Origin of the sequence: Clostridium sp. AF27-2AA (genome assembly GCF_003478505.1) — a bacterium.
In the GTDB taxonomy this organism is placed as follows: Bacteria; Bacillota; Clostridia; order Lachnospirales; family Lachnospiraceae; genus Brotaphodocola.
Genome location: NZ_QUFI01000010.1, coordinates 61,255 through 115,688 on the forward strand (window position 1 = coordinate 61,255; position 54,434 = coordinate 115,688).

43 protein-coding genes, 1 tRNA gene, 2 pseudogenes and 1 riboswitch (1 of these 47 running past the window's edge) are annotated in these 54,434 nt (G+C 48.2%); of the genes and pseudogenes, 11 read left to right on the plus strand and 35 right to left on the minus strand.

The features are described 5' to 3' along the window. The 27 genes from gdhA to DWY84_RS07720 all read right to left on the minus strand — a co-directional run. A protein-coding gene (gdhA, locus tag DWY84_RS07585; protein ID WP_118532017.1) for an NADP-specific glutamate dehydrogenase crosses the window boundary here: on the minus strand, positions 1-1,158 show its 5' portion. 177 nt of this gene lie to the left of the window's left edge; the window shows 1,158 of its 1,335 coding nt (coding positions 1-1,158); the start codon lies at positions 1,156-1,158; its stop codon lies off the left edge, out of view. A 211-nt stretch (positions 1,159-1,369) separates the two neighbouring features. Beyond that, on the minus strand, positions 1,370-3,292 hold the full coding sequence (locus DWY84_RS07590) for an ABC-F family ATP-binding cassette domain-containing protein (RefSeq protein ID WP_118532018.1): 1,923 nt from the start codon (positions 3,290-3,292) through the stop codon (positions 1,370-1,372). A gap of 153 nt (positions 3,293-3,445) precedes the next feature. Then, positions 3,446-5,077 (minus strand): ATP-binding cassette domain-containing protein, encoded by a 1,632-nt coding sequence (locus DWY84_RS07595; RefSeq protein WP_118532020.1) that lies wholly within the window; start codon positions 5,075-5,077, stop codon positions 3,446-3,448. Positions 5,078-5,198: 121 nt separating this feature from the next. Next, on the minus strand, positions 5,199-6,500 hold the full coding sequence (fliB, locus tag DWY84_RS07600; protein WP_118532021.1) for a flagellin lysine-N-methylase: 1,302 nt from the start codon (positions 6,498-6,500) through the stop codon (positions 5,199-5,201). Between the two features lie 128 nt (positions 6,501-6,628). Then, entirely contained in the window at positions 6,629-7,396 is a 768-nt protein-coding gene (locus tag DWY84_RS07605) for an amino acid ABC transporter ATP-binding protein (protein WP_118532023.1), read from the minus strand. A gap of 15 nt (positions 7,397-7,411) precedes the next feature. Next, on the minus strand, positions 7,412-8,065 hold the full coding sequence (locus DWY84_RS07610; RefSeq protein WP_118532025.1) for an amino acid ABC transporter permease: 654 nt from the start codon (positions 8,063-8,065) through the stop codon (positions 7,412-7,414). A 36-nt stretch (positions 8,066-8,101) separates the two neighbouring features. Then, positions 8,102-8,980 (minus strand): amino acid ABC transporter substrate-binding protein, encoded by an 879-nt coding sequence (locus tag DWY84_RS07615; RefSeq protein WP_118532027.1) that lies wholly within the window; start codon positions 8,978-8,980, stop codon positions 8,102-8,104. Positions 8,981-9,155: 175 nt separating this feature from the next. Continuing rightward, a complete protein-coding gene (locus DWY84_RS07620) occupies positions 9,156-10,277 on the minus strand; it encodes an ABC transporter ATP-binding protein (protein ID WP_118532029.1) in 1,122 nt (373 codons plus the stop codon). Beyond that, the gene (locus DWY84_RS07625; protein ID WP_118532031.1) at positions 10,274-11,290 is read right to left on the minus strand and encodes an iron ABC transporter permease; all 1,017 of its coding nucleotides are present in this window, start codon (positions 11,288-11,290) and stop codon (positions 10,274-10,276) included. Before DWY84_RS07625 ends, DWY84_RS07620 begins: the two co-directional genes overlap by 4 nt. A 16-nt stretch (positions 11,291-11,306) precedes the next feature. Then, positions 11,307-12,599 (minus strand): ABC transporter substrate-binding protein, encoded by a 1,293-nt coding sequence (locus tag DWY84_RS07630; protein ID WP_118532033.1) that lies wholly within the window; start codon positions 12,597-12,599, stop codon positions 11,307-11,309. A gap of 8 nt (positions 12,600-12,607) precedes the next feature. Then, the gene (locus DWY84_RS07635; RefSeq protein WP_243024789.1) at positions 12,608-13,582 is read right to left on the minus strand and encodes a hypothetical protein; all 975 of its coding nucleotides are present in this window, start codon (positions 13,580-13,582) and stop codon (positions 12,608-12,610) included. Positions 13,583-13,655: 73 nt separating this feature from the next. Beyond that, the gene (locus DWY84_RS07640; protein ID WP_118532037.1) at positions 13,656-14,684 is read right to left on the minus strand and encodes a sirohydrochlorin cobaltochelatase; all 1,029 of its coding nucleotides are present in this window, start codon (positions 14,682-14,684) and stop codon (positions 13,656-13,658) included. 157 nt (positions 14,685-14,841) lie between these two features. Next, positions 14,842-15,062: riboswitch (cobalamin riboswitch) on the minus strand. Positions 15,063-15,109: 47 nt separating this feature from the next. Then, complete coding sequence (locus DWY84_RS07645) at positions 15,110-16,735, minus strand: sigma 54-interacting transcriptional regulator (protein WP_178716410.1); 1,626 nt, start codon at positions 16,733-16,735, stop codon at positions 15,110-15,112. Between the two features lie 80 nt (positions 16,736-16,815). Then, entirely contained in the window at positions 16,816-18,834 is a 2,019-nt protein-coding gene (locus DWY84_RS17755) for a uroporphyrinogen decarboxylase family protein (RefSeq protein WP_243024790.1), read from the minus strand. Positions 18,835-18,858: 24 nt separating this feature from the next. Then, positions 18,859-19,509 carry a dihydroxyacetone kinase subunit DhaL gene (gene dhaL, locus DWY84_RS07660; RefSeq protein WP_118532039.1) on the minus strand — a complete coding sequence of 217 codons (651 nt, stop codon included), beginning with the start codon at positions 19,507-19,509 and terminating at the stop codon, positions 18,859-18,861. A 15-nt stretch (positions 19,510-19,524) separates the two neighbouring features. Further along, positions 19,525-20,514: a dihydroxyacetone kinase subunit DhaK gene (gene dhaK / locus DWY84_RS07665; RefSeq protein ID WP_118532041.1), complete on the minus strand. Its 990-nt coding sequence runs from the start codon at positions 20,512-20,514 to the stop codon at positions 19,525-19,527. 21 nt (positions 20,515-20,535) lie between these two features. Further along, a complete protein-coding gene (locus DWY84_RS07670) occupies positions 20,536-21,243 on the minus strand; it encodes an ABC transporter ATP-binding protein (protein WP_178716411.1) in 708 nt (235 codons plus the stop codon). Continuing rightward, the gene (locus DWY84_RS07675) at positions 21,230-22,018 is read right to left on the minus strand and encodes an ABC transporter ATP-binding protein (RefSeq protein WP_118532045.1); all 789 of its coding nucleotides are present in this window, start codon (positions 22,016-22,018) and stop codon (positions 21,230-21,232) included. The genes DWY84_RS07670 and DWY84_RS07675 overlap by 14 nt, the downstream gene beginning before the upstream one ends. Positions 22,019-22,048: 30 nt before the next feature. Beyond that, positions 22,049-23,074, minus strand: coding sequence for a branched-chain amino acid ABC transporter permease (locus tag DWY84_RS07680; protein WP_118532047.1), 1,026 nt, complete (start codon positions 23,072-23,074; stop codon positions 22,049-22,051). A gap of 29 nt (positions 23,075-23,103) precedes the next feature. Continuing rightward, complete coding sequence (locus tag DWY84_RS07685) at positions 23,104-23,982, minus strand: branched-chain amino acid ABC transporter permease (protein ID WP_118532049.1); 879 nt, start codon at positions 23,980-23,982, stop codon at positions 23,104-23,106. A gap of 84 nt (positions 23,983-24,066) precedes the next feature. Further along, positions 24,067-25,293, minus strand: coding sequence for an ABC transporter substrate-binding protein (locus tag DWY84_RS07690; RefSeq protein WP_243024791.1), 1,227 nt, complete (start codon positions 25,291-25,293; stop codon positions 24,067-24,069). Positions 25,294-25,732: 439 nt separating this feature from the next. Further along, positions 25,733-27,142, minus strand: coding sequence for an MATE family efflux transporter (locus DWY84_RS07695; protein ID WP_118532050.1), 1,410 nt, complete (start codon positions 27,140-27,142; stop codon positions 25,733-25,735). A gap of 1 nt (position 27,143) precedes the next feature. Continuing rightward, on the minus strand, positions 27,144-27,722 hold the full coding sequence (locus tag DWY84_RS07700; protein ID WP_178716409.1) for a TetR/AcrR family transcriptional regulator: 579 nt from the start codon (positions 27,720-27,722) through the stop codon (positions 27,144-27,146). Between the two features lie 195 nt (positions 27,723-27,917). After that, positions 27,918-30,530 (minus strand): bifunctional acetaldehyde-CoA/alcohol dehydrogenase, encoded by a 2,613-nt coding sequence (gene adhE / locus DWY84_RS07705; RefSeq protein WP_118532052.1) that lies wholly within the window; start codon positions 30,528-30,530, stop codon positions 27,918-27,920. A gap of 373 nt (positions 30,531-30,903) precedes the next feature. Continuing rightward, positions 30,904-31,425, minus strand: coding sequence for a DUF4446 family protein (locus DWY84_RS07710; RefSeq protein WP_118532054.1), 522 nt, complete (start codon positions 31,423-31,425; stop codon positions 30,904-30,906). Between the two features lie 31 nt (positions 31,426-31,456). Beyond that, on the minus strand, positions 31,457-32,536 hold the full coding sequence (locus DWY84_RS07715; protein ID WP_118532055.1) for a ParB/RepB/Spo0J family partition protein: 1,080 nt from the start codon (positions 32,534-32,536) through the stop codon (positions 31,457-31,459). Positions 32,537-32,538: 2 nt separating this feature from the next. Continuing rightward, complete coding sequence (locus DWY84_RS07720; RefSeq protein WP_118532056.1) at positions 32,539-33,306, minus strand: AAA family ATPase; 768 nt, start codon at positions 33,304-33,306, stop codon at positions 32,539-32,541. Between the two features lie 386 nt (positions 33,307-33,692). On the opposite strand from DWY84_RS07720, the gene DWY84_RS07725 reads away from it, so the two are divergent. Further along, a complete protein-coding gene (locus DWY84_RS07725) occupies positions 33,693-34,643 on the plus strand; it encodes an alpha/beta fold hydrolase (RefSeq protein ID WP_118532058.1) in 951 nt (316 codons plus the stop codon). Between the two features lie 137 nt (positions 34,644-34,780). Then, positions 34,781-35,146, plus strand: a complete 366-nt coding sequence (locus tag DWY84_RS07730) for a VOC family protein (RefSeq protein ID WP_118532059.1) — start codon at positions 34,781-34,783, stop codon at positions 35,144-35,146. 551 nt (positions 35,147-35,697) lie between these two features. Here DWY84_RS07730 and rsmG read toward each other — a convergent pair. From rsmG to rpmH, 8 genes are all read right to left on the minus strand, one after another. Continuing rightward, positions 35,698-36,432 (minus strand): 16S rRNA (guanine(527)-N(7))-methyltransferase RsmG, encoded by a 735-nt coding sequence (rsmG, locus tag DWY84_RS07735; RefSeq protein ID WP_118532061.1) that lies wholly within the window; start codon positions 36,430-36,432, stop codon positions 35,698-35,700. A 241-nt stretch (positions 36,433-36,673) separates the two neighbouring features. Continuing rightward, positions 36,674-38,557, minus strand: a complete 1,884-nt coding sequence (gene mnmG / locus DWY84_RS07740) for a tRNA uridine-5-carboxymethylaminomethyl(34) synthesis enzyme MnmG (RefSeq protein ID WP_118532063.1) — start codon at positions 38,555-38,557, stop codon at positions 36,674-36,676. A 25-nt stretch (positions 38,558-38,582) separates the two neighbouring features. Further along, a complete protein-coding gene (mnmE, locus tag DWY84_RS07745) occupies positions 38,583-39,971 on the minus strand; it encodes a tRNA uridine-5-carboxymethylaminomethyl(34) synthesis GTPase MnmE (protein WP_118532065.1) in 1,389 nt (462 codons plus the stop codon). Between the two features lie 216 nt (positions 39,972-40,187). Continuing rightward, on the minus strand, positions 40,188-41,279 hold the full coding sequence (gene jag / locus DWY84_RS07750) for an RNA-binding cell elongation regulator Jag/EloR (RefSeq protein WP_118532067.1): 1,092 nt from the start codon (positions 41,277-41,279) through the stop codon (positions 40,188-40,190). Between the two features lie 12 nt (positions 41,280-41,291). Further along, positions 41,292-42,599 carry a YidC/Oxa1 family membrane protein insertase gene (locus tag DWY84_RS07755; protein WP_118532069.1) on the minus strand — a complete coding sequence of 436 codons (1,308 nt, stop codon included), beginning with the start codon at positions 42,597-42,599 and terminating at the stop codon, positions 41,292-41,294. 19 nt (positions 42,600-42,618) lie between these two features. Next, positions 42,619-42,855 (minus strand): membrane protein insertion efficiency factor YidD, encoded by a 237-nt coding sequence (gene yidD / locus DWY84_RS07760; protein WP_118532071.1) that lies wholly within the window; start codon positions 42,853-42,855, stop codon positions 42,619-42,621. A 4-nt stretch (positions 42,856-42,859) separates the two neighbouring features. Continuing rightward, on the minus strand, positions 42,860-43,204 hold the full coding sequence (rnpA, locus tag DWY84_RS07765) for a ribonuclease P protein component (RefSeq protein WP_118532073.1): 345 nt from the start codon (positions 43,202-43,204) through the stop codon (positions 42,860-42,862). A gap of 56 nt (positions 43,205-43,260) precedes the next feature. Beyond that, complete coding sequence (gene rpmH / locus DWY84_RS07770) at positions 43,261-43,395, minus strand: 50S ribosomal protein L34 (RefSeq protein WP_118532075.1); 135 nt, start codon at positions 43,393-43,395, stop codon at positions 43,261-43,263. A gap of 422 nt (positions 43,396-43,817) precedes the next feature. Between rpmH and dnaA the strand changes: the two genes are divergently transcribed. The 9 genes and pseudogenes from dnaA to DWY84_RS07815 all read left to right on the plus strand — a co-directional run bounded on the left by dnaA (position 43,818) and on the right by DWY84_RS07815 (position 54,206). Continuing rightward, positions 43,818-45,197 (plus strand): chromosomal replication initiator protein DnaA, encoded by a 1,380-nt coding sequence (gene dnaA / locus DWY84_RS07775; RefSeq protein WP_118532077.1) that lies wholly within the window; start codon positions 43,818-43,820, stop codon positions 45,195-45,197. Positions 45,198-45,518: 321 nt separating this feature from the next. Beyond that, positions 45,519-46,634, plus strand: coding sequence for a DNA polymerase III subunit beta (gene dnaN, locus DWY84_RS07780; protein WP_118532079.1), 1,116 nt, complete (start codon positions 45,519-45,521; stop codon positions 46,632-46,634). A 23-nt stretch (positions 46,635-46,657) separates the two neighbouring features. After that, positions 46,658-46,867 carry an RNA-binding S4 domain-containing protein gene (locus tag DWY84_RS07785; RefSeq protein ID WP_118532081.1) on the plus strand — a complete coding sequence of 70 codons (210 nt, stop codon included), beginning with the start codon at positions 46,658-46,660 and terminating at the stop codon, positions 46,865-46,867. After that, positions 46,864-47,949, plus strand: a complete 1,086-nt coding sequence (gene recF, locus DWY84_RS07790; protein WP_118532083.1) for a DNA replication/repair protein RecF — start codon at positions 46,864-46,866, stop codon at positions 47,947-47,949. The genes DWY84_RS07785 and recF overlap by 4 nt, the downstream gene beginning before the upstream one ends. Positions 47,950-47,985: 36 nt before the next feature. Next, the gene (gene gyrB, locus DWY84_RS07795) at positions 47,986-49,899 is read left to right on the plus strand and encodes a DNA topoisomerase (ATP-hydrolyzing) subunit B (RefSeq protein ID WP_118532085.1); all 1,914 of its coding nucleotides are present in this window, start codon (positions 47,986-47,988) and stop codon (positions 49,897-49,899) included. A 76-nt stretch (positions 49,900-49,975) separates the two neighbouring features. Next, a complete protein-coding gene (gene gyrA, locus DWY84_RS07800) occupies positions 49,976-52,492 on the plus strand; it encodes a DNA gyrase subunit A (protein ID WP_118532087.1) in 2,517 nt (838 codons plus the stop codon). A gap of 136 nt (positions 52,493-52,628) precedes the next feature. Continuing rightward, positions 52,629-53,471 (plus strand): annotated as a pseudogene (locus tag DWY84_RS07805) (fumarate hydratase). A gap of 12 nt (positions 53,472-53,483) precedes the next feature. After that, a pseudogene (locus DWY84_RS07810) lies at positions 53,484-54,022 on the plus strand (Fe-S-containing hydro-lyase). A 96-nt stretch (positions 54,023-54,118) separates the two neighbouring features. Continuing rightward, a tRNA-Ser gene (locus DWY84_RS07815) sits at positions 54,119-54,206 on the plus strand. Positions 54,207-54,434: the final 228 nt, after the last annotated feature.

Below are 54,434 nucleotides of genomic sequence, written 5' to 3' on the forward strand. Positions count from 1 at the left end.
TCTTAAGCTATTCTGGCTCTGCTCCAGACCAGAAGTTGCAACGCCGCCTGCGTTTGCAGCCTTACCAGGCATGAAGAGAATCTTCTTCTCTACGAACAGGTCGGTAGCTTCTCTGGTGGACGGCATGTTAGCGCCCTCAGCTACTGCGAAGCAGCCGTTTGCGATCAGTGCCTTAGCGTCATCTAAGTTCAGCTCGTTCTGGGTTGCGCACGGAAGCGCGATGTCACACGGAATGGTCCAGATACCCTTGCCCTCGGTGTATTTTGCAGTCGGAACAGCGTCAACGTACTCTTTGATTCTGCCGCGGCGGCCTTCCTTGATCTCTTTTACAACATCCAGCTTGATGCCATCCGGATCGTATACATAACCGTTAGAGTCGCTCATTGCAACAACCTTTGCGCCGTACTGCTGAACTTTCTCTACTGCGTAGATAGCTACGTTACCGGAACCAGATACCAGAACGGTCTTGCCAGCCAGCTCTTTGCCATTGTGGCTTAACATCTCGTTTAAGATGTAGATCAGGCCATAGCCGGTTGCCTGGGTTCTTGCCAGGGAACCGCCGAAGGTCAGGCCTTTACCGGTCAGAACGCCCTCGTACAGACCAGTCAGTCTCTTGTACTGTCCAAACAGATAGCCGACCTCTCTTGCGCCTACGCCGATATCACCAGCCGGAACATCGGTATCTTTGCCGATATGGCGGTAGAGCTCGGTCATAAAGCTCTGGCAGAATGCCATAACCTCACGGTCAGATTTGCCCTTCGGATCGAAGTTGGAACCACCTTTACCGCCGCCCATAGGAAGACCGGTTAAGGAGTTTTTCAGGGTCTGCTCAAAGCCCAGGAACTTTAAGATACTCTGGTTTACGGACGGATGAAGACGAAGTCCTCCTTTGTACGGTCCGATTGCACTGTTGAACTGTACACGATAACCTTTGTTTACCTGTACGTTACCCTTATCATCTACCCACGGAACCTTGAAGGAGATAATTCTCTCCGGCTCTACAAAACGCTCCAGGATACCAGCTTTGCGGTATTTCTCCTCGTTTGCGTCAATAACCAGTTTTAAGGAATCCAGAACCTCTTTTACTGCCTGATGGAACTCCGGCTCGCCCGGGTTCTGTGCTACTACTCTCTCATAGACTTCATCTACATAAGACATAACTTTTCTCCTCCTTGAGTTATCATCTTTTTCTGAAAAATGACAATAGGGCACCGCCAATATCGGCGGAGCCCCATTGCTCTTTACGTATCGTAGAGATTATAACAATTTAAATTACTAAAGTCAATCCCTTCATTTTGAAACTTTCATTGTAAAAAATCATGGCAGATATACCCTGGATTTATATTTTCATTAAGCGGTCATAACAAAATTAAGACTGTGCGGCGATTTTTTCGGCTAATTCCTGTAAGTACATCCACCGGTCCATTTTCTCTTCCAGAAGTGCTTCCTTCTCCGCCTTCTCAGTCATGAGCTGATTTAACCTGCCGTAATTGGTAGCGGACTCCGCGATCTGGCCATCCAGTGCTTCCAGATCCGCTTCCAGTCCGGCGATTTCATCCTCAATAGTGTCCCACTCCCGCTGCTCCTTGAAGGAGAATTTCAGCTTCTTCTGGTGGGCTCTGCCGTCCTGGGAGGATTTCTTTGCAGCGGTTCCGGATGCTTCATCGACTCCGGTCTCACCTGCCGCTCCCTGCGCACTTCCGCCTGCATTTCCAGCACTGCTGTTTCCGGCTCCGCTCCGATTTCCGCCAGCGCTGCCCCGGCCTGCACCATTTCCGCCTGACAGTTCCGGATGCTTCATCAGATAAGCTGCCTGGTAATCCGTAAAGCCTCCCTCATACTGCACCACATTTCCATCGCCCTCAAAAGCAAAGATCCGGCGCACCATACGGTCCAGGAAATACCGGTCATGGGATACAGTAATGACAATACCCTGGAAGTTGTCCAGATAATCCTCCAGAATGGTCAGAGTGCGAATATCCAGATCATTGGTCGGCTCATCCAAAAGCAGTACATTCGGAGCATCCATCAGAATGCGCAGCAGATACAGACGCCGCTTCTCACCTCCGGAAAGACGGCTGATGGTGGTGTACTGCACACTGCCCGGGAACAGAAAACGCTCCAGCATCTGGGACGCGCTGATGCTTCCATCCTTCGTCTGCACATACTCTGCCACGTTGCGGATGTAGTCGATGACCTTCAGATTCTCATCCATGGCCTCATTCTCCTGGGAGAAATAGCCGATCTTGACCGTCTGTCCGATCTCGATGGTTCCGGAATCCGGCTGAACCCATCCGGCGATCATCTTCATGAGGGTGGACTTTCCGCTTCCGTTCGGCCCGATGATGCCGACCCGGTCATTCTTTAAAAAGATATAGGTGAAATCCTTTAACAGTACCTTATTGCCATAGGCCTTGCAGAGATCCTTTACCTCCACGGTAGTCCGGCCCAGACGGCTGGAGATGGACTCCATCTCCACTTCCTTGTCAAACTCCGGCGCATCCATATCCCGCAGTGCCTCATAGCGCTGGATATGGGCCTTCTGCTTGGTGGAACGGGCCCTGGCACCGCGCTGCATCCAGGCAAGCTCAGTCCGCAGAATCGTCTGGCGCTTGCGCTCGGAAGCCACCGCCATGTCGATACGCTCTGCCTTTAACTTGACAAAGCCTTCATAGTTGGTCTGATAGCTGTAGAGCTTTCCCTTGTCTAGCTCCACAATGCGGTTGGTCACGCTGTCCAGAAAATACCGGTCATGGGTGATCATCAGCAGGGCGCCCCGGAATTTCTTTAAATACTCCTCTAGCCAGTCTGCCATTTCACTGTCTAAGTGGTTGGTCGGCTCGTCCAGGATCAGAAGGTCGGCCGTGGAGAGCAGCACACTGGTCAGCGCCACACGTTTTCTCTGGCCGCCGGACAGATGCTCCACCTTCTCATCAAAGTCATAAATGCCAAGTCTTGTCAGAATATTCTTGGCACTGGCCTCAATTTCTTCCCGGGAAGAAAAATGCGGCTCGTCCTGATTGTCCCGCACAATAGCATCCAGAACTGTATCACCGGCAGTAAATACCGGAATCTGGGGCAGATAGCGGACGTAAAGATTTCTGCGGCGCACTACAGAGCCATCGTCTGGCTCCTCCAGTCCGGCCACAATTTTCAGAAGGGTAGACTTTCCGGTACCGTTGATGCCGATGAGGCCCACCTTCTCGCCCTCATTGATGCTGAACGCTGTATCATCAAACAGCAGGCGCTCAGTATAAGATTTTGTCAGATGTTCGATTGTAATTAAACTCATAAGTCCTCCATGACATGTCAGTCAGAATGTGTCCGGGGATGCCGCCTTTGCCCACAAGGCAAACCGCGCAGCTTCCACCAGACGCACCATGGAAAAAGGGCAGTCCCCTTCGATCCCCTCCGGGTCTCTTTCAGGACTGCCCTATAACTATTTTTAGTCTTCGTCTTTCTCCTCAACAGAGAATACAAAACGTTTTCTTGCCATCTCATCGCTCTCAAGGTACTCGTCGTAGGTAGTGATCTTATCGATCAGCTTACCATTTACGATCTCCATGATGCGGTTTGCGGTGGTCTGTACGATCTGATGGTCACGGGAAGAGAAGATCAGAACACCCGGGAATTTGATCAGACCGTTGTTCAGCGCAGTAATGGACTCCATATCCAGATGGTCAGTCGGCTCATCTAACATCAGCACATTGGCGCCGGAGATCATCAGCTTGGAAAGCATGCAGCGAACCTTCTCACCACCGGAAAGAACGCGGACCTTCTTCACGCCATCCTCACCTGCAAACAGCATACGGCCAAGGAAACCACGTACATAAGTTACATCCTTTTCCGGAGAATACTGGGTCAGCCAGTCTACGATGGTATCATCGCTGTCAAACTCAGCGGTGTTGTCCTTCGGGAAGTAGGACTGGGTAGTAGTCAGGCCCCACTTGTAGGAACCCTCATCCGGCTCCATCTGACCAGACAGGATCTGGAACAGAACGGTCTTCGCGCGCTCGTTCGGTCCTACCAGGGCAACCTTGTTGTCACGGGTCAGGGTAAAGCTGATGCCATCTAAGATCTTCTCGCCGTCGATAGTCTTGGATAAATTCTCAACGGTAAGAACCTCGTTTCCGATCTCGCGGAACGGGCGGAAGTCGATGTACGGATACTTACGGCTGGACGGACGGATGTCATCTAACTCGATCTTCTCCAGGGCACGCTTTCTGGAAGTAGCCTGCTTGGACTTGGAAGCGTTTGCGGAGAATCGCTGAATGAACTCCTGCAGCTCTTTGATCTTCTCCTCTTTCTTGCGGTTTGCTTCCTTCATCTGTTTTACCATTAACTGGCTGGACTCATACCAGAAGTCGTAGTTACCAGCGTACAGCTGAATCTTGCCGTAGTCGATATCCGCGATGTTGGTGCAGACCTTGTTCAGGAAGTAACGGTCATGGGATACCACGATAACGGTATTCTCAAAGTTAATTAAGAACTCCTCCAGCCATGCGATCGCGTCCAGATCCAGATGGTTGGTCGGCTCGTCGAGGAGCAGGATGTCCGGGTTTCCGAACAGTGCCTGTGCCAGCAGGACTTTGACCTTTAACGCACCGGTTAAATCCTTCATGAGGCTGTAGTGATACTCGGTATCAACTCCCAGGCCGTTTAACAGGTTAGCTGCGTCAGATTCAGCCTCCCAGCCATTCATCTCTGCAAACTCTCCCTCTAACTCTGCTGCCTTGATTCCGTCCTCATCAGAGAAATCCGGCTTCATATAGATAGCATCCTTCTCTTTCATCACATCGTACAGGCGCTTGTTGCCCATGATCACGGTATCCAGTACGGTGTACTCGTCGTATTTAAAGTGGTCCTGCTGCAGGAAAGACAGACGCTGACCCTGGGTGATCACAACATCACCGTTGGTCGGTTCTAACTGTCCGGATAAGATTTTTAAGAAGGTAGACTTTCCGGCACCATTCGCGCCGATGAGTCCGTAACAGTTTCCCTCGGTAAATTTGATATTTACATCTTCAAATAATGCTTTTTTCCCCACACGCAGGGTAACACCATTTGCACTAATCATTCTTTCTAACACCTTTCATAAAAAAGAGGGGCATTGTCATGTCCCTCGTCTTTTGCATCATTTATATTTTACAGGAATTTCCGTATTTTGCAAGCGCTATTTCTACGGTTTTTGCAGGAATTTAGCGGTTTTTCCACTCAACAGCAGCCGCAAGCAGTGCTTTCAGGCAAAACTCCTCCCTTTTCACCAGTTCATCCTCTAAAAGGCCCCGGTTTTCATCCGAGTGTTCCACCTCTCTGGAGAAGCAGTGCACCAGATCCACAATCTGCGTTTCCGGCAATGCCGCTGCTGCCACTTTGCCTCTGATTCCGGTCGGAGCTGCTGTCGCAGGCCCTCCATGCGTTTTCTCCTGCAGCCACTCCGCCATCAGCATCTCCTCCACCAGAATCGTGGCTGCCACAGCCAGCTTCATCTTGCCATATGGGTTATCATTATAAACAGCCCCGCAGAAGTAGCCGAACACAAAGTATACCATGATCTGTTCCCGGAGAAGCTCCAGGCGTGTGCCGTTTGCCGTAAGAAAAGCCCGGCGGTTCGCCTCATATGCCTCTTTCCCGGCTCCGTAAAGGATTTCGTCCATACCATCCCGGCGATCAGGCCATGCAGGATCCAGGGGCTCCATCTTCTCAAACACCGTGTAGAGTTCACTGGCCGTCTCAAAGCGGCTGTACTGCTCCAGACTAGCAGATGCCAGACGGCGGCAGAACCGCGTCACAGTCGCTCCAGCTCCGGCATGTCCAGCCTGACCGGCATCTTTCACAGACATACCATCCGCGCCCTGTGCCGCCTTGCACATATTTCCTACCCGATACCGCTCCAGCAGCTCATCCACCTCATACAGCTTCTCGTTCCACACCCTGCGCTGCAGATCATGTGCCAGAGCCAGGCACAGTGCCATGCGAAGTTCACTGGACAATTCCCGGTTTTCCAGAATCTCAAAGATCACATCCCGCGCTTCCCCAAGCTTGGTATACAGGAAGAAATCAAAATCCTCGTCCTCGCAGCTCTCTTCTTTGTCGTTCTCACTGGAAAGGAACCGCACCGGCTCCTTTGTCCCCAGAATGATCCGTGCCGCCTCAATACAGGACAGACACAGTGACACTTCCCGCACACCATCAAACACCTCGATATGGCGCGGATACGTCTTACAGGTCCAGCACAGACTGTCCGGTCCCATACCCGTATAAAGGTCGCAAAGGTTTTCCTCATTCAGAAAAGCGCAGCGGTGCTCCTTCTGCTTGAAACACTTCTGTTTCCAGTCCACCGACTTCTTTAAACGCGCTTTCATCCCGCCTTTCGCATGACGGTACTTTTCCAAAGACTTCGGATCGATCGTGATCGCCCACCCCGCGCAGCAGGTATCCTCACACTCCGAAGCAATACACCGGAATTTTTTATAATAATGCGGATATGTATACAGCATAGCCGTCCCCTCTTTCTAGCAGACAATTTTTCTCACTTCTGCCCCATTATATCAAGTTCCCACAGTAAATACAACAGGCCCGGAAAGCTGTCAAAATGGCTTTCCGGGCCCTACTCTTACAATAACAATTATTTTAACATATCTCCGTAGCGTCCCAGGAAATTCTTCGTCCGCTCATTCTCGGACGCGAATACCTGTGCCGGGGTTCCTTCCTCAACAATGACTCCATCCGCCACAAAGATCACGCGGTCGGAGATATCTCTCGCGAAGGCCATCTCATGGGTTACGATCACCATGGCGATATGCAGGTCCGCCAGAGATTTGATGACCTTAAGTACCTCACCGGTCAGCTCTGGATCCAGTGCGGAGGTCGGTTCATCGAAGAACAGGATCTTCGGATTTAATGCCAGGGCGCGGGCAATGGCAACACGCTGGCACTGTCCGCCGGACAGCTGGCACGGATAAGCATCTGCCTTGTCGGCCAGGCCCATCTTCTCCAGAAGCTCCATCGCCACCTTGCGTACCTCTTCCTTATCCCGCTTCTGCACAGCCACCGGCGCGTCCATCACATTGCGGAGCACCGAGTAGTGCGGAAACAGGTTAAAGTTCTGAAACACCAGGCCATAATTCTGCTGGATCTTCTTTAACTCTGCCTTCGATGCGTAAACTGCATTGCCCTTTTCATCGTTCCATGCGGCCTTCTCTCCCAGGTAAATGAGCTCGCCGCTGTCCATGGTTTCCAGCATGGTAGCACAGCGCAGCAGCGTAGATTTACCGGAGCCGGACGGTCCGATGATGGAGACGATCTCGCCCTCTCCTACATGCAGAGAAATATCCTGAATGACCTTAAGGTCTCCAAATGATTTTTTCACATGATTCATTTCCAGTAAGTTCATGATATTCCTCCGGTTTTATTCATAATAGGACAGTTTCTTCTCAATCCACTCCATGACAACCGCCACCACAAGGTTAAAGATGTAGTAGAATAATCCGGCTGCCACAAACGGGATCATGCTAGTCTGGGAAGATGCCAGCGCTTTCGCGATGGAGAACATCTCCAGAACGCTGATGGTAAATGCCAGGGATGTATCCTTGACCAGGGTAATGACCTCGTTGGTCACAGACGGCAGGATCCGCTTGATTACCTGGGGCAGGATGATACGGAAAAATGTCTGGCTGCGGCTGTAGCCCAGAAGCTTTGCTGCCTCATACTGACCGGCCGGCATGGACTGGATGCCGCTGCGGTAAATCTCCGCGAAGTACGCCGCGTAGTTGATGACAAAGCCGATCATCGCCGCGATCAGTCGGTAATTATTGCTCTTAATCTTAATGCCAAACAGATAATACGGTCCAAAATAAACGACCATCAGCTGCAGCATCAGTGGAGTGCCGCGCATGATGGAAATGTAAGTTTTCACAATTGCCTGCAAAACCTTATTCTTCGACATTCTGCCGAAGGCGATCAGAAGACCAAGGGGCAGGGAAAAGGCCAGTGTCACCACAAAAATCTCTGTGCTGACCAGCATTCCTCCCGCTAATTGTGATATCATGGTATTAATCTGCATAACTTCTGCTCCTTCGTCTTCTGATTCATGTAAACTTTATTTTCCGATGGTAGTTACATCACGGCCAAACCATTTCTCAGAAATCTCTGCCATGGTGCCGTCTGCTGCCATCTCGTCCAGTGCGCCCTGAACTTTATCTCTTAACTCTTCGTTGCCCTTCTTAAAGCCAATGCCGTACTCCTCGGAAGAAAGGGTCTCATCCAGGATCACGTACTTGTCAGACTCGCCTCTCTGCTCGATCTGATAACCGGCTACGATGACATCCATTGCGATGGCATCTACACTGCCCATCTCCAGATCCATGAATGCGGTGTTGTAATCTGGGGTAGTCTGCAGGGTTCCGAAGGTTGCGCTTAACTCTGCGTTGTCCTTTAACGCTGCCTCTGCGGAAGAATCGGTCTGAACCTCAACAACCTTGCCAGCCAGATCAGCCAGAGAGCTGATGCCGGAGTCTGCTGCTACAACGAATACCTGGCTGTTGTCCATATATGGCTCACTCCAGGTGTACGCATCTTCACGTCCGTTCATGGTGAAACCATTCCAGATGCAGTCGATGGTGCCGGAGCTTAATTCCATATCCTTTGCGTCCCATGCGATCGGCTGCGGAACAAACTCAAGGCCCAGTCTGTCAGCAACTTCCTTTGCCAGCTCCAGGTCGAAGCCGGTGTACTCACCATCATCGCCAACAAAACCCATCGGCGGAAAATCCTGGTCAAAACCTACGGTAAAGGTACCGCCCAGCTCGCCAGCCTCATCTGCTGCCTCTGCGGTGGTTTCCTCTGCAGTGCTCTCTTCAGCGGAAGTCTCTGCCTCAGTTGCTGCTGCGGTGGTCTCTGCCGGTTTGCTGCCTCCGCATGCGGTCATGGATACGACCATCATACCTGCCATTGCTGCGCTTAACATTCTCTTTCTCATAATATTCCTCCTCACGAACAATACTCATTTCGCCATGACGCTTTCCTTGTACACGTTCCGCGAACACGTTACCATGGTAGCATACTAAAGTGTTTCTGTCTACCCTTTTTTCGCAAACTTAGCGCAAAACTGGAATTCTTATTACAAAAGAGCGGCTATGGCACACATTTTCTCATCATTCCCAGCCATTTACCGCCGGACTCACCAACATTCTATTTTGCTCTGCCCACTGCGCCAATTCCTTGTTTTTCCTGTTCCCGCTTCCAAACTCCTGCACGCATAAGATCACCTTTCCACACACCTTCATCACCCGAAGTGCCTCCTCATACGTTTCCTCCCGTATCACTTCATACGGCTGTTCTGAAACAACCTGCACCGCCAGTGCCTTCGCCACCGGATAGTCCAGATCATTCTCATGGAGTACTCCTGCTGCGAAAGGAATGCCCTGGCGCTGCAGCTGCCGGTAAACCGGGATTCCACTTCCGTTTCCGCCAATCACAAAGACCTCCGGCGTCCCGGCAGCTGCCGGAAGTTCCACTGATCCGTACTCCGCACAGTAGCTTCCGCCCGGAATTCCAAACAGCTCCTCCATGCACGTTTCCGTAAAAATTTCCTCCGGCGTCCCGCACTTCCAGATTTTATTTTCCCCCACGCATACAATGTAATCCGACACCTTCTGGGCCAGATCCAGTTCATGCATAGACATCAGCACCGCCACCTGCTTTTCACGCACCAGCGTCTTTAAAATAGTCAGTAGCTCCATCTTATGGCGGATGTCCAGAAATGAGGTCGGCTCATCCAGAAGAATGATCTGCGGCTGCTGGCAGATGGCCCGTGCCAGTAAAATCCGCTGTCTTTGTCCATCGCTGATCCGGGAAAAATCCCGGTCCGCCAGTTCTTTTGCGTGTACCATGTCCAGGGCATGCCACACCACCTTCCGGTCTGCTTCCGACAAGGTTCCGAAACGCCCCGTGTGGGGATAACGGCCCATGGCTGCCACATCGAAGCAGGTCATAAGCTCCGGCTGTGTCCGCTCTGTCATCATCACCGCCATCCGGCGGGCAATCTCCGTTTCCGGCCACTGCTCCCTTGGCCGTCCATCCAGGCTGACCACGCCGCCCACCGGCTTTAACTGTCCGGCAATGCTTTTTAAAATTGTGGATTTTCCCGCTCCATTGGGACCGATCAGGGTCACGATTTCTCCGCGAGAAGCATGAATGCTGATTTCCCGGATCCAGGCTTTCCCATCGTAGCCCGCCGCAAGATTTTCTGTACTTAGATAACTTTGTTTTTTCACCTCTGCGCTCCCTTCCTGCGTATCATCATCCAGATCACCACCGGCGCTCCAAATACCGCTGTCACCGAGCTGATGGAAAGCTCCGTGGGCGCGAACATCGTACGGGCAATCAGGTCACTGAACAGACAGAAGACAGCACCTCCTAAAAAGCATCCTGGAATCACAACGATTGGCTTTGCCGTACCAAAGAGCCGCTTTACGAGCTGCGGCACTGCAATCCCAACAAAGGATACCGGCCCGGCAAAGGCCGTCACACAGGCTGACAGAATGCTGGAAAGCAGGATCAGCTCTGCCCGGAACCGTTTCACATTCACGCCGAGGCTTCTGGCATATTCCTCACCGAGCTGGTATGCGCTGATGGGCTTTGCCATACAGAATGACAGCACAAACACAGGAATCACCACCGCCGTCATCACCCGCACCTGGTCCCAGGTCGTGCCGGAAAAGCTTCCCATGGACCAGTTGTGCAGATTTACAATGTTGGAATCATCCGCAAAGGTCACCACAAAATCCGTAATCGCGGAACAGATATAGCTGATCATGACACCGCATACCACCAGCACGGACATCTGCCGCACCCGCCTTGCGATCACCAGCACAAAGCCCATGGAAATCATAGATCCGGCAAAGGCCGCCAGAATCATGGCCGCGGAGCCCATAAAGAGACCTTTCCCCAGAAACAGGATCATGACCAGAGCCACCACCAGCTTGGCCCCGGAAGAAATGCCCAGCACAAACGGTCCCGCAATGGGATTTGCAAAAAAGGTCTGAAGCAGAAAACCAGATGCGGAAAGAGCTCCGCCAAGCAGTGCCGCCGCAAGAAGGCGCGGAAGTCGGATATCCCACAGAATATGAAAGGCAGTGCTCTCCCGGTCCGCCCCGGACAGAATTGCCTGTATGTCCTGAAAGGAAAGAGAAACACTCCCCACGCTGACGCTGAGTGCTGCCAGAATGACCAGCAAAAACAGTAGCAGCAAAAACGCCAGCTGGCAGCGCGCCCTTCGATTTTTCATGGTTTATCTCCTTCCCTTACCGCAGCCGGTGCAGATAATGAAGTCCTGCTTCATCCAGCATATCTTCTGAAAGCACCGCATGCATATCCAGAATCATATTTCCAAGTCCCATGGTTTCCTGGAACATATTTTTTCCGGTACACCAGACATTGCCATTCTTCACTGCCTTAAAATCAGCCAGAAGCGGATTTTTCTGTAATAGCTCATCCAGCGTCTGTAGTTCCCCGTCTATGGTGCTGTTGTAGATCAGGCAGTCTGCGTCTTTTGTCTCCGCGTAAAAAGCTTCCATCTGCATATTCATAGTAGAAAGGGCGTTCTCGTCTGCGTCCGCTGTCTGCGGCACATAGCTTCCGCCCGCCAGTTCAATCATCTTCGCCACATAGTCACCCGGCTTCCGCACATTGACTGCGCCATTGGTCGTGATATAGAAAAATGCTACTGTCTTCCCGGTGGACTTTTCTATCAGAACCGTATCCAGCTGTTCTGCCTGCTCTTTCAAAAGCTGTTCTGCCTTTTCTTCCTCATCAAACAGCACACCGTAAAGGCGGATCCACTCCATTCTTCCAAGCGGATGCGTCTCATAACTGGAGCGCTCCACAAACACCGGGATTTTTAACTGTTCTAACTGTGCTTTTACATCCGGCACATGATAGATCATGGTGGATTCCAGCGCCAGGTCACAGCCCGAAGAAAGAATCTGCTCATAATCCGGCGCGCTGTATTTGCCCGCATAGGCGAGGGTTCCTTCTTCCATGGCCTCCTTTGCGGCTTCCACATACCAGCCGGATTCCTTCGTGCCCGACAGCGTAATGCGGTCCGTCCGGTCCAGTGCCGCAATCAGATCCATAGCCGATGTCGCCGCCAGGTACACATGGTCCAGCGGCTTCTGCAAAACGGTAATAGATGCCGGAAGTCCTTCCGGCACGGCAGCTCCCTCCGGCACTACAAGATATGTGCTGTCATCCTGCACCTGGATCAGGTCATAGCCGCCAGCATAATAATCTACGGAAAACTGCTTCGCATAGGAAAGCTCCATGCTGCGCTCCGGCTGCATATCGTTCCAGACTGGCGCAGCAGACACTGCACTGCCGGACTGTCCGGAACCTGCCTGCTGCAATTCAATGTCAGAACCATTCGCACTCTGGGCTGCTGACCCAGTACCTGCTTCCGCACCCTGCGTCAGCACTTCCGCCTGGCCGGTGCCAGTCTCCGCCTTCCCGCCGCAGGCTCCAGTCCCCACCGCAAGAAGCACTGACAACGCGCCAGCCAATACCCTGCGGTACAGACACTTATTTCCACACTTTCTCATATCTGTCCTCATTCTGCCTTGATGCTTGCGGAATCAAACTGCAGAGTATATTCAATCTCATGAGGCGTACTCATGGCTGTAGTATCAGCCGATACTGCCATCTTCCGGTCAAATACCGTCACCGGAATCTCAAACATAGAAGTCTCGCCGCCCTGGTTAACCGGGAGAAATTTCTCCTCTCCCACCTTCATATAATCATAGTTCGGGCTGCTCCACACAACCGTAGCCACAGCCTTCTGATCCTTTACGGTCAGCGTTGCCGGAGATTCCACGGTCACTCGGCCGGAACCGCCCTCCATGGACACCTCTACGGTGTAAGTACCGTCGGCCAGTCCCAGACTCGCTGCGGTCACCTGGGCCGCAGCGGTCAGCGCGTCTGCCGGAAGGGAATCGGCACGGAACACCAGAACCCGGTCATACCATTTTTCCTTCTTTTTGCTGAAAGCAGCGCAGTCCAGTTCTTTGTCCAGCGCCTCCACCGGAACCATAAAATGATGGCTTCCCTCTGCATCTTCCTCGAACGGGATCATTTCATCTTCCGAAGCCTTTGCGGCCGCTTCCCCGCTTCCCATGAAAAGCTTTAAGTAACCGGTGCCGCCCATCTTCATATCGGCGGTCATCTCACCGTCCTTTACGGTCAGTTCACATTTCTCGATTTTAAACATGCTGGAGCTGGAGTCCACCTGAATCTCGTACACGCCATCCTTTAGCTCAGATCCATCCATCGGTGTCATGCCTTCTGTCCCAACGCTCTGATGCTCTGCAGTCTCGTCCTCCGCAGCTACTTCGCTGTTCTCCGCACCGTTGTCCGCATCTGTATTTGAATCGTTCTTCGTCTCTGAATCCGATGACTCCTCCGATACTGCCACCGGCTCGCCGCCCTGTGCAGGCAGTGTCTCTGCCTGATTCTTTCCACCGCAGCCTGCTGCCAGCACACTGCTCAAACATACTGCTGCCGCAATTCCATATATTTTCCTTCTCATATTTTCATCCTTATCAAAACAGGCGGCAGAATCCATCCGCCGCCCATTCTTTCTATCCTTTTTATAAATCTGATTACTTCAGGCTGTCGATTGCTGCCTGTGCATGCTCTACAAAGAGCTGCTGGATCGGCTCTAACTCGCCCAGACCGCGAACCAGACAGGTTACATCGTAACCGGCTTTTTCGAACTCGGTCTTCCAGGAACCATCCTCATCGCCTGCCATATCGTTGTTTGCATGGTCGCCTGCAACGATCATAAGCGGCTCAAGAACAACCTTCTTGTACTCGCCCTCGCCAACCTTCGCAATGACATCTTCCAGGCTCGGTGTAGCCTCTACAGTACCTACATAGTAATTCTTGTAACCCTCGGAAGCCAGCATATCCTGCATCTTTGCGTAAACTTCGTTGGAGTCAGCCTCGGTACCGTGGCCCATAAAGCAGATTGCGGTCTCGCCGTCATCATACTCTGCAGTTGCCTCGGTAATTGCCTTAATGACTGCCTTAAAATCGTCATCACTGGTTAACAGCGGCTCACCGATGGCCACTTTATCAAATGCGTCGGAATACTGCGCTATCTCATCTACCAGATCCGTGTACTCCAGACCATTCATCAGGTGAGTCGGCTGGATTACCAGGGTCTTTACCTCGTTATCAACGGCGCGCTTTAATGCCTCGCCTACGTTATCAATCTTCACATTATCTCTGGATTTTACATGATCAATGATGATCTGGCTGGTAAAGCCTCGTCTTACGGAGTAATCCGGGAATGCCTTTTCCATTGCGTTCTCGATAGCGCCAATGGTAAGACGGCGGTTATCGTTGTAGCTGGTTCCGAAGCTTACTACCATAAGCTCCTGATCTCCAATCTCATCCTGATTTCTTGCGTTGTCCATAGATGCGTCTCCAGTGTCGTAATTCTCTTCGTCTTCTTCCTCCACCTCGGTCTCTTCGGTCTCGGCTTCGGTGGTTTCCTCTGCAGCCTCAGTGGTTGTCTCCTCTGCTGTGGCTGCCTCGGTCTTCTCTGCTTTTCCCGCACAGCCTGCCATCATCGCAGCAGAAAGCGCGGTCACTGCAAATAATGCTGTCAGTGTTCTCTTTTTCATGATACATCCTCCTCTAAAATGGTATGGTACAAAGCCACCCTTACTGACACAATCGATTTTGGAATACCGGGACATACCACGAATAATGGACATGAAAAAGCCTGAGAAAATCTTTATAAAGATCATACGGCACGACCAAGTCCTCGTGGTCTGGAATGCTCCTGTACCAACAACCGGCAGGTTTCCTGGCTCGCAGCTCCCCACACATAAGATTGCCTTCCCGGTCTCCAAAAACCAGTGGCTGCCATGCCCCTCAGGCATGCGCATAATCCAGTGCTCCCTGCTTACAGTGACGAGATCGCGCAGGTCTTCCACCTGCTTCCCTTTTACCCTGAGTCTGCATCCACAAACCCCGGCACCGATTGCCCTATTTTCGATATGCATCCATCATACCATTCACCCACAGAAAAGGCAACGGAAAACCATTATTTTCTCAATTCCGCAATCCGGCGGTTTAAGGTACTTCGGGAAATAGAAAGCCTGCTGCAGATCTCCTTCTGGGTCCTTCCCGCATCCAGAAGCTCCCGGATTTTTTTCAGCTCATATTCTTTTGAGGAAATGTTTGGAAGCTCTGACGCAGAGCGCACATATCCGTCATGCAGCACAGCCATTTCCAGCTGGATATTCAGCTCATTGATCTCCATAGCCATCAGCCTCTCATAATCTGAGGGCGGTATCTCCACCGCAAGTCTGATTTTTTTGTAAATGCGGCAGTAATAATCCAGCATGTTTTCCGCGTAGCGCAGAAACAGTTCCCGGTCGGTATGGACCGTGTGGACCGGTTTCAGGCTCTGATCCTTCATGATCTCATACAGTCTCTGGCTGAACACTCCCGCCTGACAGCGCTCCTCCAGATTCTGATCCGTACAGAAAATGATCCGCACCGGCTCCAGATCCCTCTGCTTTTTCCGGTTCTCAATCACTTCTGCCAGCCGTTTCTGATAGTAAATCTGCATCCGCTCCGGATAATTGATGATGATGGTTCCGTCATGGATGTTTTGCAGCAAACCATCTGCCCCAAACAGATACTCACACAGATAGTCCTGGTAAATGCTGGAGCTGTGCATGATCAGAATATCCTTCAGCTTCCGGCTGGATTCGTTGTGAATCGCCTTTGCCACCAGCTCATTGATCTCCGCATCATCGGTATTCACCAGAATGATGTTGCGGTTCTCTCTGGCATAGGTTCTGGCCCTTTTTAGCAGCTCCATATCGCAGATATCCTCCAGGAAATCGAAGGTAATATAGCTTCCGTTCGTAAACTGCACGGATTCCTTCTGGATCTCGCTGTATTTGCGGAAGGTAAACAGCATGGAGACGCCATGTTCCTGCTCATAGATTGGCTTGATGTTGATGATGCCGTAAAAATGATTCCACTCAATGGCGGCTTTCATCATCCTGCTCTTCCGCTCCTGTGCGCGAAACGTCTCCTGGACCGACTCATATGGAAACAGTTCCTGGATCCGTTTTCCCAGAAGCGGCTCTGTGATCCAGAACAGCTTCCGGAAGGACTCATTGGCAAACAGAATATTTCCATAAAAATCAGTGTAAATCAGCGCCGTGTCATTGGCATCCAGGATTCCCTTTAATTCATCATTCTTCTCTTCTATAATCCTGGAATACTGACTGTCCGTAATCTTAGAGGCAATCAGATCGGCCATGCTGTGCATGAAGGTAACCGTGGACGAAATCTTTTTAAACAGGGCTTTGCCCCGGTCCTTCGGCAGAATCAGGGCAATCACGCCTATGGTCCGGTGATCCAGTCGGATCGGCACACCCACAAAGGACTCCATCTTGCAGTTATGATACTCCGGGCACTGCCTACAGCTTTCCTTATCCCGCTTATGCTCCAGTAGCACATCCTTATTGGCGTAAAATACCTCCGCAATCAGCGAACCGATCTTAATATCCTGATACAGAGAGAAATACTGGAACGCGCTTCCGACCACGTTCATATCCGCATCCGTGATGATGACATCGGTTTCCAGGACATCCGAGATGGCTCGCGCGAAATCATCGAATTCTGTTTTTAACTCACCCTTAAACTTCATAAAAACGCACCCCATTATGCAGAAAGGTCCGGGAAACCACCTGCGCGGCTTTCCCGGACCTTTCCATGGATCTCATCCTGTTATTTTGTATACTCAGCCGCGATCTTGCGGATCAGCTCTAATCTCTCCGGAGCAATGTCAGAAGAAATGGTACAGTCAGCGCCGATTGCAACGCCCTTTGTGCCTGCCTCGTCGAGGATCTTCTTAATCTCAGCTCTTAACTCTTCCTCGGTTCCGGTGTAGAGAATGCTTCCCGCTGCGTTGTCGAAGCCACCGATTACCGGCTTATCGCCAAGAATCTTTTTGCCTTCGCCAAGGGTAATGTTCTCAGAATATACAGCCCAGTTGTAAGCTGCTACCGGGTAATCCTTATACCAGCTTAAGTTGTTGGTATATTTTCCATATCCGCAGATATGAAGGATGGTCTTATTAGAAAACTCATTGATGTAATTTAATACATCCAGATCCAGCGGCTCTACCAGCTTCTTGTGGCCTGCGTGGGTCAGCATCTTATCCTGTACGCACTGTACGCTGTAGTAAATGCCGTCGATGGAAGTCTCCTCAAACAGCTTCTTAACCAGAATCTTGGTATCCTCAGCGATGCATCTTGCAGCCTTCTCCATAACCTCCGGGCTCTCATGGAACAGTCTTACGAATTTCTTGAAATCCTCATCGTACTCCTCGAAACGAAGTCTGATATACTGAAGCGGGGAGAAGATGTTGTAGTATTTGTATACATCATCACCGGCATGCTCGCAGATCTCTTTTACATACTCAACCTGCTTGGTGATCCACGGATGATCCGGTCCAACGGACTCTACCTTATCCAGATCCTCAACAGAAGTGATGGTCTTGCGGCATACAGACGGATGACCGAAGAAACCATCGGACATGATCTTTAAAAAATCCGGTTTTACTTCGTCGATATACTTTTTCTGCTCAGCAACTACGGTGTTGTAGATTTCCGGATCTGCTCCGCTGTAGTGGTTATGGAAAGATACGAAATGATGCCAGAAGGCAGCCGGTACTCTCTCCTCGGTCTCGTTATTTAAAAATGCGTCAATTACCGCTTTTCTATCGTCTTTCATACAATTCTCCTTCTCTTTCACCTGTCTGGAAATCCAGTGGATTCTTCCGTCATTGATGTTATTCGGAATGGAACAGTCAGCGCCCATGATGTAACCGCGGTGTCCGTTTTCCTTAATAAGCTGGTCTACAAACTTGCAGACTTCCTCTTCGCTTCCGCTGTCGATCAGGGTCTGTGGGTTATTATCAAAGCCGCCCAGAACGCACTTGCCCGGGAACAGCCTGCGGCCTTCCTCAATGGTAACGCCCTCTGTAAAGGTTGCCCAGTTGTAAGCCTTAGCCTCGTAATCCTGATACCAGCTTAAGTTGTTTTTGTGATGCGCGTATCCGCAGATATGAAGAATATTGTAATCACTCAGCTTATTTGCGGTCTCCAGCACGCCAATTTCCGTCGGGCGGATCAGGCGGTCATAGGTCTCCCGGTCATACATCTTGCTCTGAATATTCTGGACACAGTAGTAAATACCATCCAGCTTTGTTTCTGTCAGAAGCTTAGATACCAGGGTCGTGATATCTTTCTGGATCTCCATGCCGGCCTTGTGAAGCTCCTCCGGGAAATGCTCTGCAAGATATACAAAGCGGTCATATTTCAGGTCATAAAAGTCCAGACGGATACGGATGACCTGCAGCGGCGCAAACACATTGTAGAATGTCATGACCTTATCACCAAACAGGTCTACCAGGCGGCGCACATGCTTTACCTGCTCCGTGATCCACGGATGATCCGGGCCGATGCTCTTGATGGCAAGAAGATCCTCCGCGGTCTCCAGGTTGTTGTTCATAACCGGCGGATATCCCATAAAGCCCTCATTCATAAGCTTCATCATATCCGGCTCAATGGTCTCAAAATAGCGTTTGTGGCCTTCTACGATCTTGTCCAGAAGCTCCGGACGCTCCAGTCCCTGGAACTGATCCTTTCCAAGTACAAAGTGATGCCAGAATCCCATCGGGATCCGGTATGTCTCTTTATTGTCCATGGCATCTTTCAGAAGCTGCCTTCTATTCTCGCTCATATATACTGCGACTCCTTACTTTTATTATTCGGTAATTTTTCCTGCTGCGTAATCCATCAGGGTAGCGATCTGGTAAGACATGGTAACAGCACCCGGATCCAGATGTCCAAGGCCACGGTTTGCCTGATAGCTTGCACGTCCTCTGATTGCTTCCATGTTCTTGGTATTCTCTGCGCCGTCCTCTGCAGCCTTCTTAACCAGATCACATAACTCTGCAGACGGGGTTCCGTTTGCCAGGCACTCTTCATACTTCTTAACTGCAGGTGCCAGGGAATCGATCATGGTCTTGTAGCCTTCCTTTGCCTGACCTCTCGCTACGATGGCATCCAGCATTGCCTTCAATACAGTGCACAGCTCTGCATCATGAAGAACCTCAATTCCCTTTAACGCCTTTGCTGCAGCAATGTAAGCACTTCCGTATAATACGCCTGAAGATCCGCCGATTACAGACATCATAATCTTACCGATCTCTTTGAACTCATCAGAAAGCTCCATGGTTTCCAGACGATCAACATTTTTTACAAGATTCTCAAAGCCCATATTGATGTTGGTCCAGTGATCACCATCACCGGTCACACTGTCCAGCTCTGTGATATAGTCACCTTTGGAATGGATCAGCTCATAGGCCAGCTTGATATATTCTGCGTAATCCTTTGCGGTTAAAGTAAAGCTCATCGTTTATTCCCTCCTTCAGATTTTCAGTGCCGGGGTGTCACACGGAGCATCCAGCAGTTCTTTTAATTCATCATCCAGCTTCATCAGGGTAACAGAAGCACCGGTCATGTCGATCGAAGTGCAGTAGTTTCCTACAAAAGTGCGGTATGCCTTAATGCCCTTTTCCTCCAGGATCTTCTGTACCTCCAGATTCAGGATGTAAAGCTCCATTAACGGGGTACCGCCAAGGCCATTTACCAGAACTGCAACTTCGCTGCCGGAATAATCATAATCATCCAGAATGCGTCCTACCAGAATCTCTGCGATTTCCTTTGCGCTCTTGATCTTGGTAGTCTCAACGCCCTGCTCACCATGGATTCCCATGCCGATCTCGATCTCGTCGTCTGCGATCTGAAAACCAGGCTTTCCAACTGCCGGAAGAATGCACGGTGTCATGGCAACACCCATGGTACGGATATTGCGGACTGCCTTTTCTGCTGCTGCCTTTACCTCTGCGAGGCTTGCCCCCTGCTCTGCCTTTGCACCTGCGATCTTATGTACAAAGACGGTTCCTGCGATACCTCTTCTGCCTGTTCCCTCTTCTCTGTCCGGAACTGCAACGTCATCCTTTACGATAACCTGGGCAACCTCAATATCGTCCATCTCTGCAAGATCTGCAGAAAGGCCAAAGTTCATAATATCACCGGAGTAGTTTTTGATTACCATCAGTACGCCTTTTCCGCAGGAAACCTGCTCAATGGCACTGCCGATACGGTCCGGGCTCGGAGAAGAGAATACATTTCCGGAAATTGCTGCATCCAGCATACCTTTTCCTACAAAGCCTGCGTGCAGCGGCTCATGGCCTGCTCCGCCTCCGGAGATCACTGCCACCTTATCCGTCTTTTTCTCTTTTCTGCTGATGACCTCCATCTTCGGAGTGTAAACCAGCTTATCCGGATAAGCTGCCTGCATTCCCATCAGTGCCTCACTTACTACATCAGTCGGATTGTTGATAATCTTTTTCATAACATACATCCTTTCATAGTTTTATGCCATACCGAGATAAGCTTTCTTTACCATCGGATTGTTTGCAATGTCACTGGCTTTGCCAGACATACTTACGAGACCATTCTCCAATACATAGGCTCTCTGCGAAACCTGAAGCGCCATATTTGCGTTCTGTTCGATCAGAAGAACCGTAACCCCCTGTTTGTTGATCTTTTCGATCATGCCGAAGATCATCTCTACAAAGTTCGGAGCAAGTCCAAGGGACGGCTCGTCTAACAGGATCATCTTCGGGTTTGACATCAGCGCCCGTCCTACAGCCAGCATCTGCTGCTCACCACCAGATAAGGTACCGGCCTGCTGCGTGATACGTTCTTTCAGACGCGGGAATAATTCATAAACCCTTTCGTAGGATTCTTTAATCTTGTTCTCGTCTTTTACAACAAATGCACCAATACGCAGGTTTTCTTCTACGGTAAGCTCTGGGAACACCTCACGTCCCTCTGGAGAAATACCGATTCCTTCTTTTGTCATTGCATGTGCAGGTACATGCGTAATATCTTTTCCATCAAATGTAATCGTACCGCTGCTCGATTTTACGATGCCGACGATAGAATTTACAAGCGTTGTTTTTCCGGCGCCGTTACTGCCGATCAGGCAGACGATCTCTCCCTCATTTACTTCCAGGCTGATTCCCTTTAAGGCGTGGATCGCGCCGTAGTTGGTGTGCAGATCCTCAATTTTTAGCAGCATTATTCGAACCTCCCAGATATACGTCGATAACCTTCTGATTCTTTGCGATCTCTTCCGGAAGTCCTTCCGCGATCGGTTTTCCATGGTCAATTACATAAATACGGTCTGAAATATTCATAACTACACTCATATCATGCTCGATCATAAGAACAGTGTAACCCTGCTTTTTCAAAAGTCTAATGAATTCCATCAATTCGTGGGACTCCTGCGGGTTCATGCCTGCTGCCGGCTCATCTAACAAGATCAGCTTTGCGCCGGTAGCGATCGCACGGGCGATTTCCAGCTTTCTCTGATCACCATAAGGCAGGTTCGATGCATAATCATCTTTTCTGTCGTAAAGCCCTACTTCCTTCAGAACCTTCAGCGCATCATAGGTAATTGCATCTTCCTCTTCTCTGAATTTCTTTGTTCTGAAAATGGAAGAAGCCAGGTCGTACTTTGTTTTGATATGTGCACCTACCAGTACATTTTCGATTACTCTCATATCCGAGAAAAGGCGAATGTTCTGGAATGTTCTGGAAATACCTTTTTTTACAATATCTCTCGGGTTAATGCTCTGGATTTCCTCACCCTTGAATTTGATCGTGCCCTCATCAACTTTATAAACTCCGGTCAGCATGTTGAATACGGTCGTTTTTCCTGCTCCGTTCGGTCCGATAATACTGATGACTTCACCCTCGTGAACCTTGAAGCTTACATTTTCCACCGCAACAATGCCGCCGAATCGTTTCGTTATTCCATTGACCTCTAATAACAAATCTTCTCTAGCCATTGTGCCTCCATCCGTTACCAACTCGTTCTTTTACGCGTTTGCCTCTTCTCCGTTTATCTTCGCCTGAACCTTTTTGGATAATTTATAAGGTAAGGAAGATTTCCAGCCCAGCAATCCTTCCGGACGGAAACGCATCATCAGGACTAAGATAACACCATAAAGAACGAAGCGGTATTTCATAAGGCTTCTGGAAACCTCCGGGAAAGCAACCAGAACGATTGCTCCTACGTACATGCCTCTGAGAGTTCCCATGCCGCCTAAAATAACGATACTTAAAATCAGGGTTGAAACATCAAAGTTAAATGTATTCGGATCGATGTAACCGATCAGGGAAGAATACAATGCTCCGCCCAGTGCACAGATCATGGCAGAAACAACAAATGCCAGGATCTTGTATTTTGTGATATTGATTCCCATCATGGTGCTGGCCATTTCATCTGTCTTGATCGCTCTGAGCGCTCTTCCGGTCTTAGACTGGATCAGTGCCTTACAGAACAGGGAGATCAGCACGATCATGATCAGAATCAGGAAATACATACCATTGTTTGCCACCGTAAGCTTAATACCGAAAATCTGCGGCTTCGGGATATTTTTAACACCAAGTGTACCATTCGTTACACTCTGCCAGTTCATCAGAACCATCTTGACGATCTCACCAAATCCCAGGGTGATAATAGAAAGGTACGTTCCGGTTACACGTAAGGTAGGCAGTCCGACTAATACACCGATCACTGCGGCCAGCAGCATACCTGCCAGCATAGCCGGGAAGAATGACCAGCCCAACGTTACAGCCAGAAGAGAGGCCGTATAAGCACCGATTGCAACAAAGCCTGCATGTCCCAGAGAAACCAGGCCGGTATATCCAGTCAGGATATTCAATCCAAGTCCCAGGATGGCATAGCATCCGATTTTCGCAACAACAGTCAGAAAATACTGGTTCTTTACCACAAACGGCAGCGCAATAAGAATGACAGCCAGAACTCCCCAAAGGATCTTTGCATTCTTCGAAGTAAACTGTTCAAACGAAGAAAGCATTGTTTTATTATCTTTTTTCATCTCTATCCTCCAAGTTTCGTCACTGTGTCTTATACCTTAGTGATACCCTTCTTACCGAACAGACCGTTCGGACGAATGATCAGCACCAGGATCAAAATGATAAATGCTACAGAGTCGCGGTAGGTAGAACCAAAGAAGGTAACTGCCATACACTCAGAAACACCGATGATCAGACCGCCAAGGATTGCACCCGGCAGGCTTCCGATACCTCCAAGAACTGCAGCCGCGAATGCCTTTAAGCCGGCCATAAATCCCATATTCGGGTAAACAATCTCATAATAACCGCCAACCAGAGCACCTGCAAGAGTTGCAGATACACCTGCGAGGAAGAATGTAAAGCTGATAACAAAGTTTACATCGATTCCCATCATCTTTGCTGCTTTTGCATTCTGCTGACTGGCTCTCATAGCCAGACCAATCTTGGTTTTGAATACGATAAATACCAGAATCAGCATCAGAACAACAGAAACCACACACATCATAACCTGGGTCAGAGTAATGGAAACTTTGCCAAGCTTGATCATGCCGTAACCAAAAATGTTCGGGAAGTTTCTTTTTTCTGAACCGATAAAAACAATCAGGAGATTTGTGATAATGTTGGAAATACCGATAGTGGTAATCAGAGATGCGATAGGCGGTGAGCCTTTTTTACGAAGAGGTTCCAGTGCGATCTTATCAATCATGATGCCCAACGCACCAGTTACTAACATACTTAAAAGAATCCCTGGTACAATGCCGAATTTCATGCTGACAATGAATACCATTGCAATTTCCGCGCCGAACGCGTAAATGGAACCATGTGAGAAATTGACCAGTCGAAGGATTCCGAATACGAGCGAATAGCCGACTGCTATTAACGCATATCCCATTCCCAGGGCTAAACCATTAAAAACCTGTTGAGCAAGCATTGTGGCTCCTTTCAAAGATACCGGGAGCCGGAAAGCACGCTTTCCGGCTCCCTTAGATGTACTTACATGAATTGTCGCTTTCGTTTATTTCATTTTTACGAATTTGCCATCTTCGATGGTTACTTTTACGAATTCCTTATCTACATCACCGTTGGAGTCAAACTTGGTCTGACCGGTAACACCCGGATAATCAACATTGTAAAGTGCGTCTTTTACTTTGTCAGACTCGGTAGTTCCTGCATCCTCGATTGCGGTAAGCAGCATACCTACGGAATCGTATGCCTGAGAGGTCAGTGCAGACGGTGCGCTGCCGTAAACATCGGTGTACTGTTTTACATATGCCTGGATCTCAGGATCATCGGAATCTGCGAAGAAGATAACCGGGAAGCATACGCCGTTTACTGCGCTTCCGCCCAGCTCAAGAAGCTGCTGGCTGTAAGCGTTGGAGAATGCAATGATAGTAACATCCGGGTTAACCTGCTTGTACTGCTTTGCAACCGGTGCTACCAGGTTGTACATACCACAGCAGATAACTGCCTCTGCGCCAGCTTCGTTCAGCTTTGCGATTGCTGCGGAGTAGTCATCAGAACCCTCCATAACTTCCTCGTGAGCTACAACCTTAACACCCTTATCACTCATACCATCAATGATGTCGGTGATGATCTTGGAGGTATTGGTTCCCCAGTCAGTCATAATGGAAATGATACCAATATTTTTCTTTCCAAGGTCATTCACTGCAATGTCAACACTCGCACCACCCTCTTTAGAAATAACGGTGTTGTTTCTGAAAATATAATCACCGATAGAGGAATAATCCGGATGGGAAGAGGACGGGGAAATTTCGATCACGCCGTTCTCCTGATAGATCGGAGCTGCTGTCATACATACGCCGGAAGCGAAATGTCCGATCACACCTGCGATGTTATCTTTGTCAGATACGATCTTCTGTGCGATGGTGGTTGCTTCCTCTGAGGTGTTCTTATCGTCGTACTCTACGATCTGAACCTCTCTGCCAAGGCATCCGCCGTTATCGTTCCACTTCTGGGCCATAAGCTTTGCTGCGTTTGCGAAGCCGATACCATACTCAGAGTTATCTCCAGTCATCGGTGCTGCGACTGCAATGGTGATCGGGTTGGAAGTATCCAGATCACTGCTGCCGCCCTCTGCTGCTGCAGAAGTATCGGCTGCTGCATCCTTCTGTGCTGCAGTGGTTTCCGGGGTGCTGCTGCTCTGTGAACCGCCGGAGCAGGCTGTGGTCAGCGCCATAGCTGCCGCGAGTGTCAGTGAGACTGCAAGATTTCTTTTCTTCATACTTTGTTCCTCCTTATTTTATGGATCACGTTGTCCAAATTTTTATTTTCGATGTTTTAATTTTACAATTTCGCATCAATAATGTCAATGTCGTTTGTGCATTTTGTTCACCTTCGTGGTTTCTGCATGGTTTTCATTTGTTTTATTTGCATGATTTATTGCATTCTCACAAAGTCTTTTCATATGTTTGTGTCATTTTGAGACACAGTGGATCATGGGCTCGCAAATTAAGGCGGCAATTCTTCAATAAACGTTCCTCCTGTCATAAAAATCCTGTTATTATAAAAAAACCGCCATGCTCCCGTTTCCAGAAACATGACGGCATTGTCTCCTCGCTGCAGTTTTTAATTATGTCAGACAAATTAAATTTCATCGTTGTATCTTTTATACATCATTTATTTTTTTCTGTCAAGAACTCGAGATGTAAATTATTATCTTTCTATTTACCTACTGATTTACAGGTTTTTGTCTCTGAAACTGGTCCTGCTGTTTCCGGCATCCGCGCCAGTTTTCTGATATACGGAATAACCATTGCTGCCGCAACCATCAGTGATGTTACTTCAGCCACGGGAGTTGCCCAGGCCACACCGCGGATCCCGATTAAATGGTTAAACAAAATCATAAATGGCACATCCACCGTTCCTTTACGCAGCATGGAAAGAATGATCGGCTGTCTCTTTTTTCCAGTGGCCTGAAACACAGTCAGCGCAAAGAACGTCATGGTCGTCATGGGACTGGCGGAACAGATGATACGCAGGAACCGGCAGCCATATGCCACCGTCTCGCTGTTGTTGATAAACAGCCTACTCACAGCGGGAGCCTGTATATACAAAAGCACTGCAATGGCCAGTGCCACAGCAAGACTGAATACAAACAGAGTACGGATTGCGTCCAGCATGCGCTTTTTGTTCCCAGAAGTATAGTTATAACCAATGAGCGGCAGTGTTCCCTGGGTAATACCCTGCCCCACGGCAAACGCCAGCATATTGAGTTTCTTTGCAATTCCCATTCCGGCCACAGCCACATTGGAATAGCCGGCAATAATATGGTTGAGTACCATATTGGAAACCGTACCCATCATAGAAATAAGGAAACTCGGCATTCCTACGCTGATGACCTCTGCCGGAATGTGTTCTCCCAGCGTATACATTTCCGGAGAAAGCGTCAGCACGCTGACACCACGCATTTTCCAGATAAATGCCAGGAAATAAATCATTGCGGTTGCGTTGGAAATCAATGTTGCAACCGCCGCTCCGGTGATCTGCAGATGCAGTCCGTAAATAAACAGTGGATCCAGTACCATGTTCAGAATACCGCCAAATGCCACGCCCAAACTTGCCTGCCTGGAATATCCTTCTGACCGGATCAGATGAGCCAGCACCGGATTCATGACCGTTGGCAGCGCGCCAAGACCGATCGTCCAGAATAAATAGGAAGACGCCATGTCACAGGTTTCCTCATTGGCTCCAAGAACCGGCAAAAGTACCGGTCTTCCAGCCAGAACCATCAGACCATACAAAACAGAAACCGCAGCGGCTGTCCAGATACAGAATGCACCGCAGCGCGATGCCTTTTCCCGTTCTCCCCCGCCCAAAAAGCGCGAGATCAGGCTTGCCCCACCTACGCCAAACAGATTGGAAAGCGCTGTCATAAACATAAACAGCGGCATCGCCAGCGTTGCCGCTGCCACCTGCTTCGGATCCCCCAGCTGGCCAATAAAAAAGGTGTCAGCCATATTATAAATGATGGTAATAATCTGGCTCACCACAGTCGGTACAGCCAGCGTCAGAATTGCCTGTGCCACCGGCATACTGCGAAACAGTTCCTCATTATTTTTGCCTTTTCCCATATTAAGAGCACCTCTTTTCTCCCTGTTTCAGGCTGTCTATGTAACACTGCACCGCAAAATGGAAGCTGCCATCCACCTCTGCCGGATAGTGGGAAAAGAATCCCTGCTCCTCCTGCGACACAAATCCATGAACAATGGCCCGGAACAGTCTCCGGTAATGAATGCTTTCCTCTTCTTTCAAATTGAAATCTTCCAGCACCTTTTTTATCGGATCCGTAAATAAAACTGCCGCATCATCCAGAAGCCGGTTATCTTTTGCCGCCATATTCATGATCAGCCAGTAAAGTTCCCGGTGCTCCTTCGCAAAACTGCGGTACGTTTCTGCCAGAAACCGCACGGCCTCTTCGCCATGCCATCCCTCGATTGCCTGCATCTCTGCCTCTTTCTGAAGGCACATTCCATACCGGCAGACCTCTGACAGAAGTGTCTCCATGTTTTCCACATGATTATAGAGGGATGCTGTTTTTATCCCCAGCTGATCTGCCAGAAGCCGCATGGAAAATGCATCTCTGCCCTGCTGCTCAATCAGCTCCACCGCTGCCTTTACTACCGCGTCCGGACTTAGTCCTTTGTGAGCCATATTCATTTCCCTCCCAAAAACTAATAATATTAGTTTTATTGTAGACTAATGTTATTAGTTTTGTCAAGATTTTAGCTTCCTTTCTGCCATATTTTTCCCAGCTCACATGATTCTCTTAACTCCTGTTTTCCCGGCACACAAAAACGCCCCGGACACGTTTTATATCGTGTCCGGGGCGTTCCCCTGCATTTTATCTTATTTTCCGTAGTAAGCTCTTAAGTACATCTCCTTGATCTCGCTCATAAGCGGGTATCTCGGGTTTGCGCCGGTGCACTGGTCATCAAATGCCTGCTCTACCATAGCATCCAGAGTATCCAGGAAGTATTTCTCATCTACACCGTACTCAGCAATGGTCTTCTTTACGCCGACTGCAGCTTTCAGCTCTTCAATCTTATCGATGAGTTTCTTCACAGCTTCCTCATCGTTCTTCGCCTGAATGCCTACAAAACGCGCACACTCTGCGTAGCGGGCCATGGTGTGCGGATACTGATACTGGGAGAAGGTTCCCATCTTTCTCGGGCATTCAGCAGAGTTGTACTCTACTACCAGAGAGATCAGCAGCGCGTTTGCGATGCCGTGCGGCAGATGATGGAATGCGCCAAGCTTATGCGCCATGGAGTGGCAGACACCCAGGAATGCGTTTGCGAATGCCATACCAGCCATGCAGGAGGCGTCAGCCATCTTGCTTCTTGCCTCTACGTCGCTGCCATCATTGTATGCGGTCGGCAGATACTCGAATACATTCTTCATAGCCTTTAATGCAAGACCGTCAGTATAATCGGTTGCCATAACGGAAGCATATGCCTCCAGTGCATGAGTCAGAACATCCACACCTGATGCACTGGTCAATCCCTTCGGCTGGCTCATCATATTATCGGTATCTACGATGGACATGTTCGGAAGCAGCTGATAATCTGCTAACGGATACTTCACGCCAGTCTCCTGATCGGTGATAACCGCGAACGGAGTTACCTCGGAACCGGTACCGGAGGAAGTTGGGATTGCTACGAAATAAGCTTTCTCGCCCATCTTCGGGAAGGTGTAAACACGTTTCCGGATATCGATAAAGCGCATTGCCATGCCCTGGAAATCTACTTCCGGATGCTCGTACATTACCCACATGATCTTGCCTGCATCCATTGCAGAACCACCGCCCAGTGCGATGATCACATCCGGCTGGAATGCAGTCATAGCCTTAGCACCCTCAATGGCATTTGCCAGGGTCGGATCCGGCTGTACATTGGAAAAGCACTGGTACACAATGCCCATCTCATCCAGCTTGTCAGTAATCGGTTTTGTATAGCCATTCATGTACAGGAAGGAGTCAGTTACGATAAATGCTCTCTTCTTGCCCATAACATCTTTCAGCTCACTCAAAGCTACCGGCATGCAGCCTTTCTTAAAATATACCTTCTCCGGTGCGCGGAACCACAGCATGTTTTCTCTCCTCTCAGCAACAGTCTTAATGTTCAGCAGGTGTTTCACGCCTACGTTCTCAGAAACAGAGTTGCCGCCCCAGGAGCCGCATCCCAGTGTCAGGGACGGAAGCAGCTTGAAGTTATACAGATCGCCGATACCACCCTGGGAAGACGGGGTATTGATCAGGATACGGCAGGTCTTCATAGCTGCTGCGTGCTTTGCCATCTTCTCTTTCTCATTCAGATTAATATAGAGGGAAGAGGTGTGGCCGTAGCCGCCGTCTGCAACCAGACGCTCTGCCTTTGCAAGAGCCTCATCAAAGGTCTGAGCCTTATACATAGCCAGAACCGGTGACAGCTTCTCATGCGCGAACTCTTCACTGATATCTACAGACTCAACCTCACCGATCAGGATCTTGGTGTCCTCCGGTACTTCCACGCCAGCCATCTTCGCAATCTTGTATGCGCTCTGACCTACGATTTTCGCATTCAGGGAACCGTTGATGAGGATAGTCTTTCTTACTTTCTCAATCTCATCCGGCTTTAAGAAATAGCAGCCGCGGTATACGAACTCTTTCTTTACTGCCTCGTAAACCGGTGCAAGAACCGTTACAGACTGCTCAGATGCACAGATCATGCCATTATCAAAGGTCTTGGAATGGATGATGGAATTGACAGCCAGCTTAATATCTGCGGTATCATCAATAATAGCCGGAGTATTTCCTGCGCCTACGCCCAGTGCCGGTTTGCCGGAAGAATATGCTGCCTTTACCATGCCCGGGCCGCCGGTTGCCAGGATGATATCTGCATCCTTCATAACGGTGTTGGTCAGTTCCAGGGACGGAACATCAATCCAGCCGATGATGCCCTCCGGTGCGCCAGCCTTCACTGCTGCATCCAGAACAACCTTTGCTGCTGCAATGGTGCAGGCCTTTGCACGCGGATGCGGGGAAATGATAATGGCGTTTCTGGTCTTTAAGCAGATCAGGGTTTTAAAGATTGCGGTGGAGGTCGGGTTGGTCGTTGGGATAACAGCGGCAACCAGGCCTATCGGCTCTGCAATCTTCTTGATGCCGTAAGCTTTATCTTCCTCAATTACGCCGCAGGTTTTCATGTCTTTGTATGCATTGTGAATATGCTCTGCTGCGTAGTTGTTCTTGATGACTTTGTCTTCTACAACACCCATGCCAGTCTCTTCCACTGCCATTTTTGCTAACGGGATACGCATCTGGTTTGCTGCGATTGCAGCCGCATGGAAAATCTTATCAACCTGCTCCTGGGTATAGGTAGCAAATACTTTCTGTGCCTCACGCATAGCGGCCATCTTAGTTTCCAGTGCCTCTACGCTGTCGATGATTTCCGGAACTACTGTCATCTCTTTCTTTGCCATGTTTTCTTATCCTCCAACAATCTTGAAATCGGGTTTATAAATTTCTTAATTTAATTGATATTTCTTTAACAATGGAACCTGTTAGTATTATACCACTCGTTAAATAATTGTCAATATTTTTATTCCTATTTTATGCTCTTTTTTTCATACATGGCATTGTATACAAAATGCGCGCTAAATTCGAGGAGATGCCACCGGCATCTCCTCAATATACACCATAACAAAAACAGACGGACAGAACCGGATGATTGTGTTCATCCTGCCACTGTCCGCCTGTTTCTGCGTGTCTCTTTTTCGTTTTTATCTCAGTATCGCTTACATTTTCTGTGTTTTGTTGCTATTTTCACATTGTGAAAATAGCAACAAAATTTTCTTATACTTCTGGCTTTCTCTCTTTGTAACCCAGAGCCTGCTCCAGGGCTTCCTTCTCTTCTGCTCCAAGCAGCACTTCCGTTTCTCCCCGCTCTACATCTTTCAGATACAGATAACAGCCTTCCCGGCTGTGAACAGAGTTCAATACAAAACCGGTATTGGTATAATCCAGAAGTGCCAGTGCAAAACTCAAGTTTCCACCCATTCCTTTAAACGCATTGTACTTCACAATTCCGATTTTCTGGAATGCAGCACGGCTGTTTTTGTTAGCTGTACGGATTGAATCCTTATTATAACGGTCCTGGGACTGCAGATCAATGATGGCATTCATCTGATCTACAATCATATTTTCCATGGTTTCCGCGTCTTTTCCTCTCATAAAGAGGTCATATCGGCGGTAAAGTTTTCTCATATTGATCAGGCAGAGCACTGTCACAACCAGTAATATCAGGGTAAGAACCGCCGATGCAATCAAAAGATACACCGGATCAAACCCAAGATTATTTAAAATACTTCCTTCCATATTAATGCATTCCTGTCCTTCCGTTTTCAGACTATACCGGCTGAATAGATTCAATCAATTCTACAAGACGCTCCAGCTCTGCCTCGGAGTAATACTCAATTTCAATTTTACCCTTGGACTTATCCTTTCGGCTGATGTTGACCTTGGTTCCCATAACCGTTTTCATGCGGTTTTCCATATCCTGAAATACCAGCTCCACAGCCTCATCCACTGGTGTTTTTTTCTTTTCCTTCTTTTCTTTTCCCAGAAGTTTGACTGCTTTTTCTACCTCGCGAACACTCATGCGCTCCTGTTCAACCTTCTTCGCCAGATCTATCTGCTGAGATGGATCCGTCACAGCCAGAAGTGCTCTTGCATGTCCGCTGGTAATGCGTCTCTCTATCAGCATCTGCTGGACCTCAGGAGCAAGGTTTAAAAGACGCATACAGTTAGTGATCGTGGTACGGTTTTTGGAAACGCGCTCCGCAATCTCCTCCTGTTTCAGAGAAAATTCCTGCATCAGCCGCTGATAAGCCAGGGCTTCCTCAATCGGATTCAAATCTTCCCGCTGTACATTCTCAATCAATGCTATTTCCATGGCCTGCTGCGGACTGTACTCCCGGATTACTACCGGAACGGTCTTTAAGCCAGCCAGCTTTGCCGCTCTCCATCTGCGCTCACCAGCAATGATCTCATAGCTTTCGCCCCTTTTTTGAACCAGAAGTGGCTGCAGCACGCCATATTTTTGAATGGAATCTGCCAGTTCTTCCAACTGTGCCTCATCAAATGCCTTACGTGGCTGATCTCGATTGGGTTCAATTTCCGATACTTTGAGTTCCAACTCAGTCTGTGCCGGCGCTTCCTGTTCCGGCTTTGCATCAAGCATCGACACGGATTTTGCGCTTTCCTGTGCTTTCTGATTCAGATTTGCGTTTTGTACTTTTCCAGCCTCAGATTCAGATTTTTTCTCATTCTTTTTCTGTGTTCTTGCGCTGTTTTTCTCGACTATCCGATCGGCACCATTTGCCTTTTTTCTATCAGCTGCCTTTTCCTCCGCAATTACCTCTTCTATTGTATCCTCGCCGAACAATGCGCCGAGTCCTCGTCCTAATCCTCTCTTTGTTCCTGCCATTTCTATTCTTCCCCTCTGCTAATTACTTCTGCTGCCAGCATTCGATAACTTTCTGCGCCCGTTGAACGCGTATCATAAATATTAATCGGTTTTCCGTGGCTTGGTGCCTCAGCGAGCCTTACATTTCTTGGAATAATAGTTTTGTAAATATTCTTATTTAAATGTGCTTTTACGTTTTCAACCACCTGCAGAGACAAATTAGTTCTCGCATCGTACATGGTAAATACAACGCCTTCCAGCTCCAGCTTCGGATTCAGTTTTTTCTTTACCAGTTCCACCGTCTGAAGAATCTGACTCAATCCCTCCAGAGCATAATACTCACACTGGATCGGTACCAGAACCGTATCCGCCGCCGTCAGCGCATTGATTGTAAGCAAGCTCAGGGATGGTGGGCAGTCAATGATAATGTAATCATAATCTCCTTCTATCTTTTCCAGCTCTGTTTTCAGCAAAGATTCTTTATTCGGAACATCAAGCAGTTCAATTTCCGCACCGGCAAGATTTACATCTGATGGAAGCACATCCAGATTTTCCTGCACTTCCCTGATAATGCACTCTTCCAGCGTACACTCTCCAATCAGCAGCTCATATACAGTTTTATCCATATAACCTTTTTCAAAGCCCAATCCACTGGTTGCATTTCCCTGTGGATCAAAATCGACTGCCAGAACCTTCTGTCCTGCTTCAGCCAGACATGCTGATAAATTGATTGCTGTCGTGGTCTTTCCCACGCCACCCTTCTGATTTGCAATTGCGATGATTCTTCCCATAGTATCGTCCTTTATCATTCTGATTTTGTAACTATTCAGTACCTCTTTATACTAATCTTATTTTAGCAATAAAATTAGTATAGCACACTTTTTTTGCTTTTCCTATTCTTTGTCATAAAATGTATGTGTAAAAATGCACTTTTTATAATTTTTCATGTTTCACGTGAAACATAGCTGCTGTTCACGCGTTGCGCAAACAGCAACGGATTTTATCGATGCTTCGCATTCCAAATCGGAAAAATCTGCTGCCATCACAATGTCATACGACATTTTCAGTTCAGAAAATACCTACTCGCGTATAGTAACTATCTTGCATCTTTTGTAAAATAATACTATACTAAACATATGCAAAACGCATATCTTCGCAAGGCAAAAAAGGAGGTACTATGAAAGCCAAAAACAAATTACTCACGCTCCTTATTCTTTCTGCCAGCGCTGCCGTTACTACTGCAGCAATTAACAAAGCAATTCAGGTTTCTGCCATTTCTAAAAATCTTCTGGCTGAACCAGAACCACTTTGTTTCAAATGGCGTCTTGGCAATGTTCACTATACAAAAGAAGGAACTGGAAAACCGCTTCTACTGATTCACGACTTGGATACTATATCATCCGGTCATGAGTGGAAACAGCTCATTCCGCTTCTCCGTGATGAATACACCATTTACACTATCGACCTGTTGGGATTTGGACGTTCCGAGAAAGCGAATATGACATACACCAATTTTCTGTATGTGCAAATGATCTCCGATTTTATTAAATCTGAAATCGGCCATCGCACCAGTATCATTACCTCCGGTGAGGCTGCTTCTATCCCACTGATGGCATGTGCAAATAATCCAGATCTGTTTGATCAGATTATGGCAATTAATCCACGCAGTCTTTTGGATTTCAGCTCCATTCCTGGTAAGACTGCTAAAATGTACAAATGTATTATTGAGTTTCCAATCCTTGGTACACTTCTGTATCATATCGCAAGCAGCAAAAAAATGATTCTGGAAGAACTTGTCACAAAGAAATTTTTTAATCCATATTCCGTGAAATCCAGTTATGTGGACGCATGTTATGAAGCTTCTCATCTCGGTGCTTCTCCTAAATCCACTTTTGCAAGCATCCGCTGCAATTACACAAAATGTAATCTGGTCAATGCTCTGAAAAAAATAGATAACAGCATTTATCTTCTTGGCGGAGCTGGTGTGGAAAATATCGAAGACCGATTAAACGAATACAAGGATTATAATTCTTCTATTGAAACCGTTCTTGTGCCCAAAACAAAAGAACTACCTCATTTAGAACAACCAGAAAAAATTGCAGAACTTATAAAAACTTATTTCTGCTAATTATAATTTATTGTAACTTTCATACGGTCAATACATTTCATTCACTATACTGACTGTAATGAAAATATAGAACAGCAAAGAAAATGTTTCACGTGAAACATGAATTTTATTTTGTAAAGAAAAGGAGAACTTTATTTATGATTCAGTTCAATCACTTTAACTTCAACGTTTTAGATCTGGAAAAAAGTCTGAAATTCTACAAAGACACGCTGAACCTGGAACCGGTTCGCGAAAAGAATGCTGCAGATGGATCTTTCAAACTGGTCTATCTCGGTGACGGCAGCAGTAACTTCACCCTGGAACTCACCTGGCTCCGTGACCGCAACGAACCATATAATCTCGGTGAATGCGAATTTCATCTTGCTTTCGTAACCGATGAATACGAAAAGCTTCATGAACAGCATAAAAAGCAGGGTGTTATCTGCTACGAGAACGAGGCCATGGGAATCTACTTCATTTCCGATCCCGACGGATACTGGATTGAAATTGTGCCAGTCAAATAAAAATTTAAATCATGTTCACGAAAGGTCCGAAGCAGGCCGGGACGGTAGCCCGCTGCGCAAAATATAAGTGCTGTGTTCGGACGATGTGGCTGACAGCCGTTTGCGGATAGTCGGACTGACCGTCCGCCTCCCGAAAACGTCAGTCACCACATAGCCGGACACATTGCACTTTTATTTATGCTACGCGAGCTACCGTCCCGGCCTGCTTCTGCTTTCCTGCTATTCTACGGTAATAAAAAACACAGCCAGAATGGTACTGGCAAAAAGCTGAAATTCCCGGCTTTTTATCAATACCGTTCTGGCTGATTTTATTTTCTCTTAGCGGAGCCAATACAGCAGAAGCTGGTTATCCCAGCATTCCGCGGAGCATAAATATGGGTATACGTGTCCGGCTATGCAGCGACTGGTGTTTGAGACAGCGGACGATTAGTCCGACTATCCGCAAACATCTGTCAGCTGCATCGTCCGAACACAATACCCATATTTTGCGCAGTGGTATGCCGGGATTACCGGTTTCGGACCTGTAGTGGGTTCTGTCTCTATATTGCTTTTTACTTCCCTATCGGTTCCTTCGACGGCATCCCTGCTTTTCTTGGATATTTCTTTGCCGTCTTCGCAATCTTATCGATCACCACCAGTGACCGGTCTGCATCGGCTCCGGTCAGTTCGAAGCGGATGACATCTGCAACACTTCCTCCCAAGCTCTCAATTGCCTTTGTTCCCTGCTCCAGTTCCTCGTCAATCTTACCAGACTTATAAGGAATAAACGCACCGCCCACCTTTACAAACGGCAGGCAATATTCAGAAAGTGTTGCGGCATTGGCCACGGCACGGGATACGCAGTAATCATACTGTTCCCGATATTTTGCATCCCGTCCAAAATCCTCTGCTCTTCCATGAATCGTTTCTATATTCTGAAGTCCCAGCTGACTGATCACTTCATTCAGAAATTTGATTCGCTTGTTCAGAGAATCCAGCAGCGTGATTTTCAAATTCGGAAATGCAATTTTTAATGGAAGTCCCGGGAAACCTGCGCCGGTTCCTACATCAATTGCCGATGCTCTTCTTCCGTCCTGAAGCGGCACTGCCTTCACCAAAGCCAGACTGTCAATAAAGTGCTTGCTTACTACTTCTTCCAGTTCTGTGATTCCAGTCAGATTCATAACCTTATTCCATTCAACCAGCAGCTCATAGTAACGGTAAAACTGCTCCATCTGCTTCTCCGACAACACGATCCCCAGTTCCCGGGTCCCCTCCGTCATCTTATCCACAAAAACCTGTTCCATAATTCCTCCTACGTGGAAAATTCAATTTTATCTTGCTTTTAAACCCTAAGCCAGAAACAACCAGGACTGCCGCAAACATAATTTCAGTAGTTTTGGAATATCAGTTGTACACATCTTGAACACACGTGTCCGAATGTAGCGGATGCAGTCCGATGCAGGCGGACACGTGCTGTGAGAGCAAGCGAACAACGATATCCTAAACGGAGGAAACTATGTTTGTGGCAGTCCGTTTCTTATGATATTACTTTGAATGCCGCATCTGCTCCAGGTGTACCAGCAGCACGGAAATATCTGCAGGTGACACACCGGAAATACGGGATGCCTGTCCAATAGACACCGGCTTATACAAATTCAGCTTCTGCACTGCCTCGCGCCGCAGGCTGTTCACACTGCTATAATCAAAATCCGGATCCAATTTCTTTTTCTCCAGCTTCTTAAACTGTGCCACCTGCTGCTGCTGCCGCTTTAAGTATCCCTCATATTTAATATTTATGTTAACCTGTTCTGCTGTATCATAAGAAAGCTTCGGCCGCTTTTCATCAATCTCGGTTAACATAAAATAGCCAAGCTCTGGTCTGCGCACCAGTTCTGCCAGGGTTGCTCCCGTCTTTAACGCAGTACTTCCATGACGCTCCAGAAATGCCTGCGTCTTCGGATTTGCGCCTACATTCGTCTTTTCCAGACGTTCTACCTCTGCCTGAATGTCTTTCTCCTTCTGAAGCACCTTCGCATAAGTCTCGTCATCTACCAGACCGATCTCATGACCAATTCCGCGCAGACGCAGATCCGCATTATCCTGACGCAAAAGCAGACGGTACTCCGCACGGGAAGTCATCATACGGTACGGTTCGTGATTTTCCTTGGTTACCAGATCATCAATCAAAACGCCAATGTACGCCTGGGAGCGATCCAGAATCACCGGTTCCCGGCCAAGCACCTTCATAGCCGCGTTAACGCCTGCCATAAAGCCCTGTACTGCTGCCTCCTCGTAACCGGAGCTGCCATTAAACTGGCCGCCACTGAACAGGCCGCTGATAGCCTTAAACTCCAGAGACAGTTTTAACTGTCTTGCATTAATGCAGTCGTATTCGATTGCGTAGGCATTCCGCACAATCCGCACATGCTCCAGCCCCGGAACAGTACGGTACATGGCATACTGCACATCCTCCGGCAGGGAGCTGGACATGCCGCCCAGATACATCTCGTTGGTGTAAAGTCCCTCTGGTTCAATGAATACCTGATGGCGGGTCTTATCCGGGAATTTTACTACCTTATCCTCAATGGATGGGCAGTAACGCGGACCAGTTCCCTCAATCGCACCGGAAAACAGTGGGGAACGATCCAGATTATCACGGATGATCTGATGTGTTTCTTCATTCGTGTAAGTCAGCCAGCAGGAAACCTGCTCCTTCTGTACTGACTCTGGATCCGTGGAGAACGAAAACGGTACCACACGCTTATCGCCGAACTGCTCCTCCATCTTGGAAAAATCAATGCTGCGGCGGTCCGCCCGGGCCGGAGTTCCGGTCTTAAATCGGAACATTTCGATTCCATTCGCAATCAGGGAATCCGTCAGATGATTGGCCGGCTGCAGTCCGTTCGGTCCGGTGGCGTTGCTGACATCGCCATAGATACAGCGTGCCTTTAAGTAGGTTCCGGTTGCCAGAACCACGGCTTTTGCGTGGTACACCGCCCCGGAGTAAGTCTTCACACCGGTAATCTTATGATCCTCCACGATAATTTCCGATACCTCCGCCTGGCGGATCGTCAGGTGATCGGTATTCTCCAGGGTCCGGCGCATCTGGCGGCTGTAATCCTGCTTATCCGCCTGTGCGCGCAAGGAATGAACTGCCGGCCCCTTGGATTCATTTAACATCTTGGACTGAATAAAGGTCTTATCAATATTTTTTCCCATCTCACCGCCCAGGGCATCCAGTTCCCGGACAAGATGGCCTTTGGAGCTTCCTCCGATATTTGGGTTGCAGGGCATCAGGGCAATGCTGTCGACACTCACCGTAAATACGATAGTTTCCAGCCCCAGCCGCGCGCAGGCTAATGCCGCCTCGCATCCGGCATGACCGGCACCAACTACTACAACATCATATGATTCTTCTAAATATGGCATAGTTTTATTCCTTCCAGCTTTGTTGCTATTTTCCCATACAGAATTTTCCAAAAATCTCATTGACCAGATCATCTTCCACCGCTTCTCCAATGATGGTTCCGAGCTGCTCATAGGCATCCATCAGGTCAATGGTCAGAAAATCCTCCGGCATCTGATTTTCAATACTCTGTTTTACCATGTTCAGGCTGTTTAACGCATTCTGAAGTGCCGTCTTATGCCGCACATTGGTAATCAGGACTTCATCGTTAAAATCAATGCTTCCTTCATAAAAGAGATTCTGAATCGTTTTCTCCAGTTTGTCAATGCCTGTCTCTTCTTTTGCAGAAATAGGAATGATCGTTTTTCCAGTCTTCTCCTGCAGCATTTCCTCGCTGATCACCGTTTCCAGATCGGTCTTGTTCAACAGGACCACAGCCTTCCGGTCACAGATCAATTCCATAATCTGGGCATCATTCTCATCAAGCTCCCTGGAACCATCCACCACATAGATGATAAGATCCGCCTCATCTGCTGCCACCTTCGCCCGGTTCACGCCAATCTGTTCCACCACATCATCGGTCTCCCGGATACCGGCCGTATCAATAATATTCAGGCTAATTCCGTGCATGCGGATATGCTCTTCCAGTGTATCACGGGTCGTTCCGGCAATATCCGTCACAATGGCACGTTCCTCGCCAAGAAGTACGTTCATTAAGGAAGATTTTCCAGCATTCGGCTTACCAAGGATTACCGTACGGATTCCCTCAGAAACGACTCTTCCGCTGTCCGCGGAGCGCACCAGCTTTTCCATCTCTCCGGTCATCCTGTCCAGTTTTCCACATAGTTCTTCCTCATATCCGTCTAAAGAAATATGCTCCGGATCATCTAACGCCGACTCAATAAAAGCAATCTGATACAGAATCTGCTCCCGCAGATCCTTCACCTTTTTCGATACAGAACCCTTCAACTGGCTCACAGAACTCTTCACAGCATAATCATTCTGCGCGTTGATCACATCAATCACGGCCTCCGCCTGAGACAAATCAATTCGCCCATTTAAAAAGGCCCGCTTGGTAAATTCTCCCGGCTCCGCCGGTCTTGCTCCATATTTGATTACTGTCTCCAGTATTTTTTTCATCACCAGGACACCGCCGTGGCAGTCAATCTCCACCGTGTCTTCCGCTGTGTAGCTGTGCGGTCCCCTCATCAGCATCACCAGCACCTCATCCAGCATCTCATCTCCATCGTGGATCATTCCATAATAGATCCGGTGGGATGGTGCCGTATTCAGATCAAACTTTCCTTTTTTTCCTGCAAAAATCCGGTTCACAATGGAAACCGCCTGGTCTCCGCTCACCCGGATGATTCCGATTCCGGAACTGCTCATGGCCGTTGCAATGGCCGCAATGGTATCTGAACTTCTGTCTTTCAGCATATTTTCCTCCGACTTGGCCTGCTTTGGCCAATCTATCAATAACCCTTAACGAAAAGGAACAAAAGGCTGCGCAATGCCTGAACGGCAATAGTAACAGCAAAAGCGGATGCCAGGTGGTGGTCAGACCACTACCAGACACCCGCCTGCTATTTCTGTATTGTGCTCACACAATTATCTGCATGGCATATTTTCGCCTCTCAGGAATTTTGAACCGTTTTATGCCTCAGTCGGTGCCGCTGCTTCTTTCTTCCCAGCTGCGGCCTCTGCCTTTGGCGCTCTGTTCTCCGCGTTTCTGTTTCTTCCGCGGTTATCACGGCGGGAACCATAACGCTCCTTTCTTCCACCTGCCGGAACCTCTTTCTTTAAAGAGATTACCACATGACGGAACGGATCCTCACCCTCACTCCGTGTCATGACATATTTATCATTCTGAAGTGCAGAGTGAATGATTCTTCTCTCATACGGATTCATCGGCTCTAAGGATACCGGATGCTTGGTCCGTTTTACCTTATAAGAAATATTCTTTGCCAGAGTCTCCAGCGTCTCTTTTCTTCTCTCACGGTAATTCTCGGTATCAAGCTTCACTCTTAAGTAGCCTTCGGTCTCCTTGTTTACCACAAGGCTTACCAGATACTGTAAAGAATCCAGAGTCTGGCCGCGCTTTCCGATGAGGATTCCCATGTCGTCACCCTCCATGGAAACCAGAAGTTCCCGATCACTGGCATTGTATGCCGTCTCGATAGAAACCTGCATACCCATAGCGCCAAACACCTGATCCAGGAATTCCTTTGCCGCTTTCTTTACTGCTTCCTCATTGATCTTTACTGCTTTTTTCGGTGCCTCTTCCGCAGAAACCTCTCCAGCAGCTTCCGGCACTGCTTTCACTTCCTCACACTTCGGAGCCGGCTTCTCAGAAACCGGAGCCTTCGCTGTCGGAGCTGCTGCCTTTGCGCTCTCTGCTTTCTTTGCGGCTTCTGCCTTCTTTGCCGCCTCAGCTTTTTTAGCAGCTTCTGCTGCCGCAGCAGCCTTTCTGGCCTCCTCGGCTTTTTTCGCCTCTTCTGCCTTTTTCGCTTCCACAGCTTTCTTTTCTTCCAGCTTCTTTGCCTCAGCAGCTGCCTTCTCCTCTGCCTCGCTCATCACATGGGCGCGGATGATACAGGGTTTCTTACCAAAGATGCCAAGCAGACCTGCGCTCTCCTTCTGTACCACTTCATAATGAAGATGCTCACTGGTCGTCTGCAGTTCAATCAATGCTTTTGTGATTGCCTCGTCCAATGTACTGGCAGAGATTGTAATCTTTCCATCCATGGTGCTACCCCCTTATTTATTATTGTGCTTTTCATTATATCTGGCTACCATATTTGCCTTGGAGGCCAGACTGCCCGGTTTTGCATCTTTATTATAATAATTGTTGGATGCTTCTACCTGTTTTTTGCTCTTCTCAAGCTTCTCAGCGCGTTCCGCTTCTTCCTTCTCCTGAACTGCCTGCATATGCTTTAAGCTTGCAGTTGCATTCTGATTTACTTTCTGCGGCGGAAGGCCTTTCTTTGCGCGTTTCTTGTTAGCCTTCTCAACGTTCTTACGGATCAGCTCATCCATATCTACCTTATCCAGGTAAGAATTTACAACAAGCTGCTGCAGTAACTGGAAGGTACTGCTGGCTACCCAGTAGATACCGATTGCTGCCGGGAAGGTAAAGCAGAAAAATACAGACATCAGCGGCATGGTAACGTTCATGCTCTGCATCATCTGGGAGCTCATATCTTCCTCATTGTTCTTCTTCGGCTGGGTTGCCATCATTAACTTGGTGCTCGCATACTGGGTCAGACCTGCCAGAATCGGAATCAGCCATGCCAGACTCGGTACAAAGCTTCCGTTAAACGGGTTGGATGCCAGATTAATGCCAAGGAAGGTATTCATCTTCTCAATGGTAGACGCATTTGTGGAAATGACATCTGCCGCATTCGGGAATGCCTGCGCCAGATCATTCCACTGAGCCGGATTCAGCTTGTAGAGAATATCAACCATCTTATTGGCCAGAGCCTCACCGGTCACACCGGTTAAGTCTCCGATCGGGTTAATGCCCGTTAACGCAATATTGTGGTCGGTCGCAAACTGGAGCAGATTTGCCGCAGCCCCCTCGCTCAGGACAGACGCGGAAGAAGTTCCGGTCAGTGCATAGACCACATTCAGAAAATGTTCCTTTACCGGCATCACGTAAGCCGGAATGCAATAGATCACGCGGTACAGCGCAAACAGGATCGGCATCTGGATCACAAGCTGGAGACATCCTCCAGTCATGGATGTGCCGTATTTCTCATAGACAGCTTTTGTCTCCACGTTCATCTTCATCATGGAGTCATTGTCTGTTTTGCCCTTATACTTTGCCTGAATAGCCTGAAGCTCAGGCTGCATGACAGCCATCAGCTTGGATGCCTTCTGCTGCTTGATCGTCATAGGGAACATCAGTAATTTCACAACCAGGGTAAATAAAATAATGGATAAACCGATGTTAAGCACACCAAAGGAATTGGTGAACGTAACGAGTACATTCAGGATCCATCCCAGAATCTGGGAGATCGGACCAAGAATCGCCCCATGAACCTTCGTTAATACTAAGTAATCCAATGTGCTACCTCCTCATGTGTTACGGAACTGGATCATAACCGCCTTCTGCCCATGGATGACACCGGAGTATCCTCTTCACAGACAACCATAAACCTTTCACCACGCCATACCTGGTAAGTGCCTCAATGGCGTATTGAGAACACGTAGGCGTGTAAATACAGTGAGTTCTTACTTTCAGCGGGGACAAAAAAATCTGATACCCGCGTATCATTAATATAAGAAGCTTTTCGATCAAACCTGCAATTCTGTTAATCATATTCTCACTTCGATTCTTTTTTAATGTTATGCAGTCCGCACAGGTGCATAAATGCACGCTCAATTGTCTTATAATCTGAGTCTTTTGCGGCAGCGCGCGCTACCACGATGATGTCTAATCCTTCTTCCAATGTGTCCCTGTTCAGCCGGAAACTCTCCCGCACCAGCCGGGCCAGATGATGTCTCACCACGCTGTTTCCAACTTTTTTACTGACTGAAATGCCAATCCGGGACTGGCCTCCATCAGTCTTTCTTACATACATGACCAACTGTCTGTTGGCATAGGATTTCGCAGTCCGGTAAATTGTCTGGAAATCTGAATTTTTCTTAATGCTCGGAAATCGTTTCATCTTTTTACCATCTTATTATAATACAAAAGGCCACAATTTCTTGTGACCTTGATTCATTAAGCGGATAATTTCGCTCTTCCTTTTGCTCTTCTTGCAGCTAATACTTTTCTTCCACCTGGAGTACTCATTCTAGCTCTGAAGCCATGAACTTTTGATCTCTGTCTGTTCTTCGGCTGGAAAGTCATCTTCATGTTGCGGCACCTCCTTTTTTACATCGCTTATTTGATTGAACACATTACGACTATTTTAATTAAACATCTTCTCAATTATATAGAATTCATGCGGGTTCGTCAAGCCTTTTCTTAAAAAAGAATCCGCAGAAAATCCACAAAAAATAAGCAGCCGCGAAACCCTGCCCACATACCAGGTGTTGATATTGTGAATAAGTTATCCACAACTTGTGGATAAGTCTGTTGATAATTTTCACAAAACGGCGAAGATTTTTCGGTTTTCATTGAAAATCAGCGGTTTATGGTATACAATGTTTCTAGATTGGGTGCTTTTGCGTATCCACAAACGGGCCCATTTTTTTCCACATGAACTGTGGATAGACTGCGGCCACAAAGATGCGGAACCGTTCCTATAGATTGATTAAATACAGGAGACTGAACGAATGTTAGAAACACTGAAAGAAAAATGGAATGAAATACTAAAATATTTAAAAGAAGAATACGACATCTCTGATGTCTCCTTTGACACCTGGCTTCTTCCGCTGGAGGTCTATGCTCTGGAGCAGCCGGGAAATATCGTAAAGATTATCGTTCCGGATGCCAATTTTCTCGGATATATTAAGAAGAAATACAGCACCATGCTGATGGTATCCATCGCAGAGGTCACCGGCATCAAGTGTGATTCCGTTCAGTTCCTTGTGGAGGAAGACATTGTTCCGGAACCTGCTGCCTCAAACCAGCTCATCCAGAACAACACGAATACGGTCAGTCCGGCTACCCTGCAGAATGCCAACTTAAACCCGAAGTACACCTTCGATACCTTTGTAGTCGGTGCCAATAACAATCTGGCCCACGCCGCATCCCTGGCTGTTGCCGAATCTCCGGGTGAGATTTACAACCCGCTTTTTATTTACGGAGGCGTAGGTCTGGGCAAGACGCACCTGATGCACTCCATCGCAAACTTCATCTTAAAGAACAACCCGAAGGCCAAGATTCTTTATGTGACCTCCGAGAAATTTACCAATGAGCTGATCGATGCGATCCGTAATAAAAACAACATTTCCACCACGGAATTCCGCGAAAAATACCGCAACAACGATGTGCTTTTAATCGATGATATCCAGTTCATCATCGGCAAGGAAAGTACCCAGGAAGAATTTTTCCATACGTTCAATGCGCTTCACGAAGCCAAAAAGCAGATCATCATTTCATCCGATAAACCGCCAAAAGAGATTGAAACCCTGGAAGAACGGCTGCGTTCCCGTTTCGAATGGGGTCTGACCGTAGACATCCAGTCTCCGGACTATGAAACCCGAATGGCAATCCTCCGCAAGAAAGAGGAAATGGAAGGTTACAATATAGATAATGAAGTAATCAAGTACATTGCCACCAACATCAAGTCCAATATTCGTGAGCTGGAAGGCGCACTCACCAAGATCGTTGCCCTTTCCAAGCTGGAGAAAAACCGTGAGATCGACATTGAACTGGCTGAAAAAGCACTGAAAGACATCATTGCGCCGGGCGACAAGCAGGAAGTAACCCCGGAATTCATCATCCAGATCGTTGCCGATCATTTTAACCTTACCCCGCTTGACATCATGTCCGCAAAGCGCAGCAAGGAAATTGTTTATCCACGCCAGATTGTCATGTATCTGTGCCGCACCATGACCGAAACCGGCCTGCAGAATATCGGCAAGGCACTGGGTGGCCGCGACCACACTACCATCCTGCATGGTATCAAGACCATCAGCGCAGACCTGGAGAAGAATCCGTCCCTCCAGAACACCATTGACATTCTGAAGAAAAAGATCAGTCCGCAGTAGTATTTAGTTGACATAAAACATGGAGCCGCCTGCTTTCCCACTTATTCACATTTTTCTGTGGAAAAGCAGTGGATTGCATGTGGGCAGCCTGTGAATGATTTTCAGGACAAATTTCCTCATTTTTTCACATGTGGATAACCTCCAGATATTCCAAATCATTCAGGAGAGTTTTCAACATCCTTATTCACGCCCGGAAATCCTTTTATTTTATGGGCTGAACAGACTTTTACACAAATCCACATCCCCTACTACGATTACGACGGAATTTTATTTTATATATCTTTAAAAAGACTCTGAACCGACAGAAAGGAAGTTATCAACATGAAGCTCGAATTCAAGAAAGACGCTCTCTTAAATGGAATCAACATTGTATCTAAGGCGATTCCGTCCAGAACAACCATGTCGATCCTCGAATGCATTCTCATTGATGCCGATGCCAGCGAGATCAAGCTGACTGGAAATGATATGGAGCTGGGAATTGAGACAAAAGTAGAAGGTTCCATTCTGGAACGCGGTAAAATTGCACTGGAAGCAAAGCTTTTTTACGAAATTATCAGAAAATTACCGGATGGCGAGACCCCGGTTGTCATTACTTCAGACAATCGTTTTAATACCATCATTGAATGTGAGAATGCAGTATTCAATATTCAGGGCCGTGACGGCGAGGAATTTTCCTATCTTCCGTATATTGAACGTGACCAGCACATCAGTCTGACCCAGTTTACCTTAAAAGAGGCGATCCGTCAGACCATTTTTTCCATTTCCCCGAATGACAGCAATAAGATGATGGCAGGCGAACTTCTGGAAGTAAAAGATGATTTTCTCAAGGTGGTTTCCCTGGACGGACACCGGATCTCCATCCGCAACATTCAGTTAAAGGAACATTATGATAACCATAAGGTTATAGTACCAGGCAAAACTCTCTCCGAGATCAGCAAGATCCTGACCGGTGACAATGAGAAGGAAGTTCTTATTTATTTCAGCAAAAATCACATTTTATTTGAATTCGATGATACGGTTGTGGTTTCCCGCCTGATCGATGGGGAGTATTTCAAGATTGACCACATGCTTTCCAGTGACTATGAGACCCGCGTGAAGTTAAATAAGCGTGATTTCATGGATAACATTGATCGTGCCATGATCCTGATTCGTGACAGTGACAGAAAGCCTATCATCATGAATGTGGAAGATAACAATGTGAACATGAAGGTAAAGTCTGCGTTTGGTTCCATGAATGCCAATGTACCGGCCCATAAATCCGGCAAGGACATCATGATTGCGTTCAATCCGAAATTTTTGCTGGATGCGCTGCGTGTCATTGATGATGAGGACGTGGAGCTTTACATGATGAATCCGAAATCCCCGTGCTTCATCAAGGATGAAGAAGGAACCTACATCTATCTGATTCTGCCTGTAAACTTTATCAACGAAGCATAATACGGCGTTTAGAAAGGAAAATTATGGAAACCATTAAATTAAGAGACGAATATATCAAGCTGGGCCAGGCTTTAAAGGCAGCCGGTTTATGCGAATCCGGTGTCGATGCCAAGTATGCCATTGAGGACGGCCTGGTAAAGGTAAACGGAAACGTAGAGTATCAGCGCGGCAAAAAGCTCCGCGACGGAGATGAAGTAACCTTTCAGGGAGAAACCATCCGGATTACATTATGATCATAGAGTCCATTGAGCTTCAGAATTACCGGAATTACGACCAATTACATATGGAATTTTCTCCGGGCACCAATATCCTTTACGGGAACAATGCCCAGGGAAAGACGAACATCCTGGAGGCAGTCTATGTCTGCTGCACGACCAAGTCCCACCGCGGCAGCAAAGACCGGGAGATGATCCGTTTTCAGAACGACGAATCCCACATCAAGCTGACGGTGCGAAAACGCGATGTTCCCTACCGCATCGACATGCATTTAAAGAAAAACAAAGCCAAGGGCGTTGCCATCAATGGCATTCCCATCCGCAGGGCCAGTGAGCTGTTTGGCATTGTGAATGTAGTGTTCTTTTCGCCGGAGGATTTAAACCTGATTAAAAATGGTCCGGCGGAACGGCGCAAATTCATTGATCTGGAACTGTGTCAGTTAAATAAGCTTTACGTTCACTCGCTGGTGTCTTACAACCGGGTCCTGCTGCAGCGTAACAAGCTGCTTAAAGAGCTCTTCTTCCATCCGGAATACGAGGAAACACTGGATGTGTGGGATATGCAGCTGGTACAGTACGGGAAAGAAGTCATCCGGTTCCGGGAGGAATTTATCGGACAGCTCAATGAGATCATCTGCGAGATCCACCGGAAGTTGTCCGGCGGTAAAGAAACCTTAAAGATTGTATACGATCCAAATTCCGGCGCAGAAGAACTGGAGGCAGGACTTGCGAGAAGCCGCAGCCAGGATGTGAAACAGAAAACGACGCTTGTGGGCCCGCACCGGGATGACATTGGATTTTATATCGATGACATTGATATCCGGAAATTTGGTTCCCAGGGGCAGCAGCGTACCGCGGCGCTTTCCTTAAAGCTTGCGGAGATTGAGCTGGTAAAGAAACTGGTGCGTGATTATCCCATCCTGCTTTTGGATGATGTGCTCTCAGAGCTGGACGGGGAACGGCAGAACCATCTGTTATCTGCCATCGACCACATCCAGACCATGATCACCTGTACAGGACTGGAAGATTTTGTAAACAACCGTTTTCAGATGGATAAGCTGTTCCGCGTTGTGAACGGAACGGTGACCAGCGAAAACTGACGATATACTTTTATTTTTTGACTAGGAGGAAATAACATGAGTGCAGAATACGGAGCAGACCAGATTCAGATTCTGGAAGGGCTGGAGGCAGTCCGGAAGAGACCTGGTATGTACATTGGCAGCACTTCGTCCAGGGGCCTGCATCACCTGGTTTATGAGATTGTAGATAATGCAGTAGATGAAGCCCTGGCTGGCTACTGTGACCGGATTGACGTCACCATCCATGAGGACAATTCCATCACAGTACTGGATGATGGACGCGGCATTCCGGTCGGCATTCAGAAAAAAGCCGGAATTCCGGCGGTGGAGGTTGTCTTTACCATCTTGCACGCCGGCGGTAAGTTTGGCGGTGGAGGATACAAGGTATCCGGCGGCCTGCACGGGGTAGGCGCATCTGTTGTAAATGCGCTTTCTACCTGGCTGGAGGTGCGTGTTTACCAGGATGGCAAGATTTACCAGCAGCGCTATGAGCGTGGGAAAGTCATGTATCCGTTAAAAGTAGTCGGTGAATGTCCGGCAGATAAACACGGAACCGAGGTTCATTTTCTTCCGGATCCGGAAATTTTTGAGGAGACTGTATACGATTTTGAGGTCCTGCGCATCCGTCTTCAGGAGACCGCATTCTTAACCAAGGCGTTAAAAATTACCCTGCGGGATGAGCGTGAGGAGAAAAAAGAAAAAGTATTCCATTATGAGGGCGGCATTCAGGAGTTTGTCACCTACTTAAACAAAGGCAAGGCAGCGCTTTACAACAATGTCATTTACTGTGAGGGAACCCGGGACGGCGTGTTCGTTGAGGTTGCCATGCAGCACAATGATTCTTATACTGAGAATATTTATACCTTCGTGAACAATGTCAATACACCAGAGGGTGGTACCCATCTGGCAGGCCTGAAAAATGCCCTGACAAAGACGATCAACGATTACGCCCGCAAGAATAAGCTCTTAAAGGACAGTGAGCCGAACTTAAGCGGTGAGGATATCCGCGAGGGCTTAACCGCTATTGTCAGCATCAAGATTGAAGAGCCGCAGTTTGAGGGACAGACCAAGCAGAAATTAGGAAACAGTGAGGCAATGGGAGCGGTAAACAGCATCGTCAGTGAGCAGCTTACCTATTTCCTGGAGCAGAATCCGGCAGCAGCCAAGACCATCTGTGAGAAATCTGTTCTGGCGCAGCGCGCCCGCGCGGCTGCAAGAAAGGCCCGTGATTTAACCAGAAGAAAGACGGCCTTAGAGGGTATGGCACTTCCGGGCAAACTGGCAGACTGCTCCAACAAAGATCCGGAAAAATGCGAGATTTTTATTGTAGAGGGAGATTCTGCAGGCGGTTCTGCAAAGACGGCCCGCTCCAGAGATACCCAGGCAATCCTGCCGCTTCGCGGTAAGATCTTAAACGTAGAGAAGGCAAGACTGGATAAAATCTATGCCAACGCCGAGATTAAAGCCATGATCACTGCGTTCGGTACCGGAATCCATGACGATTTCGATATCTCCAAGCTCCGTTATCATAAGATCATCATCATGACCGATGCGGATGTAGACGGCGCGCATATCAGTACCCTGATGCTGACCTTCTTATACCGCTTCATGCCGGAGCTGATCAAGCAGGGGCACGTATATCTGGCACAGCCGCCGTTATACAAGCTGGAGAAGAACAAGAAGATCTGGTATGCCTACAGTGATGAAGAACTGGCCCAGATCATCAAGGAAGTCGGCCGTGACAATAACAATAAGATCCAGCGCTACAAAGGTCTGGGTGAGATGGACGCGGAGCAGCTCTGGGAGACCACCATGGATCCGGAGCGCCGTATCCTTCTGCGTGTGAATATGGATGACGATGTGGCATCCGAACTGGATCTGACATTTACTACCCTGATGGGGGATCAGGTTGAGCCGCGTCGCGAATTTATTGAGGCTAACGCGAAATACGTACAGAACCTGGATATCTGATGCAGCATGATGAAATGCGGCAGGAAAGCGTGACAGCGTACGCTTTCTGATGGAATGAGACAACAAGGAGAACAATATGGAACCAAATATTTTTGATAAAGTTCATGATATAGACTTAAAATCCACCATGGAGAAGTCTTATATCGATTATGCCATGAGCGTTATCGCTGCACGGGCCCTGCCGGATGTGCGGGACGGTTTAAAGCCGGTTCAGCGCCGTGTACTTTACTCAATGATCGAGTTGAACAACGGGCCGGATAAGCCACACAGAAAATGCGCGCGTATCGTCGGCGATACCATGGGTAAATATCACCCGCACGGTGACAGCTCTATCTATGGAGCTCTTGTAAATATGGCGCAGGAGTGGTCTACCCGTTACCCGCTGGTAGATGGTCATGGAAACTTTGGTTCCGTGGACGGTGACGGCGCTGCAGCCATGCGATATACTGAGGCACGTTTAAGCAAGATTTCCATGGAGATGCTGGCTGATATCGGAAAAGATACCGTAGATTTTGTACCAAACTTTGATGAGACTGAGAAAGAGCCGGTTGTTCTTCCGTCCAGATATCCGAATCTTCTGGTAAACGGTACCACCGGTATTGCAGTCGGCATGGCCACCAATATTCCGCCGCACAATCTGCGGGAGGTGATTAGCGCTGTAGTCAGGCTGATCGATAACCGCATTAAGGAAGACCGTGATACCACTCTGGAAGAGATTCTGGAAATCGTAAAAGGACCGGATTTCCCGACAGGCGCTACCATTCTTGGTAAAGCCGGTATTGAGGAAGCATACCGCACCGGCCGCGGCAAGATCCGTGTACGTGCAGTATCTGACATTGAGACCCTGCCAAATGGCAAGAGCCGCATTGTGGTAACAGAGCTTCCGTATCTGGTAAATAAAGCAAGGCTGATCGAGAAAATCGCAGAGCTGGTAAAAGAGAAACGTGTGGACGGAATCACCGATCTGCGTGATGAGTCTGACCGCCAGGGTATGCGCATTGTCATTGAGCTGCGCCGTGACGTGAATGCCAATGTCATCTTAAACCAGTTATTAAAGCACACCCAGCTTCAGGACACCTTTGGTGTTATCATGCTGGCACTGGTGAATAATGAGCCGAAGGTCTTAAATCTTCTGGAGATGCTCAATTACTACTTAAAGCATCAGGAAGATGTAGTGACCCGCCGGACCAAATACGATTTAAATAAGGCAGAGGAGCGTGCCCATATCTTACAGGGCTTGCTGATCGCGTTAGACCATATTGATGAGGTTATCCGCATCATCCGCGGTTCCGAGAACGTCCAGATTGCAAAGCAGCAGTTGATGGAGCGATTCGGCTTAAGCGATGTCCAGTCCCAGGCTATCGTAGACATGCGTCTGCGTGCTCTGACCGGTCTGGAGCGCGAGAAGCTGGAAAATGAATACAAAGAGTTAATGGCGAAGATCGAGGAGTTAAAAGCCATCCTTGCAGATGAGAAAAAGCTGCTTGGTGTGATCCGTGAAGAGATCCTTGTTATTTCTGATAAGTACGGTGATGACCGTAAGACTGCTATTGGTTTCGATGAGTTTGATATGTCCATGGAGGATCTGATCCCGAATGAGAATACCATTGTGGCTATGACCAAGCTTGGTTACATCAAGCGCATGAGCGTGGATAACTTCAAGAACCAGAACCGCGGTGGCAAGGGCATCAAGGGCATGCAGACCATTGATGAGGATTACATTGAGGATCTGCTGTTAACCAAGACCCATAACTACATCATGTTCTTTACCAACAAGGGCCGTGTCTACCGTCTGAAGGCATACGCAATCCCGGAGGGCAGCCGTACGGCGCGCGGAACGGCCATCATCAATCTTCTGCAGCTTCAGCCGGAGGAGAAGATTACAGCCGTGATCCCGGTGAAGGAATATCATGAGACGGATTATCTGTTTATGGCTACCCGCGGCGGCATGGTCAAGAAGACTCCGGTGAAGGAGTATGAGAACGTCCGCAAGAATGGACTGCAGGCCATTGTTCTGAAGGAAAATGATGAGCTGATCGAGGTAAAGGCAACGGATAACACCAAAGATATCTTCCTGGTAACGAAGAAAGGCCAGTGCATCCGGTTCCATGAGACCGATGTACGTGTGACTGGCCGTGTATCCATGGGTGTGATTGGCATGAAGTTAAATGATGGCGATGAGGTTGTCGGCATGCAGATGGATACCCAGGGCGAAAAGCTTTTGATTGTATCGGAAAATGGCATGGGCAAGCGCACCCCGATTGAGGAGTTTACGGCCCAGAACCGTGGTGGTAAGGGTGTTCTCTGCTATAAGATCACCGAGAAGACCGGTGATATCGTAGGAGCAAAGCTGGTACACGATGATCATGACATCATGATGATTACCAATGAAGGCGTTGTGATCCGTATTTCCGTGGAAGATATTTCTGTGATCGGAAGAAATACCTCCGGTGTGAAGCTGATGAACATTGATCCGGATTCCAATATCCGCGTAGCAAGCATTGCAAAGGTACGCGATGACGGAGAAAAGTCCGAGGGAGACGGCATTGAAGAGTTGGAGCTTTCTGAGGAGCATCCGGAAGAAAAAAAGTAACAAAATGAGCAGTGATTCATAAAGAAAACGAAGAGGATATACTGCCAGTGGTTTTAGGCGGCTGGCAGCATGTCCTCTTTCTGCGTTATTTAGAAAAAAAGAAAAGCCGGCGAAAAGGAACGGTCAGAAAAACATGTTGAGAACAGTAAATGTAAAAGAAATTACGGCTGCGATTAAGGAAATGTGCATCGAGGCGAATCAGTTTCTTTCAGAAGATATGGCAGCGCGCATGAAGAAAGCGGTTGACGAAGAGGAAGCTCCTCTTGGAAAACAAATCTTAACCCAGCTTCAGGAGAATCTGAAAATCGCAGGGGAGGATATGATCCCGATCTGTCAGGATACCGGTATGGCAGTGGTCTTTATCAAAGTTGGCCAGGAAGTTCATTTTGAGGGCGGCAGCCTGACGGATGCAATCAATTAGGGGGTTCATGATGGTTATGTGGACGGCTTTTTAAGAAAGTCCGTAGTAAAAGATCCAATCCTCAGGGAAAACACAAAGGATAATACACCGGCTATTATTCATTATGAGATTACAGAGGGAGATCAGGTAGATATTACTCTGGCGCCAAAGGGCTTTGGAAGTGAAAATATGAGCGGCGTTTTCATGCTGAAGCCGGCAGACGGCATTGAGGGGGTAAAGAATGTCATTCTGACAGCTGTAAAAGACGCTGGACCAAATGCCTGCCCGCCTATGGTAGTGGGTGTCGGTATTGGCGGTACCTTTGAGAAGTGTGCCATCATGGCAAAGCATGCCCTTACCAGAAACTTAAATGAGCATTCGGATATTCCGTATGTAGCAGATCTGGAAAAAGAAATGCTGGAGTGTATCAATGGCCTTGGAATCGGACCGGGCGGACTGGGTGGCCGTGTGACCGCGCTGTCGGTTAACGTGGAGACTTATCCTACCCATATTGCAGGTCTTCCGGTAGCCATCAATATCTGCTGTCATGTAAACCGTCACGCACACCGTGTATTATAGAAGGAGATTCCTATGGATAGAAAAATTCAGGTGCCGATCAGCAAAGAAGACGCAAAAAGTCTGAGAGCAGGAGACTATGTATATCTGACCGGAACCATTTACACTGCAAGAGATGCTGCTCATAAACGGATGCAGGGCAGCCGCTTCCCATTGAGATGGACCGCAATGTTATCTATTATATGGGACCGTCTCCGGCAAGAGAGGAAAGACCGATTGGTTCTGCAGGCCCGACCACCGCAAGCCGTATGGATAAATATGCTCCAAACCTGATTGATCTGGGCCTGGGGGCTATGGTTGGAAAGGGCAAACGCAGCCAGGCAGTGATTGATGCTATAGTGAGAAATGGCTGTGTGTATTTTGATGCAGTAGGCGGGGCTGGTGCGCTGCTTTCCAAACGCATTCTTTCTTCTGAGGTTGTTGCCTACGATGATCTTGGAACAGAGGCAATCCGCAGGCTTGAGGTAGAGGATTTTCCGGTCATTGTTGTGATTGATTCTGAGGGCAATAATCTCTATGAAACAGCAATTCAGGAGTATGCGGAAAAAAATTAAAAATGTGGTTGACAAAGTAATGTCTGTACTATATAATAGGCTATGCGTCTGAAAGCGCAAGTGGACAGCGCAAAATCATATGGAATTATGAAATTCGGAGAAATACTCAAGAGGCCGAAGAGGCGCCCCTGCTAAGGGTGTAGGTCGGGCAACCGGCGCGAGGGTTCAAATCCCTCTTTCTCCGCTCAATTCCAGATGATTCTTTTTTTCTCTTTAAGACAAATGTCTGAAAAGAAAAATAAAAAAGTTGTTGACAAACGCGTGAATATCTGGTAAGATATAACACGCTGCTGAAAACAGCAAAACGAATCTGAAAAGATTCAAAAAGAAAATGAAAAAAGCTGTTGACAAAGCGAAAACGATGTGATAAAATATTGAACGTTGCCGCTGAGAACAGCAACAACATGAACCT

Excerpts from the sequence above, each read along its gene's own strand:
- DWY84_RS07590 (WP_118532018.1), bottom strand. The coding sequence starts at position 3,292 with ATGAGTTTAATTACAATCGAACATCTGACAAAATCTTATACTGAGCGC.
- DWY84_RS07595 (WP_118532020.1), bottom strand. The coding sequence starts at position 5,077 with ATGATTAGTGCAAATGGTGTTACCCTGCGTGTGGGGAAAAAAGCATTA.
- fliB (WP_118532021.1), bottom strand. The coding sequence starts at position 6,500 with ATGCTGTATACATATCCGCATTATTATAAAAAATTCCGGTGTATTGCT.
- DWY84_RS07605 (WP_118532023.1), bottom strand. The coding sequence starts at position 7,396 with ATGAACTTACTGGAAATGAATCATGTGAAAAAATCATTTGGAGACCTT.
- DWY84_RS07610 (WP_118532025.1), bottom strand. The coding sequence starts at position 8,065 with ATGCAGATTAATACCATGATATCACAATTAGCGGGAGGAATGCTGGTC.
- DWY84_RS07615 (WP_118532027.1), bottom strand. The coding sequence starts at position 8,980 with ATGAGAAAGAGAATGTTAAGCGCAGCAATGGCAGGTATGATGGTCGTA.
- DWY84_RS07625 (WP_118532031.1), bottom strand. The coding sequence starts at position 11,290 with ATGAAAAATCGAAGGGCGCGCTGCCAGCTGGCGTTTTTGCTGCTACTG.
- DWY84_RS07630 (WP_118532033.1), bottom strand. The coding sequence starts at position 12,599 with ATGAGAAAGTGTGGAAATAAGTGTCTGTACCGCAGGGTATTGGCTGGC.
- DWY84_RS07635 (WP_243024789.1), bottom strand. The coding sequence starts at position 13,582 with ATGAGAAGGAAAATATATGGAATTGCGGCAGCAGTATGTTTGAGCAGT.
- DWY84_RS07640 (WP_118532037.1), bottom strand. The coding sequence starts at position 14,684 with ATGAAAAAGAGAACACTGACAGCATTATTTGCAGTGACCGCGCTTTCT.
- DWY84_RS07645 (WP_178716410.1), bottom strand. The coding sequence starts at position 16,735 with ATGAAGTTTAAGGGTGAGTTAAAAACAGAATTCGATGATTTCGCGCGA.
- DWY84_RS17755 (WP_243024790.1), bottom strand. The coding sequence starts at position 18,834 with ATGAGCGAGAATAGAAGGCAGCTTCTGAAAGATGCCATGGACAATAAA.
- dhaL (WP_118532039.1), bottom strand. The coding sequence starts at position 19,509 with ATGAGCTTTACTTTAACCGCAAAGGATTACGCAGAATATATCAAGCTG.
- dhaK (WP_118532041.1), bottom strand. The coding sequence starts at position 20,514 with ATGAAAAAGATTATCAACAATCCGACTGATGTAGTAAGTGAGGCACTG.
- DWY84_RS07675 (WP_118532045.1), bottom strand. The coding sequence starts at position 22,018 with ATGGCTAGAGAAGATTTGTTATTAGAGGTCAATGGAATAACGAAACGA.
- DWY84_RS07680 (WP_118532047.1), bottom strand. The coding sequence starts at position 23,074 with ATGAAAAAAGATAATAAAACAATGCTTTCTTCGTTTGAACAGTTTACT.
- DWY84_RS07685 (WP_118532049.1), bottom strand. The coding sequence starts at position 23,982 with ATGCTTGCTCAACAGGTTTTTAATGGTTTAGCCCTGGGAATGGGATAT.
- DWY84_RS07690 (WP_243024791.1), bottom strand. The coding sequence starts at position 25,293 with ATGAAGAAAAGAAATCTTGCAGTCTCACTGACACTCGCGGCAGCTATG.
- DWY84_RS07695 (WP_118532050.1), bottom strand. The coding sequence starts at position 27,142 with ATGGGAAAAGGCAAAAATAATGAGGAACTGTTTCGCAGTATGCCGGTG.
- DWY84_RS07700 (WP_178716409.1), bottom strand. The coding sequence starts at position 27,722 with ATGGCTCACAAAGGACTAAGTCCGGACGCGGTAGTAAAGGCAGCGGTG.
- adhE (WP_118532052.1), bottom strand. The coding sequence starts at position 30,530 with ATGGCAAAGAAAGAGATGACAGTAGTTCCGGAAATCATCGACAGCGTA.
- DWY84_RS07710 (WP_118532054.1), bottom strand. The coding sequence starts at position 31,425 with ATGGAAGGAAGTATTTTAAATAATCTTGGGTTTGATCCGGTGTATCTT.
- DWY84_RS07715 (WP_118532055.1), bottom strand. The coding sequence starts at position 32,536 with ATGGCAGGAACAAAGAGAGGATTAGGACGAGGACTCGGCGCATTGTTC.
- DWY84_RS07720 (WP_118532056.1), bottom strand. The coding sequence starts at position 33,306 with ATGGGAAGAATCATCGCAATTGCAAATCAGAAGGGTGGCGTGGGAAAG.
- DWY84_RS07725 (WP_118532058.1), top strand. The coding sequence starts at position 33,693 with ATGAAAGCCAAAAACAAATTACTCACGCTCCTTATTCTTTCTGCCAGC.
- DWY84_RS07730 (WP_118532059.1), top strand. The coding sequence starts at position 34,781 with ATGATTCAGTTCAATCACTTTAACTTCAACGTTTTAGATCTGGAAAAA.
- rsmG (WP_118532061.1), bottom strand. The coding sequence starts at position 36,432 with ATGGAACAGGTTTTTGTGGATAAGATGACGGAGGGGACCCGGGAACTG.
- mnmG (WP_118532063.1), bottom strand. The coding sequence starts at position 38,557 with ATGCCATATTTAGAAGAATCATATGATGTTGTAGTAGTTGGTGCCGGT.
- mnmE (WP_118532065.1), bottom strand. The coding sequence starts at position 39,971 with ATGCTGAAAGACAGAAGTTCAGATACCATTGCGGCCATTGCAACGGCC.
- jag (WP_118532067.1), bottom strand. The coding sequence starts at position 41,279 with ATGGATGGAAAGATTACAATCTCTGCCAGTACATTGGACGAGGCAATC.
- yidD (WP_118532071.1), bottom strand. The coding sequence starts at position 42,855 with ATGATTAACAGAATTGCAGGTTTGATCGAAAAGCTTCTTATATTAATG.
- rnpA (WP_118532073.1), bottom strand. The coding sequence starts at position 43,204 with ATGAAACGATTTCCGAGCATTAAGAAAAATTCAGATTTCCAGACAATT.
- rpmH (WP_118532075.1), bottom strand. The coding sequence starts at position 43,395 with ATGAAGATGACTTTCCAGCCGAAGAACAGACAGAGATCAAAAGTTCAT.
- dnaA (WP_118532077.1), top strand. The coding sequence starts at position 43,818 with ATGTTAGAAACACTGAAAGAAAAATGGAATGAAATACTAAAATATTTA.
- dnaN (WP_118532079.1), top strand. The coding sequence starts at position 45,519 with ATGAAGCTCGAATTCAAGAAAGACGCTCTCTTAAATGGAATCAACATT.
- DWY84_RS07785 (WP_118532081.1), top strand. The coding sequence starts at position 46,658 with ATGGAAACCATTAAATTAAGAGACGAATATATCAAGCTGGGCCAGGCT.
- recF (WP_118532083.1), top strand. The coding sequence starts at position 46,864 with ATGATCATAGAGTCCATTGAGCTTCAGAATTACCGGAATTACGACCAA.
- gyrB (WP_118532085.1), top strand. The coding sequence starts at position 47,986 with ATGAGTGCAGAATACGGAGCAGACCAGATTCAGATTCTGGAAGGGCTG.
- gyrA (WP_118532087.1), top strand. The coding sequence starts at position 49,976 with ATGGAACCAAATATTTTTGATAAAGTTCATGATATAGACTTAAAATCC.